This is a genomic window from Enterobacter sp. JMULE2 (genome assembly GCF_013337145.1).
Lineage (GTDB): Bacteria > Pseudomonadota > Gammaproteobacteria > Enterobacterales > Enterobacteriaceae > Enterobacter > Enterobacter mori.
This window is the reverse complement of the sequence record NZ_SGWD01000015.1, coordinates 345189-402859: the sequence shown is the minus strand read 5'-3', so window position 1 is coordinate 402859 and position 57671 is coordinate 345189. Positions and strand designations below refer to the sequence as shown.

The 57671-nt window shown below is 55.2% G+C and carries 48 protein-coding genes (2 of these 48 cut by a window edge); 35 read left to right on the top strand and 13 right to left on the bottom strand.

Annotated elements, in window-relative coordinates; genetic code table 11:
* The 4 genes from gluQRS to thpR all read right to left on the bottom strand — a co-directional run.
* Window positions 1–293, bottom strand: the start of a protein-coding gene (gene gluQRS, locus EXW94_RS19870; protein WP_174340804.1) for a tRNA glutamyl-Q(34) synthetase GluQRS. The gene continues 598 nt to the left of window position 1, outside the view; only the first 293 of its 891 coding nucleotides appear in the window; the start codon lies at window positions 291–293; its stop codon lies beyond the left edge, outside the window.
* Between the two features lie 57 nt (window positions 294–350).
* Window positions 351–806 carry an RNA polymerase-binding protein DksA gene (gene dksA, locus EXW94_RS19865; protein ID WP_001155232.1) on the bottom strand — a complete coding sequence of 152 codons (456 nt, stop codon included), beginning with the start codon at window positions 804–806 and terminating at the stop codon, window positions 351–353.
* Window positions 807–982: 176 nt separating this feature from the next.
* Entirely contained in the window at window positions 983–1687 is a 705-nt protein-coding gene (gene sfsA, locus EXW94_RS19860; RefSeq protein WP_174340803.1) for a DNA/RNA nuclease SfsA, read from the bottom strand.
* Window positions 1677–2231 (bottom strand): RNA 2',3'-cyclic phosphodiesterase, encoded by a 555-nt coding sequence (thpR, locus tag EXW94_RS19855; RefSeq protein ID WP_042716977.1) that lies wholly within the window; start codon window positions 2229–2231, stop codon window positions 1677–1679. Before thpR ends, sfsA begins: the two co-directional genes overlap by 11 nt.
* Before the next feature lie 73 nt (window positions 2232–2304).
* On the opposite strand from thpR, the gene hrpB reads away from it, so the two are divergent.
* The 10 genes from hrpB to fhuB all read left to right on the top strand — a co-directional run bounded on the left by hrpB (window position 2305) and on the right by fhuB (window position 18740).
* On the top strand, window positions 2305–4734 hold the full coding sequence (gene hrpB, locus EXW94_RS19850) for an ATP-dependent helicase HrpB (protein ID WP_174340802.1): 2430 nt from the start codon (window positions 2305–2307) through the stop codon (window positions 4732–4734).
* Window positions 4735–4889: 155 nt separating this feature from the next.
* A complete protein-coding gene (gene mrcB, locus EXW94_RS19845) occupies window positions 4890–7415 on the top strand; it encodes a bifunctional glycosyl transferase/transpeptidase (protein WP_174340801.1) in 2526 nt (841 codons plus the stop codon).
* Between the two features lie 347 nt (window positions 7416–7762).
* Complete coding sequence (locus EXW94_RS19840; protein WP_174340800.1) at window positions 7763–8335, top strand: fimbrial protein; 573 nt, start codon at window positions 7763–7765, stop codon at window positions 8333–8335.
* A gap of 42 nt (window positions 8336–8377) precedes the next feature.
* On the top strand, window positions 8378–9091 hold the full coding sequence (locus EXW94_RS19835) for a molecular chaperone (RefSeq protein ID WP_108417055.1): 714 nt from the start codon (window positions 8378–8380) through the stop codon (window positions 9089–9091).
* A gap of 20 nt (window positions 9092–9111) precedes the next feature.
* Window positions 9112–11589, top strand: a complete 2478-nt coding sequence (locus EXW94_RS19830) for a fimbria/pilus outer membrane usher protein (protein WP_174340799.1) — start codon at window positions 9112–9114, stop codon at window positions 11587–11589.
* 13 nt (window positions 11590–11602) lie between these two features.
* Window positions 11603–12610, top strand: coding sequence for a fimbrial protein (locus EXW94_RS19825; protein WP_174340798.1), 1008 nt, complete (start codon window positions 11603–11605; stop codon window positions 12608–12610).
* Window positions 12611–12813: 203 nt separating this feature from the next.
* Window positions 12814–15024 (top strand): ferrichrome porin FhuA, encoded by a 2211-nt coding sequence (gene fhuA, locus EXW94_RS19820; protein ID WP_174340797.1) that lies wholly within the window; start codon window positions 12814–12816, stop codon window positions 15022–15024.
* 49 nt (window positions 15025–15073) lie between these two features.
* Window positions 15074–15871 (top strand): Fe3+-hydroxamate ABC transporter ATP-binding protein FhuC, encoded by a 798-nt coding sequence (gene fhuC / locus EXW94_RS19815; RefSeq protein WP_108417052.1) that lies wholly within the window; start codon window positions 15074–15076, stop codon window positions 15869–15871.
* Window positions 15871–16761: a Fe(3+)-hydroxamate ABC transporter substrate-binding protein FhuD gene (gene fhuD, locus EXW94_RS19810; RefSeq protein WP_174340796.1), complete on the top strand. Its 891-nt coding sequence runs from the start codon at window positions 15871–15873 to the stop codon at window positions 16759–16761. Before fhuC ends, fhuD begins: the two co-directional genes overlap by 1 nt.
* A complete protein-coding gene (gene fhuB, locus EXW94_RS19805) occupies window positions 16758–18740 on the top strand; it encodes a Fe(3+)-hydroxamate ABC transporter permease FhuB (RefSeq protein ID WP_174340795.1) in 1983 nt (660 codons plus the stop codon). Before fhuD ends, fhuB begins: the two co-directional genes overlap by 4 nt.
* 96 nt (window positions 18741–18836) lie before the next feature.
* Here fhuB and hemL read toward each other — a convergent pair whose 3' ends face one another.
* Window positions 18837–20117 carry a glutamate-1-semialdehyde 2,1-aminomutase gene (hemL, locus tag EXW94_RS19800; protein WP_089599144.1) on the bottom strand — a complete coding sequence of 427 codons (1281 nt, stop codon included), beginning with the start codon at window positions 20115–20117 and terminating at the stop codon, window positions 18837–18839.
* Between the two features lie 176 nt (window positions 20118–20293).
* Between hemL and clcA the strand changes: the two genes are divergently transcribed.
* A complete protein-coding gene (gene clcA, locus EXW94_RS19795; protein ID WP_089599143.1) occupies window positions 20294–21694 on the top strand; it encodes a H(+)/Cl(-) exchange transporter ClcA in 1401 nt (466 codons plus the stop codon).
* An 86-nt stretch (window positions 21695–21780) separates the two neighbouring features.
* Window positions 21781–22128: an iron-sulfur cluster insertion protein ErpA gene (erpA, locus tag EXW94_RS19790; protein ID WP_010426752.1), complete on the top strand. Its 348-nt coding sequence runs from the start codon at window positions 21781–21783 to the stop codon at window positions 22126–22128.
* A 71-nt stretch (window positions 22129–22199) separates the two neighbouring features.
* On the opposite strand, the gene EXW94_RS19785 is transcribed toward erpA, so the two are convergent.
* Genes EXW94_RS19785 through mtnN form a run of 3 tightly spaced genes read right to left on the bottom strand, consistent with a single transcriptional unit; the run spans window position 22200 to window position 24345 of the window.
* Window positions 22200–22823, bottom strand: coding sequence for a TRIC cation channel family protein (locus EXW94_RS19785; RefSeq protein WP_108417049.1), 624 nt, complete (start codon window positions 22821–22823; stop codon window positions 22200–22202).
* 30 nt (window positions 22824–22853) lie between these two features.
* Complete coding sequence (gene btuF / locus EXW94_RS19780; protein WP_108417048.1) at window positions 22854–23654, bottom strand: vitamin B12 ABC transporter substrate-binding protein BtuF; 801 nt, start codon at window positions 23652–23654, stop codon at window positions 22854–22856.
* A complete protein-coding gene (gene mtnN, locus EXW94_RS19775; RefSeq protein WP_010426746.1) occupies window positions 23647–24345 on the bottom strand; it encodes a 5'-methylthioadenosine/S-adenosylhomocysteine nucleosidase in 699 nt (232 codons plus the stop codon). Before mtnN ends, btuF begins: the two co-directional genes overlap by 8 nt.
* 82 nt (window positions 24346–24427) lie before the next feature.
* Between mtnN and dgt the strand changes: the two genes are divergently transcribed.
* The 3 genes from dgt to EXW94_RS19760 all read left to right on the top strand — a co-directional run bounded on the left by dgt (window position 24428) and on the right by EXW94_RS19760 (window position 28815).
* Window positions 24428–25942 carry a dGTPase gene (gene dgt, locus EXW94_RS19770; RefSeq protein WP_089599140.1) on the top strand — a complete coding sequence of 505 codons (1515 nt, stop codon included), beginning with the start codon at window positions 24428–24430 and terminating at the stop codon, window positions 25940–25942.
* A 132-nt stretch (window positions 25943–26074) separates the two neighbouring features.
* The gene (gene degP / locus EXW94_RS19765) at window positions 26075–27511 is read left to right on the top strand and encodes a serine endoprotease DegP (protein WP_010426743.1); all 1437 of its coding nucleotides are present in this window, start codon (window positions 26075–26077) and stop codon (window positions 27509–27511) included.
* Window positions 27512–27657: 146 nt separating this feature from the next.
* A complete protein-coding gene (locus EXW94_RS19760) occupies window positions 27658–28815 on the top strand; it encodes a CdaR family transcriptional regulator (RefSeq protein WP_010426741.1) in 1158 nt (385 codons plus the stop codon).
* A 69-nt stretch (window positions 28816–28884) separates the two neighbouring features.
* On the opposite strand, the gene EXW94_RS19755 is transcribed toward EXW94_RS19760, so the two are convergent.
* From EXW94_RS19755 to map, 4 genes are all read right to left on the bottom strand, one after another.
* Window positions 28885–29274, bottom strand: coding sequence for a DUF3461 family protein (locus EXW94_RS19755; RefSeq protein ID WP_010426739.1), 390 nt, complete (start codon window positions 29272–29274; stop codon window positions 28885–28887).
* Window positions 29275–29385: 111 nt separating this feature from the next.
* Entirely contained in the window at window positions 29386–30210 is an 825-nt protein-coding gene (dapD, locus tag EXW94_RS19750) for a 2,3,4,5-tetrahydropyridine-2,6-dicarboxylate N-succinyltransferase (protein WP_008501915.1), read from the bottom strand.
* Window positions 30211–30242: 32 nt separating this feature from the next.
* On the bottom strand, window positions 30243–32918 hold the full coding sequence (glnD, locus tag EXW94_RS19745; protein WP_010426735.1) for a bifunctional uridylyltransferase/uridylyl-removing protein GlnD: 2676 nt from the start codon (window positions 32916–32918) through the stop codon (window positions 30243–30245).
* 63 nt (window positions 32919–32981) lie between these two features.
* On the bottom strand, window positions 32982–33776 hold the full coding sequence (gene map / locus EXW94_RS19740; protein WP_010426734.1) for a type I methionyl aminopeptidase: 795 nt from the start codon (window positions 33774–33776) through the stop codon (window positions 32982–32984).
* Between the two features lie 321 nt (window positions 33777–34097).
* Between map and rpsB the strand changes: the two genes are divergently transcribed.
* From rpsB to tilS, 20 genes are all read left to right on the top strand, one after another.
* Complete coding sequence (rpsB, locus tag EXW94_RS19735; protein WP_003856207.1) at window positions 34098–34823, top strand: 30S ribosomal protein S2; 726 nt, start codon at window positions 34098–34100, stop codon at window positions 34821–34823.
* A gap of 117 nt (window positions 34824–34940) precedes the next feature.
* A complete protein-coding gene (gene tsf, locus EXW94_RS19730) occupies window positions 34941–35792 on the top strand; it encodes a translation elongation factor Ts (RefSeq protein WP_028015579.1) in 852 nt (283 codons plus the stop codon).
* A 149-nt stretch (window positions 35793–35941) separates the two neighbouring features.
* Window positions 35942–36667: a UMP kinase gene (gene pyrH / locus EXW94_RS19725; RefSeq protein ID WP_006173609.1), complete on the top strand. Its 726-nt coding sequence runs from the start codon at window positions 35942–35944 to the stop codon at window positions 36665–36667.
* Window positions 36668–36834: 167 nt separating this feature from the next.
* Window positions 36835–37392 (top strand): ribosome recycling factor, encoded by a 558-nt coding sequence (gene frr / locus EXW94_RS19720; protein WP_006173607.1) that lies wholly within the window; start codon window positions 36835–36837, stop codon window positions 37390–37392.
* A 95-nt stretch (window positions 37393–37487) separates the two neighbouring features.
* Window positions 37488–38687 (top strand): 1-deoxy-D-xylulose-5-phosphate reductoisomerase, encoded by a 1200-nt coding sequence (ispC, locus tag EXW94_RS19715; RefSeq protein ID WP_109081838.1) that lies wholly within the window; start codon window positions 37488–37490, stop codon window positions 38685–38687.
* Between the two features lie 186 nt (window positions 38688–38873).
* Window positions 38874–39632 (top strand): (2E,6E)-farnesyl-diphosphate-specific ditrans,polycis-undecaprenyl-diphosphate synthase, encoded by a 759-nt coding sequence (gene ispU / locus EXW94_RS19710; RefSeq protein WP_089599138.1) that lies wholly within the window; start codon window positions 38874–38876, stop codon window positions 39630–39632.
* Window positions 39633–39644: 12 nt separating this feature from the next.
* Window positions 39645–40502 (top strand): phosphatidate cytidylyltransferase, encoded by an 858-nt coding sequence (gene cdsA / locus EXW94_RS19705; RefSeq protein WP_010426717.1) that lies wholly within the window; start codon window positions 39645–39647, stop codon window positions 40500–40502.
* A gap of 11 nt (window positions 40503–40513) precedes the next feature.
* Window positions 40514–41866 (top strand): sigma E protease regulator RseP, encoded by a 1353-nt coding sequence (rseP, locus tag EXW94_RS19700; RefSeq protein WP_042719072.1) that lies wholly within the window; start codon window positions 40514–40516, stop codon window positions 41864–41866.
* Window positions 41867–41895: 29 nt separating this feature from the next.
* A complete protein-coding gene (bamA, locus tag EXW94_RS19695; RefSeq protein WP_174340794.1) occupies window positions 41896–44313 on the top strand; it encodes an outer membrane protein assembly factor BamA in 2418 nt (805 codons plus the stop codon).
* A 122-nt stretch (window positions 44314–44435) separates the two neighbouring features.
* Entirely contained in the window at window positions 44436–44930 is a 495-nt protein-coding gene (gene skp / locus EXW94_RS19690; protein ID WP_010426710.1) for a molecular chaperone Skp, read from the top strand.
* Window positions 44931–44933: 3 nt separating this feature from the next.
* Complete coding sequence (gene lpxD / locus EXW94_RS19685) at window positions 44934–45959, top strand: UDP-3-O-(3-hydroxymyristoyl)glucosamine N-acyltransferase (RefSeq protein WP_126545048.1); 1026 nt, start codon at window positions 44934–44936, stop codon at window positions 45957–45959.
* 103 nt (window positions 45960–46062) lie between these two features.
* Window positions 46063–46518: a 3-hydroxyacyl-ACP dehydratase FabZ gene (fabZ, locus tag EXW94_RS19680; RefSeq protein ID WP_010426706.1), complete on the top strand. Its 456-nt coding sequence runs from the start codon at window positions 46063–46065 to the stop codon at window positions 46516–46518.
* A 3-nt stretch (window positions 46519–46521) separates the two neighbouring features.
* On the top strand, window positions 46522–47310 hold the full coding sequence (gene lpxA, locus EXW94_RS19675) for an acyl-ACP--UDP-N-acetylglucosamine O-acyltransferase (RefSeq protein ID WP_010426704.1): 789 nt from the start codon (window positions 46522–46524) through the stop codon (window positions 47308–47310).
* Window positions 47310–48458 (top strand): lipid-A-disaccharide synthase, encoded by a 1149-nt coding sequence (gene lpxB, locus EXW94_RS19670; RefSeq protein ID WP_174340793.1) that lies wholly within the window; start codon window positions 47310–47312, stop codon window positions 48456–48458. Before lpxA ends, lpxB begins: the two co-directional genes overlap by 1 nt.
* Window positions 48455–49051, top strand: coding sequence for a ribonuclease HII (gene rnhB, locus EXW94_RS19665; protein WP_010426699.1), 597 nt, complete (start codon window positions 48455–48457; stop codon window positions 49049–49051). The genes lpxB and rnhB overlap by 4 nt, the downstream gene beginning before the upstream one ends.
* A 38-nt stretch (window positions 49052–49089) precedes the next feature.
* Window positions 49090–52572: a DNA polymerase III subunit alpha gene (gene dnaE, locus EXW94_RS19660; protein ID WP_089599133.1), complete on the top strand. Its 3483-nt coding sequence runs from the start codon at window positions 49090–49092 to the stop codon at window positions 52570–52572.
* 12 nt (window positions 52573–52584) lie between these two features.
* Entirely contained in the window at window positions 52585–53544 is a 960-nt protein-coding gene (accA, locus tag EXW94_RS19655) for an acetyl-CoA carboxylase carboxyl transferase subunit alpha (RefSeq protein WP_023310466.1), read from the top strand.
* Window positions 53545–53644: 100 nt separating this feature from the next.
* Window positions 53645–55777: a lysine decarboxylase LdcC gene (locus EXW94_RS19650; RefSeq protein ID WP_108417041.1), complete on the top strand. Its 2133-nt coding sequence runs from the start codon at window positions 53645–53647 to the stop codon at window positions 55775–55777.
* Between the two features lie 65 nt (window positions 55778–55842).
* Window positions 55843–56232, top strand: coding sequence for a VOC family protein (locus EXW94_RS19645; protein WP_010426691.1), 390 nt, complete (start codon window positions 55843–55845; stop codon window positions 56230–56232).
* 58 nt (window positions 56233–56290) lie between these two features.
* Window positions 56291–57577, top strand: coding sequence for a tRNA lysidine(34) synthetase TilS (gene tilS / locus EXW94_RS19640; RefSeq protein WP_174340792.1), 1287 nt, complete (start codon window positions 56291–56293; stop codon window positions 57575–57577).
* A 28-nt stretch (window positions 57578–57605) separates the two neighbouring features.
* On the opposite strand, the gene rof is transcribed toward tilS, so the two are convergent.
* On the bottom strand, window positions 57606–57671 hold the final stretch of the coding sequence (gene rof, locus EXW94_RS19635) for a Rho-binding antiterminator (RefSeq protein ID WP_010426685.1). Its footprint extends 195 nt past the window's final position; 66 of the gene's 261 nt are visible here — the last part of the coding sequence; its start codon lies beyond the right edge, outside the window; its stop codon occupies window positions 57606–57608.

Genomic DNA, 57671 nt, shown 5'->3' with positions numbered 1-57671 from the left:
GACAGCCCTTGTTCATAGAGCCACGCCAGACGTTCCCGATAGGCATCATGGCGTTGTGACTGCCACAGTACATCGTCGTCCCAGTGAAGACCGTAATGTTCCAGCTGACGCAGAATCGTTTCTGCTGCACCGGGAACTTCACGCGGAGGATCAATATCTTCAATGCGGACGAGCCATTTGCCCTGGCGGGCGCGAGCTTGCAGGTAGCTGCCGAGCGCGGCAATTAATGAGCCGAAGTGTAATTCACCGGAAGGAGATGGCGCGAAGCGCCCAATATAGTGTGATTCAGACATATCAACAGTAACAAGGCGGGAGAGACTCCCGCCTTTGCAGTAGTTAGAGGGTTGGCATTAGCCAGCCATCTGTTTTTCGCGGATTTCGGCCAGCGTTTTACAGTCGATGCACAGATCGGCGGTTGGACGCGCTTCCAGGCGACGAATGCCGATTTCAACACCGCAGGATTCGCAGTAGCCAAAATCTTCGTCTTCGACTTTTTTCAGCGTTTTCTCGATCTTTTTGATCAGTTTGCGTTCGCGGTCACGGTTACGCAGTTCGAGGCTGAACTCTTCTTCCTGAGCGGCACGGTCTACCGGATCCGGGAAGTTTGCAGCTTCATCCTGCATATGTGTAACGGTGCGATCGACTTCATCCCTGAGTTGATTACGCCATGCTTCAAGAATACGCTTGAAGTGCGACAGCTGGGCTTCGTTCATATACTCTTCGCCCGGTTTCTCTTGATACGGCTCCACCCCAGCGATGGCGAGAATACTCAGGGACGATGTTTTACGGTTTTGCCCTTCTTGCATGTTGCTTCTCCTTAACACGCACTATCGATCCCCGTGTTGGGGGAAAAATCAGGTCGCTATAAATAGCAGATGCTTTTCCGTATGGCAATTATCTAAACGTAACACTTGACAAGCCTGTGAGGAAAAGCGTATTTGCGCACGCGGCCAGAACACATAATAGTCAATCGTCTATTCCCTTATAAGACAATGGGAAGAGAGGATCTCAGAGTCATATTATCGGCAGAAAGTTCCGCTTTATAAGCGAAAACCTCCACCCCCTGCTTTTGTGCCTCATTCAACAATTGCGCGTATTTAGGATCGATATAGCGGGCGGGGGAGAATCGTTCAATGGCTGAATGCAAAACCGCAAACAGCAACACGGCGCGTTTGCCCGCCGCCGCTACACTCATTAGCTCTCGCAGATGCTTCTGGCCACGTAGCGTTACCGCATCCGGAAAGTAGCCATTTTCCTGTTCCGCTAACGTCACTGATTTTACTTCAATATAGCACTCAGGCCGCTCTTCCGCCTGGAGCATAAAGTCAATTCTGCTGCCTTCATCGCCATACTTCACTTCGCTTTTTTGCAGGCTATAGCCTGTCAGTTCAGGGAGAGCATTATTTGTCAGCGCTTCCTTCACTAATTGGTTTGCACGCAATGTATTGACACATATAAACGCCCCGTTTTGCGTCTCGGTCATTTCCCAGGTATGGAGATACTTGCGTTTAGTATTTTCTGATGTGGAATACCAGACCCTGTCACCCGGCGTCGCACAACCGGTCATCGCACCGGTGTTGGGGCAGTGCAGGGTGAGCTGTTCACCTTCGGGTGTGATCACGTCGGCGAGAAAGCGTTTGTAGCGATGGATCAGCGTGGCGTGCTGTAGAGCAGGACTAAACTTCATCGGATTTCCTTAGTGCGTCACCCAACGACCAGCGCTGTAGCGGCGTGTAGCGGGTGCGTCCTTGTGCAAAGACAGATTCATAAAGCGCAAATTCGGTCACCGGAAAGGCCCAGTGGAAGCCCGGTGGCGGAATGGCAACGGCCTGACCGGCATCGCGCAGCAACGTGATATGTGGATGAAACGGCTGCGGGCTCTGGTAACAGCCGCTGCGTGCCGCCTGGGCGCGCAGCATATTTGCCAGCTGTAACAATCCGCGCGGCGGCTGGCGCGTGCCCAGCCAGACCACGCGTGAGCGTAGCCACTGACCGGCATCGTCGAGGTGCAGCGTAAACCCCGGCTGGGAAATGCGTCCGGCCATCGCGGCTAACGCGCGCTGTTTATCCGCGCTTACCTCACCCAGAAAGGCCAGCGTCAGGTGCATATTCGCCGCCGCAACAGGACGACCCGCCTCCGAAGGGAAATGTTCCGCGCGCCAGCGGACGATTTGCCGCTGAAGCGTGGCGGGAAGTTCAATGGCGAAAAACAGTCGTTTCGACTCAGACATACGGAGGACTCGGTAATGATATGCGCCGATGCTACAATGTACGCCGACTAATGTTAACCCTCTGGAGCTGTTAGTGTCCTCATTGCCGGTCGCCGCCGTCCTTCCTGAGCTTCTCGCTGCCCTAAACGATGCCCCGCAGGTTTTGCTGAATGCCCCAACGGGGGCGGGTAAATCCACCTGGCTGCCGCTGCAAATCCTCAAAGAAGGGAATATTCGCGGGAAAATAATCCTGCTGGAGCCGCGCAGGCTGGCGGCGCGTAACGTGGCGCAGCGCCTGGCCGAACTGCTTAATGAAAAACCGGGCGAGACGGTAGGTTACCGGATGCGTGCAGAAACCTGCGTCGGCCCCGCAACGCGCCTTGAAGTGGTGACCGAGGGCATCCTCACCCGAATGCTGCAAAACGATCCTGAGCTGACGGGGATCGGGCTGGTGATCCTGGATGAATTCCACGAGCGCAGCCTGCAGGCGGATTTAGCGCTGGCGCTGCTGCTGGACGTGCAGCAGGGGCTGCGCGACGATCTTCGGCTACTGATTATGTCGGCGACACTCGATAACGAGCGCCTGCAGCAGGCTTTACCTGATGCCCCGGTTATCTCCTCAGAAGGACGGGCGTTCCCGGTTGAACGTCGCTATCAGGCGCTTCCCGCCCATCAGCGTTTTGATGAGGCCGTCGCTATTGCGACGGCAGAGCTGCTGCGCCAGGAACCCGGTTCGCTGCTGCTGTTTTTGCCGGGCGTCGGTGAAATCCAGCGCGTGCAGGAGCAGCTTTCCTCCCGCGTAGGCGACGATGTGCTGCTTTGCCCGCTCTACGGCGCGTTGTCGCTACAGGATCAGCGTAAAGCCATTCTTCCGGCCCCGGCGGGGCAGCGCAAGGTGGTGCTGGCAACCAATATTGCTGAAACCAGTTTGACCATTGAAGGCATTCGTCTGGTGGTGGATAGCGCGCAGGAGAGGGTGGCAAGCTTTGATGCGCGCACCGGGCTAACCAAACTGCTTACGCAGCGCATCAGCCAGGCATCGATGGTGCAGCGTGCGGGCCGTGCGGGGCGTCTTGAGCCGGGCATCTGCCTGCATTTGATGGGCACAGAGCAGGCGGAACGCGCGGCGCAGCAAAGCACGCCGGAAATTTTACAAAGTGATTTGTCTGGCCTGGTCCTGGACCTGCTGCTGTGGGGCTGCCCGAACCCTGAACAGCTCACCTGGCTTAATCCTCCGCCTGTCGTAAACCTCACCGCTGCGCGCAACCTGCTGACGCAACTTGGCGCGCTCGAAGGCGAGCGCCTGACGGCGCGCGGCCAGAAAATGGCGACCTTGGGCAACGAGCCGCGTCTGGCCGCGATGCTGGTGTCAGCGCAGGGCGACGATGAAATTGCAACGGCGGCAAAACTGGCGGCTATTCTTGAGGAGCCGCCTCGCGGTGGCAGCAGCGATCTGGGGCAGGCGTTTTCGCGCAATCAGGGGAACTGGCAGCAGCGGGCGCAGCAGCTGTGCAAACGCCTGAACAGCCGCGGTGGTTCGCCTGACAGCGCGAGTATTGGCTTCCTGCTGACACAGGCCTTCCCGGACCGGATCGCCCGCCGTCGCGGGCTGGACGGACGTTATCAGCTGGCGAACGGCATGGGGGCGATGCTGGACAGCGATGACGCCCTGACGCGCCATGAATGGCTGATTGCACCGCTATTACTGCAGGGCAGCCATTCCCCGGACGCGCGTATTTTACAGGCAATTGCCGTTGATATTGACGCCCTGACGCGCTGCTGCCCGCAATTGCTCCAGCAATCCGATATCGTTGAGTGGGATGATAACCAGGGCACGCTTAAGGCGTTTCGTCGTAGCCAGATCGGTAAGCTGACGTTAGGTACAAAGCCGCTGGCGAAGCCGTCGGAAGAAGAGCTCCATCAGGCCATGCTGAACGGCATTCGCGAAAAAGGGCTGAGCGTATTGAACTGGACGCCAGAGGCCGAGCAGTACCGTATTCGGCTGCACTGTGCCGCACGCTGGCTGCCGGAGTATGGCTGGCCGACGGTTGATGATGAGACGCTGCTGGCTTCCCTGGAAGATTGGCTGCTGCCGCAAATGAGCGGTGTACATTCGCTCAGAGCGCTGAAAGCGCTCGATGTTAAGGCCGCGTTACAGAATTTACTCGACTGGTCATTACGTCAACGTCTGGATAGTGAACTGCCTGGGCATTACACTGTGCCGACCGGAAGCCGGATTGCCATTCGCTATCACGAGGATAATCCTCCGGCGCTGGCGGTAAGGATGCAGGAGATGTTTGGGGAGGCCACCACGCCGTCCATCGCGGAAGGACGCGTTTCTCTGGTACTCGAACTGCTGTCCCCGGCGCATCGCCCGCTGCAGATCACTCGTGACCTGGGGGCGTTTTGGGCGGGAAGCTACCGTGAAGTGCAAAAAGAGATGAAGGGGCGGTATCCCAAACACGTCTGGCCGGACGACCCGGCAAATACGGCGCCGACGAGGCGGACGAAGAAGTATTCGTGAGTAAGGTGAAAGAGGGGAGTGCGGCCTGATGCCCTCACCCCGGCCCTCTCCCACAGGGAGAGGGAGAAAACCAATTTTGAGAGATTTCTTCTTTCATAGAGCTGTGAAAGATAAGAAAATCTGGCCTTTGCGCCTGAATGTTGCGGAGAAAAAGCATGGCGGGGAATGACCGCGAGCCAATAGGACGTAAGGGAAAGCCAACGCGTCCGGCGAAAGAAAAGGTGAGCCGTCGTCGCCTCAGAGATGAGGAGTATGACGATGACTACGAAGACGATTATGAGGATGATGAGCCAATGCCGCGTAAAGGGAAAGGCAAAGGGCGGAAGCCTCGTGGTAAGCGCGGCTGGTTCTGGCTGCTGCTGAAGCTGTTTATTGTTTTTGTGGTGCTGATCGCGATCTACGGCGTGTATCTGGATCAGAAGATCCGCAGCCGTATTGACGGGAAAGTCTGGCAGTTACCTGCGGCAGTCTATGGCCGTATGGTGAACCTTGAGCCGGATATGTCCATCAGCAAGAACGAGATGGTCAAACTGCTGCAGGCGACACAGTATCGTCAGGTCACGAAAATGACCCGCCCAGGCGAGTTTACGGTGCAGGCGAAGAGCATTGAGATGATCCGTCGTCCGTTCGACTTCCCGGACAGCAAAGAAGGGCAGGTGCGCGCGCGTCTGACCTTCGACGGCGATCGCCTGGAAACGATCGAGAACATGGATAACGACCGCCAGTTCGGTTTCTTCCGTCTCGATCCGCGTTTGATCACCATGCTTTCGTCGGCCAACGGCGAGCAACGTCTGTTCGTGGCGCGTAACGGCTTCCCGGACCTGCTGGTGGATACCCTGCTGGCAACCGAAGACCGTCACTTCTACGAGCACGACGGTATTAGCCTTTACTCGATTGGTCGTGCGGTGCTGGCGAACCTGACCGCCGGACGTACCGTCCAGGGGGCAAGTACCCTGACCCAGCAGCTGGTGAAGAACCTGTTCCTCTCCAGCGAACGCTCCTACTGGCGTAAAGCCAACGAAGCGTATATGGCGGTGCTGATGGATGCCCGTTACAGCAAGGATCGTATCCTTGAGCTGTACATGAACGAGGTGTACCTCGGTCAGAGCGGTGATAACGAAATCCGCGGCTTCCCGCTGGCGAGTCTGTACTACTTTGGCCGTCCGGTGGAAGAGCTGAGCCTTGACCAGCAGGCGCTGCTGGTGGGCATGGTGAAAGGGGCGTCCATCTATAACCCGTGGCGTAACCCGAAACTGGCGCTGGAGCGTCGTAACCTGGTGCTGCGTCTGCTGCAACAACAGCAGGTGATCGATCAGGAACTGTACGACATGCTGAGCGCGCGTCCACTCGGCGTTCAGCCGCGCGGCGGCGTGATCTCCCCGCAGCCTGCGTTTATGCAGATGGTGCGTCAGGAGCTGCAGTCTAAGCTCGGTGATAAGGTGAAAGATCTCTCCGGCGTGAAGATCTTTACCACCTTCGACTCCGTGGCGCAGGACGCGGCAGAAAAAGCGGCCGTTGAGGGCATTCCAGCGCTGAAGAAACAGCGCAAGCTGAGCGATCTGGAAACCGCGATGGTGGTGGTTGACCGTAACACCGGTGAAGTTCGCGCCATGGTGGGCGGCGCTGAGCCGCAGTTTGCGGGTTATAACCGTGCAATGCAGGCGCGTCGTTCAATTGGTTCTCTGGCAAAACCGGCGACCTACCTTACCGCGCTGAGCCAGCCGAACCAGTATCGTCTGAATACCTGGATCGCCGATGTACCGATCTCCCTGCGTCAGCCAAACGGTCAGGTGTGGTCTCCGCAGAACGATGATAAACAGTTCAGCGGTCAGGTAATGTTGGTGGATGCGTTAACGCGTTCCATGAACGTACCAACCGTTAACCTTGGTATGGCGCTGGGCCTGCCTGCTATCACCGATACCTGGCAGAAGCTGGGCGTGCCGAAAGATCAGCTGCATCCGGTCCCGGCGATGATTCTGGGGGCGCTTAACCTGACGCCAATCGAAGTGGCGCAGGCGTTCCAGACCATCGCCAGCGGCGGTAACCGTGCACAGCTTTCTGCGCTGCGCTCGGTCATTGCCGAAGACGGTTCTGTGCTCTATCAAAGCTTCCCGCAGGCGGAGCGTGCTGTTCCGGCGCAGGCGGCATATATGACGCTGTGGACCATGCAGCAGGTTGTGCAGCGTGGTACCGGGCGTCAGCTGGGAGCGAAATACCCGGGTCTGCATCTGGCGGGTAAAACAGGTACCACTAACAACAACGTCGATACCTGGTTTGCCGGTATTGATGGCCGTGAAGTGGTGATCACCTGGGTAGGCCGCGACAACAACCAGCCGACCAAACTGTACGGGGCGAGCGGGGCGATGTCGATTTACCAGCGCTATCTGGCGAATCAGTCCCCGGTGCCGCTGAACCTTGTTGCGCCGGAAGATATCGTTGATATGGGCGTTGATGGATCCGGTAACTTTATCTGCGGTGGCGGTATGCGCACGCTGCCGGTCTGGACAACCAATCCAGACTCGCTGTGCCAGCAGAGCCAGCCAGAACAGCCGACGGGCAATCCGTTCGATCAGTCTTCTCAACCTCAGCAGCCGCAGCAACAACAGCCGCAGCAGCAGAATGAGAAGAAGGACAGTGATGGTGTAGCGGGCTGGATCAAGGACATGTTTGGCGGAAACTGATTAGTTTCCTGAATAAAAAAGCCGCTTAGTGATAAGCGGCTTTTTTTTGTGTTTACATTTGTTCTTATTTTAATTTTAGTAAAATTCTAATTAAGAATTATTAATGCATGAGTTTTCTTATTGCAATCAGTATGTTGGTGTTACTTTAAACTATTTCATTCGCCAGTCTGCTGGACACGATAAAGATTAATCTGATGTAATTAAGTTCGTGAGTTTCACTTTCCTCATGGGATGTTCTTATTAATGGTCTTCCGGGGGGGAGTGATACCTCATTTAAAAAAACATTCTGGGGAAAATTATTTTTCCCAGGAATGGATTCCGTTGTAAGCATATATAAGGATGTTGTTATGAATAAGACATTTATTTCTTCTTTATTGGCCGGAAGCGTTATGGCGGCGTTGTCGCTGCCGGTCTTTGCGGCGAATGATTCAGGTACGGTAAATTTCGCCGGAAAAATTGTGGCGGATACCTGCGAGATCAATGTTGATGGTACGGGGACCAATACCTCCACCGTTACATTCGCAGATACTTATCCTTCAGATTTTGGCATCGACGGTCAGGTCGGGACGTCTAAAGCGTTTAAGATTGAAGTGAAAAAATGTGACCCGCTGGTCGCCAACCTGAACCTCAAGTTCAGCGGCACAACAACAGACGCTGCGTACAAGCGTTTGAAGAACGATCTCTCCGGCGCAGGCAACGCCACTAACGTTGGCATCATTGTCAGCAATGATAATGGCTCTACAGGCGATGTGGTCTTCGACGGTTCAGTACCGGATGCGGGCACCGACGTGGCTAACGATGCGACCGGCGCAGCGGCTTCTGTCTTTAACTACACCGCGAAAGTGATTCAGGTCGGTGATACCGCGCCAACCGCGGGTCATTACTCCTCCTCAGCCACATTTGAGGTTGTCTATCGCTAAACAATGACTGGCAGCCTGAACGGCTGCCTTCTGGAATGCTGTATGAAGACGTTATTTAAATTGTTATGTGGCTGTTTAATTATTTCTTGCTGTTCAGTGCAGGCAAGCGTTGTTCTCGGTGGTACGCGAATTATCTATCCATCGAATAAATCTGAAGTACAAATCGCACTTAAAAATAAAGATCCTCATACGCGTTATCTGGTGCAAAGCTGGGTCAGTTATCCCAATGATGCAAAGGCTCCCTTTATTATTACGCCGCCTGTCTATAAGTTGCAGGAAAATCGTCAGACACTGTTACACGTTATTTTTACCGGTGATAAAAACAGCCTGCCGGCAGATCGCGAATCACTGTTTCTGGCGAATGTGAAATCTGTCTCTGCTCTGTCTCCCGACCTGAAAGAGAAGAATACCCTGCAGTTCGCTATGAAAACGCGCCTGAAGCTTTTCTGGCGTCCCGCTCAGTTGAAGGAAGCTGATGCCCTGGGAGCCTATGAAAAGATCACGTTCCATCGTCAGGGGGACACGCTAATCGCAAACAACCCTACGCCTTTTTACGTCTCTTTTGGCGAACTGTCCGTTGGCGGAAAAAGTGTACCGGTGAAAGAGACCAAAACCACGCCGGGTGCCATTTCAATGATGGTTGCACCGTTTAGCAAGCAGAGTTTCGCGCTACCAAAAGCGGCAAATGGCGCGGTGACCTGGACGGCTATTAATGATTTCGGCGCCCAGACTCCTCAACGCAAGCAGGCTCTTTGAATCGATCATGTTGGTAAGTTATGTCGTCATCTTTACTTCACAAACAGGTACTGTCCGGGATCGCGCTGGCGCTGCTCGCCGCGATCCAGCCTGCAAATGCGGATGACGAATTCAACCTGCGGATCCTTGAACTGGATACCCCTCTCGAAAATACCTCCACGCTCAAAAACTTCATCAATGATAACGGGTTACTTGCGGGGAGCTACCCCACGACGATTATGTGGGATCGGGACGTGCTGGATATCCGTACGCTCACCTATGTGATTTCTGACGATAAACAGCATCTGCTGCCGGAACTGACCAAAGCGGACCTGCGTGAATTTGGCGTGAAAGTCGACACGATCCCGGATTTGAAAGAACTGGACGACCAGGCTTACGTTCGGGACATCTCTCATTTCATTGAAAATGCACGCTACGATTACAATCAGGATAACCAGACCCTGAAGCTGGTCATTCCACAGGTCTATCGCGATCGCGCCGCCGCCGGGGCGATTAACCCGAAGTTCTGGGATGACGGTGCACCTGCCGCCTGGACAAGCTATCAGCTCAGCGGTTCTCAGCAGCACTATAGCTCGGGCAATACCTCTTCAACCTGGCTCGGTCTGGAGTCGGGGATTAACCTTGGGGCGTGGCGACTGCGCAATAACAGCACCTGGAGCGACGCTTCCGGCTGGGAGGCTATCGCCAGCACGTTGCAGCGTGACATCAAAGCGTTGAAAAGCCAGCTTGAGATGGGGCAGACCTATACCAATGGCGAGCTTTTTGACAGCGTCCAGATGACCGGCGTGAAGATGGAAACGGACACCGCTATGCTGCCCGTCAGCCAGCAAGGCTTTGCGCCTGTTGTGCGGGGTATTGCTAATAGCGACGCGAAAGTCACCATCAAGCAAAACGGCTACATCATCTATCAAACAAACGTCTCGCCGGGGCCTTTTGAGATCCGCGACTTGAGCCAGGTGACATCCGGCGCCGATCTGGAAGTGACCGTCGAAGAGGCGGATGGCAGCGAGCACAGCTTCATACAGGCCAGCGCCTCGGTGCCAGTGTTACAGCGAGAAGGCGGTTTTAAGTACTCGCTGGCCGCTGGGCGCTATCGTGGTAACGAAGGTGAAGATGAACCTATCTTTGCGCAAGGTACGGCTATCTATGGTCTGCCTTACGGTGTGACGGCCTATACCGGCGCGCTGGGGGCGTCACTGTATCATGCGCTGCTGCTGGGGATTGGTGCCGATCTGGGGCACTTCGGCTCCGCATCTGTCGATCTAACGACCGCTCGTACCGTGTTTGATGACGGGCGTGACGATGCCAGCGGTTTATCGTGGCGGGCTCAGTACTCAAAAGATATTCCCGACACGGATACGACCGTCACGCTTGCCAGCTACCGCTACTCCACCTCGGGGTTTTATACCTTTCAGGAGGCTATCGATCGGCGTGACAGCAAGATCGATGACGGCATTTATACCTACCGCAGAACCTACAACCGCCGTAGCCGCATGCAGCTAAACCTTTCTCAGCGTATTTCAGACTGGGGCTCGGCTTATCTCAACGGCTATCAGCAGGATTACTGGGATATGGACGGCCATGAGCGTAGCGTCAGCGCCGGGCTGAGCTCCAGCTGGCGCGATATCACCTGGTCGATAAGCTACAACCTGACCCGCACGCCGGATGCCGATTCCGACCGGCAAATGGCGTTGACGGTCAACATTCCGTTCTCAAAGTGGCTGCCTGATACCTGGGCAACCTACAGCGCGAATACCGCCAGCGGTGGGTTTGTCTCGCATCAGGTCGGGCTCGGCGGCACCGCGCTGGAGGACAACAAGCTGAGCTACAACCTCCAGCAGAGCTATGCCAATCAGAACACCGGCTACGGCGGCAGCCTGTCCGGGCGTTACCGTGGCGCTTCCGGTGAAGTCGGGATGGGGTACAGCTACGGTGGCGATAACCGACAGTGGAACTATAGCGCGCAGGGCTCGGTTGTTGCCCATGAGCATGGCGTGACGCCGGGACAACCGGTGCGTGACGCCTTCGCCATTGTGCACATCAATAAGGGCGAAAACGTCAAGGTGCAAAACGGGCGTGGCATTTATACCGATGCTTTTGGCAATGCGATTGTCCCCTCTCTGACGGCCTATCGACATAACACCATCACGGTGAATACCCAGGATCGGCAGGATATTGATATTGACGCGGCAACACAGGATCTCGTGCCGACGAAAGGGGCAGCCATAAAGGTCTCGTTCGAAGCACGCGTTGGACGGCGCGCGCTGGTGACTCTGCTCTTTGCGGGCAAGCCTGTTCCGTTTGGCGCAGTGGTTGCGCTGGATACCACCACCGCCATTGTCGGAGATGGCGGAGAAGCCTATCTGACGGGGCTTCATGACAAAACGACGTTCAGCGTGCAGTGGGGAGAAGAGGCTGAACAACAGTGTCAGGGGGAAATCGACATGCCCGACGACGGCGTGACTGACATGGTTAAGGCAACGGTAACGTGCAGGTGAATAAGGAAACCCGATGAGCCAACGTATGACGATACACTCCCTTTGCGCAGGGGTTGCGCTGCTGATCGCCACCGTTTTTCTGCATCCGGCGTATGCTAACTGCACCTTCACAGGCGAGGGGGGAAAGGACGGGGTGGTTACGTTCCAAATCCCACCCGCGATTGTTCTCGATCCCGATACGCCGGTGGGGACGGTGATTTATGATAACAACGCGGAAAGCGGCGAAGTCAGAGTGGATTGCGGCGGCGCTGACGCCCAGATTCGACGAGGGTATCTGACGCTAACGGAGGGGGATGCTCGCGAAGATGTGTTGCCGGGAGTGTATAAAACGAACGTGCCGGGGATTGGGATCCGCGCGGCCTCTTCTTCCGAGCAATTTCCGGATTATACTGAAGAAAACCTGACTCGCCCGTGGCATAGCGTTGGATCGATTCACGGCTATTCTCATTACACATCCGTTTTTCGTGCCGCCGCGCAGCTCATCGTCATTGGCGATATTCAGGAGGGGTATCTGGATACCTCGCGGTTAACCGCTCAGGATACGTTAGGGGGAGTCGTGATTGGTGAAATGCGTTTTTCGCCCACCAGCGTTCATATCACCACCAACACCTGTAATCTGGTCGACCGTAACATCTATGTGCCCCTAAAAACGGTTAATGTGCAGGATTTTAACGGACAATACTCAGACATTCTCACCGACGGCAGTTTTAAGATTGAAATCACCGACTGCGCGGCGGGGACAAAGGTCGATTATCAGTTCACCAGCGCGGGTTCGACGGGGGTGACGAACGGTAATATCCTCGGCATTGCCGCAGGAGATTCCGCCGCTGCGGGTGTCGGCATCCAAATTCTCGACAAGAACGATACGGTGCTGCAGTTTGACCAGAACTACACGACGATAACCAGTACGCAGGACAAAGTCCCCGTTGAAATCCCCCTTAAGGCGCGCTACGTCAAAACGGGGGAGGTTAAAGCGGGCAAAGTCGATTCCGTCGCCACGTTCGAAGTGTTTTACCGTTAATCCTTTCCGCCCGTTTCAGCGGGCTTTAGCGATCATTTCGCTAACTCCATTAACCCCCTGTTTTCATCTGGTTAATTCTTAAACCCTTAAATCTTGTAGGGCCGCTTACTGCTTGCTATGCAAGCAGCGTTTCGCATATTATTCTGCGGTCATAATAATAATTCTCGTTTACGTTATCATTCACTTTTCCATCAGAGAACAACATGGCGCTTTCCAATACTGCTCAGCCAATTAACACGTCGCTGCGTAAAATCGCGGTTGTCGTAGCCACAGCGGTTGCCGGCATGTCTACTTACGCACAGGCTGCCGAAACCCCGAAAAAAGAAGAAACCATCACCGTTACTGCCGCACCTGCTGCGCAGGAAAGTGCCTGGGGACCAGCGCCGACAATTGCAGCAAAACGGACCGCGACAGCGACCAAAACCGATACTCCAATTGAGAAAACCCCGCAGTCCATTTCCGTGGTAACACGTGAAGAAATGGACATGAAACAGCCGGGTACGGTTAAACAGGCTCTGGCCTATACGCCGAGCGTATTTTCAACGCGCGGCGCATCAACGACCTATGATGTAGTTTCTATTCGTGGTTTCACCACCTCCAGCACCGTAAACACCAACCAGTATCTGGATGGCATGAAGCTGCAGGGTGATAACTATTCTGAAGCCTCTATGGATCCCTATTTCCTTGAGCGCGTTGAACTGCTGCGTGGTCCTACTTCCGTGCTGTATGGTAAAAGCCACCCGGGCGGAGTGGTGAGTATGGTGAGCAAGCGCCCAACCACGGAGCCGCTGAAAGAAATTCAGTTCAAAATGGGAACGGATAACCTGTGGCAAACCGGGTTTGACTTCAGCGATGCGATTGACGATGACGGCGTATGGGCGTATCGCCTCACCGGTCTGGGGCGCAGCGAAAATGCGCAGCAGGAAATGGTGAAGTCTACCCGCTACGCGATTGCGCCTTCCTTCAGCTGGCGTCCTGATGATAAAACCGATTTTACTTTCCTGAGCAACTTCCAGAGCGATCCGGATGCGGGCTATTACGGCTGGCTGCCGCGGGAAGGCACCGTTGTGCCTTACTACGACGCCAACGGCAACGCGCATAAACTGCCGACTGATTTCAATGAAGGCGAGGAAGATAACAAGATCTCCCGTCGTCAGAAGATGGTGGGGTATAGCTTCTCGCATCAATTCGACGACACCTTCACCGTGCGTCAAAATCTGCGCTACAGCAAAATCAATACCCTTTACCGCTCAGTCTACGGCAATGGCTATATCGCCCCGGCACAAATCAGCCGTGCCTATGTCCGTTCTGATGAAAATCTGAATTCTTTCACGGTTGATACGCAGCTTCAGTCCAAATTTGCAACCGGCGCAGTTGATCATACCCTGTTAACGGGTGTCGATTACCTCCGCATGCGTAATGACATTAACGCTGACTATGGCACCGCCGATCCTATCAGCATGACGAAGCCTGAGTACGGTAATCCGAACGTCGATGTTTACTACCTGTATCAGATGCTTAACCGTCAGGAGCAAACGGGCCTGTACGCTCAGGACCAGGCTGAATGGGATAAGTGGGTGCTCACGATGGGTGGCCGCTATGACTTTGCAAAAACGTCAGCCCTGAATCGCGCCAGCGGAACCACCGCGGAAATTAACGACCAGGCATTCACCTGGCGCGGGGGGATTAACTACCTGTTCGACAACGGTATCACGCCGTACTTTAGCTACAGCGAATCTTTCGAACCGGTTTCCGGGACGACCCAGGACGGTAAGCCGTTCGATCCGGCTCGCGGCAAGCAGTACGAAGCGGGCGTGAAGTATGTCCCGAAAGATCTACCTGTTGTTGTCACTGCTGCGGTGTACCAGCTGACCAAGAATAACAACCTGACCGCCGATCCTGCGAACCCGACCAGCGGCTTTAGCGTGCAGGGTGGAGAAATCCGTTCCCGTGGCTTCGAACTGGAAGCGAAAGCGGCCGTGTCTGCCAACGTGAACGTGACGGCATCCTACAGCTACACCGATGCGGAATATACGCACGACACCTGGTATGAAGGACGTCGCCCGGCGGAAGTACCACGTAATATGGCCTCTCTGTGGGCGGATTATACCTTCCACGAAACGGCGCTGAGCGGGCTGACTGTCGGTGCGGGTACCCGTTATATCGGCAATACCGTGTCCTACTACTCCGCCGCCTCACCGAAAGCCTACGAGTCGTTTAACGTTGCGGGCTACGCGCTGGCAGATGCGACGGTGAAATACGATCTGGCGCGCTTCGGAATGCCGGGCTCTTCAGTCGGCGTCAACGTGAACAACATCTTTGACCGCGAGTATGTTTCCAGCTGCTACAGCGAATATGCATGCTACTGGGGAGCAGGACGTCAGGTTGTTGCCACCGCGACCTTCCGCTTCTAATCTCTCTTCGGGCACGGTTCGCCGTGCCCTTTTATTTAAGTTGGCTGATATGCAGGATAATCAAACGCAATCCGACACCACCTTTTCGCTCAGTAATCTCTCCTTTCGCGTACCCGGACGCACCCTGCTGCATCCGCTCTCACTGACCTTTCCTGCTGGTAAAGTCACTGGCCTGATTGGTCACAATGGCTCCGGTAAGTCCACGTTGCTTAAGATGCTTGGACGCCATCAGCCGCCGTCGGAAGGCGATATCCTGCTGGACGGTCAGCCGCTGGAAAGCTGGAACAGCAAGGCCTTTGCCCGCAAGGTGGCGTATCTGCCGCAGCAGTTACCGCAGGCAGAAGGGATGACGGTGCGTGAGCTGGTGGCGATTGGTCGTTATCCGTGGCACGGGGCGCTTGGTCGCTTCGGCGTGGCCGACAGAGAGAAAGTGGAAGAGGCGATTGCGCTGGTAGGATTAAAGCCGCTGGCGCACCGTCTGGTGGATAGCCTGTCCGGCGGTGAGCGTCAGCGCGCGTGGATTGCGATGCTGGTGGCGCAGGACAGCCGTTGCCTGCTGCTCGACGAACCGACCTCTGCGCTGGATATTGCCCACCAGGTCGACGTTCTGGCGCTGGTGCATCGTTTAAGCCAGCAGCGTGGGCTAACGGTGATTGCGGTACTGCATGATATCAACATGGCAGCGCGCTACTGTGATTATCTCGTCGCGCTGCGCGGTGGCGAAATGATTGCGCAGGGAACGCCGTCCGAGCTGATGCGCAGCGAAACGCTGGAAACCATTTACGGTATTCCGATGGGGATTTTGCCTCACCCAGCCGGGGCTGCACCGGTGAGCTTCGTCTACTGATGCTGGATTCAATCTCAATGAGCCGCCGTCGCCTGCTGATGGCGATGGCGCTGTCACCGCTGCTGTTAAAAATGAATACTGCCCGTGCCGCCGGGATAGATCCGCATCGGATTGTGGCGCTGGAATGGCTGCCGGTCGAGCTGATGATGGCGCTCGGCGTCACGCCGTATGGTGTGGCGGACATTCCTAACTATAACCTCTGGGTGAACGAGCCGAAGCTGCCGGACTCGGTCATCGACATCGGCCTGCGAACGGAGCCAAACCTCGAACTGCTTACCCAGATGAAACCGTCGTTCCTGTTCTGGTCAGCGGGCTACGGTCCGTCAGAAGAGACCATGGCGCGCATTGCGCCAGGACGCGGATTTTCTTTCAGCGACGGTAAAAAACCGCTGGCTATGGCAAAAAACTCCATTAACGAGATGGCTCATTTCCTCAACCGCGAGGCGGAAGCCAAAAAACACCTCGACGAATTTGATGCCCTGATTGACTCCCTGAAGCCGCGCTTTGCTCACCGGGGCGACCGTCCTTTACTGATGGTGACGCTGCTGGATGCCCGGCATATGCTGGTCTTCGGCAATAACTGCCTGTTCCAGGAAGTGCTCGACAGCTTCGGTATTCGCAACGCCTGGGAAGGGGAGATGACCTTCTGGGGCAGTACCGCCGTCGGCATTGATCGCCTGGCGGCATTTCGCGATGTGGACGTGCTGTGCTTCGATCACGGCAACGAGCGCGAAATGCAAACCCTGATGGCGACCCCGCTCTGGCAGGCGATGCCGTTCGTACGCGAGAAACGTTTCCTGCGCGCGCCGGCGGTGTGGTTCTACGGCGCGACGCTGTCGGCGATGCATTTTGCCCGCGTGCTGGACACCGCGATGGGAGGCAAGGCATGAGTACGCGTATTGCCCGTTTCCCGGCGCTTCTTCTGACGCTGCTTTGCCTTGTCGCGCTGGCGTTAACCTGGTTCAACCTCTCGACCGCGTTACCGCGCGAACAGTGGGGCGCTGGCTTTGCCGCGCCGGATATCGATAATATTCAGCAAATGCTGTTCCACTACAGCCTGCTGCCGCGTCTGGCGATCTCCCTTTTAGTCGGTGCTGGTTTAGGGCTGGTGGGCGTGCTGTTCCAGCAGGTTTTACGTAACCCGCTGGCCGAACCGACCACGCTGGGGGTCGCAACCGGCGCACAGCTTGGGATCACCATTACCACGCTGTGGGCGCTACCGGGTGCGTTAACCTCGCAGTTTGCAGCACTCGCGGGGGCATGCGTGGTGGGCGCGCTGGTCTTTGGCGTGGCGTGGGGTAAACGTCTTTCACCGGTCACGCTGATCCTCGCGGGTCTGGTGGTCAGCCTTTACTGCGGGGCGATCAACCAGCTGCTGGTGCTGTTCCATCACGATCAGCTGCAAAGCATGTTCATGTGGAGTACCGGGACGCTCACCCAGACCGACTGGAGCATCGTGCAGCGCCTGTGGCCACAGTTGATTGGCGGCGTGGTGCTGACGCTGCTGCTGCTACGTCCGCTGACCCTAATGGGGCTGGACGACGGCGTGGCGCGCAATCTGGGTCTTGCCCTGTCGCTGGCGCGTCTGGGCGCGCTGGCGCTGGCGATTGTGCTAAGTGCTTTGCTGGTAAACGCGGTCGGCATCATCGGGTTTATCGGCCTGTTTGCGCCGCTGCTGGCGAAAATGCTCGGGGCGCGTCGTTTGCTGACGCGTCTGATGCTGGCGCCACTGATTGGGGCGCTGATCCTCTGGCTTTCCGATCAAATGATTCTCTGGCTGGCGCGAGTCTGGATGGAAGTGTCTACCGGGTCGGTGACCGCACTCGTCGGTGCGCCGCTGCTGCTGTGGCTGCTGCCGCGCCTGCGCAGCATGAGCGCGCCCGCCATGGATGCGGGTGATAAGGTCCATGCTGAACGGCAGTCGGTCCTGTGGTTTAGCCTGGCGGGACTGGCGGTGCTGATCATTGCCTCGTTCGCGGCGCTCTCCTTCGGACGCGATGCCTCAGGTTGGCATTGGGCAACGGGTGATTTACTCAACGAACTGCTGCAGTGGCGCTGGCCACGTATCTTCGCTGCGCTGATCGCAGGCGTGATGCTGGCGGTAGCGGGGTGCATTATTCAACGTCTCACCGGCAACCCGATGGCAAGCCCGGAAGTCCTGGGTATCAGTTCTGGCGCGGCGTTTGGTGTGGTCCTTATGCTGTTCTTCGTGCCGGGCAATGCGTTTGGCTGGCTACTGCCTGCCGGAAGTATCGGTGCGGCGGTCACGCTGATGATTATCCTGATTGCTGCCGGTCGCGGCGGATTTTCACCTCACCGTATGCTGCTGGCCGGGATGGCGCTGAGCACCGCCTTCACGATGCTGCTGATGATGCTGCAGGCCAGCGGCGATCCGCGTATGGCGAAGATCCTGACATGGATTTCTGGCTCAACCTACAATGCCACCGGCAGTCAGGTTGTCTGGTCAGGGATCGTCATGATCGCGCTGCTGGCGGTAGTTCCGCTGTGCCGTCGCTGGATGACCATCCTGCCGCTTGGCGGTGAAACCGCGCGTGCGGTGGGGATGGCGCTGACGCCAGCGCGCGTGGCGCTGCTGCTGCTGGCTGCGTGCCTGACGGCGACGGCAACCATGACGATTGGACCGCTGAGTTTTGTGGGGTTAATGGCGCCACATATTGCCAGAATGATGGGCTTCCGCCGGACGATGCCGCATATCGTGATGTCGGCCCTGACGGGCGGAGTAATGCTGGTGTTCGCGGACTGGTGCGGAAGAATGGTGCTGTTCCCGTATCAGATCCCTGCGGGTCTGCTGTCGACCTTTATCGGTGCGCCGTACTTTATTTATCTGTTGAGAAAGCAGAGCCGGTAGTCAGGTGCGGCCTGATGCCCTCACCCCGGCCCTCTCCCACGGGGAGAGGGCGAACATCGTAGGCCGGGTAAGCGTGAGCGCCACCCGGCAATGCCCTTACAGCTTCGCAAACACCTTACGTGCCGCGTCGATGGTGTTGTTGATATCTTCTTCACTGTGCGCCACGGACATAAAGCCTGCTTCGAACGCTGACGGTGCCAGGTACACGCCCTCATCCAGCATCAGGTGGAAGAAGCGCTTGAAGCGTTCAACGTCGCACTTCACCACGTCCTGATAGCAGGTCACAGTTTTCGCCTCGGTGAAGAAAATCCCGAACATCCCGCCCACGTGGTTGACCACCAGAGGAATACCGGCCTCTTCTGCCGCTTCCAGCAGACCGTTTGCCAGCTGCGTGGTACGGTCGGTCAGGGTTTCGTGAATACCCGGCTGAGCCACTTCGGTCAGGCAGGCGAAACCCGCTGCCATCGCGATGGGATTGCCCGAGAGCGTTCCCGCCTGGTAAACCGGACCGGTTGGTGCCAGCGCTTCCATGACGTCTTTACGACCACCGAATGCCCCGACCGGCATGCCGCCGCCGATGATTTTGCCGAGGCAGGTGAGGTCTGGCTCAACGCCGTAGTAAGACTGGGCACCCGCCAGCGCCACGCGGAAGCCGGTCATCACTTCATCGATGATCAGCAGCGCGCCGAACTCGTCGCACAGGGCACGCAGGCCAGGCAGGAAGTCAGGCTGCGGTGGGATGCAGTTCATGTTGCCCGCAACCGGCTCAACGATGATGCAGGCGATCTCCTGCGGATACTGCTCGAACGCCGCGCGAACGGTGTCCAGATCGTTGTAGGTACAGGTCAGGGTATGCTTAGCGAAATCGGCCGGTACGCCCGGCGAGTTTGGCTGGCCGAGCGTCAGCGCGCCAGAGCCCGCTTTCACCAGCAGACAGTCGGCGTGACCGTGGTAGCAACCTTCGAATTTGATGATTTTATCGCGACCGGTAAAACCTCGCGCCAGACGAATGGCGCTCATGGTGGCTTCGGTGCCGGAGTTCACCATACGTACCATGTCCATGGTGGGCACCAGTTCGGTCACCAGTTCCGCCATTTTGACTTCCATTTCGGTTGGCGCACCAAAGCTCAGGCCGCGCTGGGCCGCTTCAATCACAGCGTTACGAATGGTTGGGTGGTTGTGCCCCAGCACCATCGGGCCCCAGGAGCCGACATAATCGATATAGGCTTTGCCATCGACATCATACAGATACGCGCCGTCAGCACGTTCGATAAACAGCGGCGTGCCGCCCACGCCGGTAAAGGCGCGCACAGGTGAGTTCACGCCACCCGGAATAAGCTCGCGGGCTGCACTGTAGAGGTTTTCAGACTTGCTCATGGCGTCGTTCCTGGTTCGTATAAAATGATTAAGCACACTATTCTAAGTGATTCGGGGATGGTTATGAAATTTTTACCCTGACAATGCTTTAAGATTTGTTAAGTAATTTTCAGGAGACGGTGGGGCGGTCTCTGGTAAAATCCTGACGGCGATTTGTATGACGAAAAGAACAGGCAATGAAATCAGACTCACCCTCATTTGAAGAACAACAGTTTGCGCGCGCGCGACACCGTATCAGCATCCGACGACTGCTCAACCGCGACAAGACGCCGCTGGCGATTCTGCTGGGCGCTGCCGTGGTGGGGACGCTGGCGGGGCTGGTGGGTGTCGCGTTCGAGAAGGCCGTCAATGGCGTGCTTAACTGGCGTATTGGCACCGTTGCGGGTTATGCCGATCGCGAATGGCTGGTCTGGATCCTGGCGTTTGGTTTATCTGCACTGCTCGCCATGGTGGGCTATTTTCTGGTACGGAAATTTGCCCCGGAAGCGGGCGGTTCTGGGATCCCGGAAATAGAAGGAGCGCTCGAAGAGCTGCGTCCGGTCCGCTGGTGGCGCGTGCTTCCCGTGAAGTTTATCGGCGGGTTGGGGACGCTTGGTGCGGGAATGGTGCTGGGGCGCGAAGGGCCGACCGTACAACTGGGCGGTAATGTTGGCCGTATGGTCAGCGATCTGTTCAGGATGCGCAGTGCTGAAGCCCGCCATACGCTGCTGGCAACCGGTGCCGCCGCAGGCCTTTCCGCCGCGTTTAATGCCCCGCTGGCGGGGATCCTGTTTATTATCGAAGAGATGCGCGCGCAGTTTCGCTATAACCTGATCTCGATAAAAGCGGTGTTTACCGGGGTGATCATGTCGAGTATCGTCTTTCGCCTTTTCAATGGCGAAGGGGCGGTCATCGAGGTCGGGAAGCTCACCAATGCGCCGGTCAATACGCTGTGGCTGTATCTGATCCTCGGCATGATTTTTGGCATTGTTGGCCCGCTGTTTAACAGCCTTATTTTACGTGCTCAGGACATGTTCCAGCGGATCCACGGCGGCAACACGACCAAATGGGTGCTGGTGGGGGGGCTGCTCGGCGGCATGTGCGGGGTTCTGGGCTTTATCGAACCCAACGCGGCAGGTGGCGGTTTTGGGCTTATCCCCATTGCGGCAGCGGGGAATTTCAGCATTGGTCTTTTGCTGTTCATGTTCATCTCGCGGGTGATCACTACCGTACTCTGCTTCTCCTCCGGCGCGCCTGGCGGCATTTTTGCCCCGATGCTGGCGCTGGGCACGCTGCTGGGAACCGCTTTTGGCATGGCGGCGGCCGTGGGTTTCCCGGCCTATCATCTTGAAGCCGGGACGTTTGCCGTCGCCGGAATGGGGGCGCTGCTCGCCGCGTCCCTGCGTGCACCTTTGACCGGGATCGTGCTGGTGCTTGAGATGACGGACAATTACCAGCTCATTTTGCCAATGATCATTACCTGTCTCGGCGCGACACTATTAGCCCAATTCCTGGGTGGAAAACCGCTATACTCCACCATTCTTGCACGGACCCTGGCGAAACAGGAGGCTGAACGGGCCTCAACGCAGAATACTTGAATGAATTACCAGGGTATTAGATAATGAAAAAAAGAATTGGGTGATTTTTACCCAATAGCAGTATGCAGTATTCATGGGAGCATAAGATGAGTGATGACGTAGTAGCTGTACCGCTCGAATTTACCGAAGCAGCAGCCAAAAAAGTAAAAGTCCTGATTGCCGATGAAGATAATCCGGAATTGAAACTCCGTGTTTATATTACCGGTGGTGGCTGCAGCGGCTTCCAGTATGGTTTTACCTTTGACGACCAGGTGAACGAGGGCGATATGACCATCGAGAAGCAGGGCGTCGCGCTGGTGGTTGACCCGATGAGCCTGCAATACCTGGTCGGTGGTTCGGTTGATTACACCGAAGGTCTGGAAGGTTCGCGCTTTGTGGTGACCAACCCGAACGCAACAAGCACCTGTGGGTGTGGTTCGTCGTTCAGTATTTAAGAGGGTGCGGGATGATGCCCTCACCCCGGCAAAACGCTAAAAACGGTAACCTTGCGGTTACCGTTTTGCATTTACCTGCCATTCTCATCCAGCGCAAACGTCGGCAGTTTCAGGTGCCAGCGTATCGCCGCTAAACGTATCACCAGCGTCACGACCATCCCCAGCATCGCGGCATTTTCCAGCGGGACCGCAAAGGTGTAATACGCGGTGGCGTGAACAATTCCCCCTACAATACAGGCCGTCGCGTAAATTTCAGTACGCAGGATCATCGGCACTTCACGCGCCAGAATGTCGCGAATGATCCCGCCGCCCACGCCGGTTAATACACCCATGCAGATCGCCACCATCGGACCGGTACCCGCATTAAACGCCTTATTAACGCCAATACCGACAAACACGGCGAGGCCGACGGCATCCAGCACCGGTAATATCCATTTGGGTAATCTGCGGGGTTGACGAACCAGTACAATGGTCAACATGCAGGTGACCATCGCCACCACCAGGTCGGTGGGATCTTTTACCCAAAATACCGGGCCATTCGCCAGCGCCATATCGCGGATTGTTCCGCCGCCCACGGCGGTCACAACGCCCAGCACCAGCACGCCAAACGGATCCATGCGCAGTTTTCCGGCGAGTAAAACGCCGGAGATAGCAAAAACGGCTGTGCCAAGAATATCCAGCCAATACACGAGCATCGTTAAATCCTCGAAAAGTATTTATCTATGTTAGTGACTCTCTGCCAGCGCGGCACAGAGTTGTTTTGCGGCGAGGATAATACGCGGGCTGGCGCGTTCAAACCAGTCACCGTTGAGCGGGATCACCGGAATTTTAAGCTGGCTTTGCCAGAAGTGTTCAACTTTAGGAATATCGCTCGCATTTCCGACCACGACGATGGCCTGCGGCTGGCGTGCAAGCACCTGTTCACGGCTGACCTGAGGCCAGGGTACCCGGCTGGCTGCAAAGATATTTTCGCCGCCGCAGATTTCCAGCACCTGGTTCTGAATCGACCCTTTTCCGGTGGTGAACAACGGCTGGCTACCAAATTGCAGAAAGATGCGTTTTTTGGCGGGGGTGTTGTACCGGGATTTCAGCGCTGCATAGTCGCTGAGCATCTGTTTCGCAGCGTCCTCGGCTTTTTTGGGCGTGGGGCTAAAAGGGGCCAGATCGCGCAGCGTCTGGGCGATTTGCTCAATACTGACTGCGTCCACCCACATGACCTTAATACCCAGTGAGGTCAGTTGGTTGACCTGCCGCTCGGCATTGCCGCCACGCCAGGCCAGCACGAGGTCAGGCTTAAGCGCCACAATGCGCTCGAGATTCATTCCTTGCCAGGTCGCGACCTGCTCAATGCTGGCGGCCTGGGGGGGATAATTCGAAAAGCTACTCACGCCCACAGGGGTGATCCCGGCAGCAAAGGCCAGTTCGGTATTCGCGGGGGAGAGAGTAATCACACGCGGCATGGCGAAAAGCCATGCCGGTGCGAGAAGAAGCAGGGCGGCCAGCGCCCTGACGGTATGTTTAGCCACGAGCCAGTTTCTGCACCAGACGCTCCACCATCACGGTGGACTGTTTTGCCGCCACAACAAGGAACTCGTCAAAGCTAATGTGGGACTGCTGGTCTGCCACGTCAGAGATCGCGCGAACCACCACAAACGGTACGCTAAAGTTATGGCAAACATGAGCAATCGCGGTTGCTTCCATCTCAACGGCAACCGCCTGCGGGAAGTTATGGCGGATTTTCGCCAGGCCCACGGAGCCGTTAATGAACGCATCACCGCTGACAATGAGGCCGCGTACCGCGTTGAGGTTCAGTTCTGCGATGCAGCTTTCTGCCGCGGCAATCAGGTTGTCGTCGGCTTTAAACCCGGCCGGGCAACCCGGAAGCTGACCATATTCGTAGCCGAAGGCGGTCACGTCGGCATCGTGGTAACGTGCTTCGTCGGAAACGACGATATCACCCACTTTCAGCGTCGGCGCCAGACCGCCCGCAGAGCCAGTGTTAACGATCACGTCCGGCTTGCAGCGTTCGAGCAGCAGGGTCGCACCCAGCGCAGCCGCAACTTTACCGATGCCAGATTTCAGCAGAGCCACGTCAACACCGTTCAGCTGGCCGGTGTAGATCTCACAACCACCCAGAGAGAGAGTCTGACGGTTCTCAATTTTGTCACGCAACAGCGTAACTTCTTCTTCCATTGCACCAATAATGCCGATTTTCATAGATTTACTCGCGATGTGCCTTGTTAAGATGCATAGTCTATCATGCGGTTAAGGGGAAACGCATTCTCACGCGGGGGAGCACATGGCACCAATCGATTTTCGCACCAAAATTAACTGGCACCGACGTTTCCGTTCGCCACAGGGCGAAAAGAGCGAACATGAGATCCTGCGTATCTTCGAGAGCGATCGCGGGAGGATCATTAACTCGCCCGCTATCCGGCGCTTGCAGCAAAAGACCCAGGTGTTCCCGCTGGAGCGTAACGCCGCGGTGCGCACGCGCTTAACCCACTCTATGGAAGTTCAGCAGGTTGGGCGCTACATTGCCAAAGAGATTTTGAGCCGCCTGAAAGAGCAGCGGCTGCTGGAAACTTATGGTCTGGATGAACTGACCGGGCCGTTTGAAAGCATCGTTGAGATGGCCTGCCTGATGCATGACATCGGCAACCCGCCCTTCGGGCATTTCGGCGAGGCGGCAATCAACGACTGGTTTAAGCAGCGGCTTTTCCCTTTGGACGCGAAAAGCCAGCCGTTGAGCGACGATCGCTGCGTGGTGAGGGATTTACGCCTGCGTGAGGGTGAAGAGAGCCTTAACGATCTGCGTCGCAAAGTCCGTCAGGATCTCTGCCATTTTGAAGGTAACGCGCAGGGGATCCGCCTGGTGCACTCCCTGATGCGCATGAATCTGACGTGGGCGCAGGTGGGCTGCATACTCAAATACACGCGCCCGGCCTGGTGGATGGGAGAAACGCCTGCCACGCACAGCTACCTGATGAAAAAGCCGGGCTACTATCTCTCCGAAGAGGCCTATATTGAGCGGCTGCGTAAAGAACTTTCATTAACGCCAAAGGGGCGTTTCCCATTGACGTGGATTATGGAAGCCGCCGATGACATTTCCTATTGCGTGGCCGACCTGGAAGACGCCGTTGAGAAAAGAATATTCAGCGTCGAGGAGCTTTATCAGCATCTTTATGATGCCTGGGGTAAACATGAAAAAGGGTCGCTGTTTTCTCAGGTCGTCGAAAATGCCTGGGAAAAATCGCGCTCGAATTCCCTCAGCCGCAGTACCGAAGATCAGTTCTTTATGTATTTACGGGTCAATACATTAAATAAGCTGGTGCCTTACGCGGCGTCGCGCTTTATTGATAATTTGCCGCTGATTTTCAGCGGGGAATTCAATCACGCGCTGCTGGAAGATGACAGCAGTTTCAGTCAACTCCTTGAGCTTTATAAACATGTGGCGATGCGCCATGTGTTCAGCCATCCGGACGTGGAGCAATTAGAGCTGCAGGGATACCGGGTGATCAGCGGATTACTGGAAATTTATTCCCCGTTGCTTCACTTATCAGTCGATGAATTCAGCGAGCTGGTGGAACACGAGCGCGTGCGGCGAATACCTATCGAATCCCGGCTTTATCAGAAACTTTCTACCCGTCATCGTCTGGCGTATGTCGAAGCGATTGGTAAGCTGGAACGCCACTCCCCGGAATGGCCAGTGATGGAATATTATTATCGCTGTCGCCTTATCCAGGACTATATCAGCGGCATGACAGATTTATATGCCTGGGATGAGTACCGCAAGCTCATGGCCGTGGAATAAGCGCTGAGTTTTGTAAAGACGACCAATAAATTTTTACTTTTTCCATAAACTTAATCCCGGAACTAAGCGGTATAAAACGAATCTGAGTTACACAGCAATTTTGCGTTATCTGGTAAATCGAGATTGAGAAACATGAAAAAAACCACATTAGCAATGAGTGCACTGGCTCTGAGTTTAGGTTTAGCGCTGTCTCCTCTGACTGCTACTGCAGCCGAGACCGCGTCGTCGGCAGCAACCGCGCAGCAGATGCCAAGCCTGGCACCGATGCTCGAAAAAGTGATGCCATCGGTGGTGAGTATTAACGTTGAGGGCAGCACGACCGTCAATACGCCGCGTATGCCGCGTAACTTCCAGCAGTTCTTCGGCGACAACTCGCCGTTCTGCCAGGACGGTTCGCCATTCCAGAGTTCCCCGTTCTGTCAGGGCGGTGGGGCAGGAGATGACAGCCAGGGCGGCGGCCAGCAGCAGAAATTCATGGCGCTTGGCTCGGGTGTCATCATTGACGCCGCAAAAGGCTACGTGGTGACCAACAACCACGTTGTGGATAACGCCAGCACCATTAAAGTTCAGCTGAGCGACGGTCGTAAATTCGATGCCAAAGTCGTGGGTAAGGATCCGCGCTCTGATATCGCGCTGATCCAGATTCAGGATCCGAAAAACCTGACGGCGATTAAGCTTGCCGATTCCGACGCGCTGCGCGTAGGTGACTACACCGTGGCAATCGGTAACCCGTTTGGTCTGGGCGAAACCGTGACTTCAGGTATCGTCTCTGCGCTGGGTCGTAGCGGCCTGAACGCGGAAAACTACGAAAACTTTATCCAGACGGATGCGGCGATCAACCGCGGTAACTCCGGCGGTGCGCTGGTGAACCTGAACGGTGAACTGATCGGTATCAACACCGCCATTCTGGCACCGGACGGTGGCAACATCGGGATCGGCTTTGCTATCCCAAGCAACATGGTGAAAAACCTGACCGCGCAGATGGTCCAGTATGGCCAGGTGAAACGCGGTGAGCTGGGTATCCTCGGGACTGAGCTGAACTCCGAGCTGGCGAAAGCGATGAAGGTTGACGCCCAGCGCGGGGCATTCGTCAGCCAGGTGATGCCGAATTCCTCCGCGGCGAAGGCGGGCATTAAAGCGGGGGATGTGATCACCTCCCTGAACGGTAAGCCGATCAGCAGCTTTGCCGCCCTGCGTGCCGAAGTAGGCTCGATGCCGATTGGCAGCAAAGTCACCCTCGGCCTGCTGCGCGACGGTAAGCCGGTTAACGTAAGCCTGGAGCTGCAGCAGAGCAGCCAGAATCAGGTGGATTCCAGCACCATCTTCAGCGGGATTGAAGGTGCCGAGATGAGCAATAAAGGCGCAGACAAAGGCGTGGTGGTGAACAACGTGAAAGCGAATTCACCGGCAGCCCGTATCGGCCTGAAAAAAGGTGATGTGATCATGGGCGCTAACCAGCAGCCGGTGAAAAACATCGCTGAACTGCGCAAAATTCTCGACAGCAAGCCTTCCGTGCTGGCTCTGAATATCCAGCGTGGTGATACCTCGCTTTATCTGCTGATGCAGTAATCCTCTCAAGCCCCTGTTCGCAGGGGCTTTCTCGTTTCTGTGACTGTTACCACAACTCCTTACTTCTCCCTCTCTCTTTGTGCATTCGCACAATGCAGCCGTCGCTGAACTTCCCTATGCTTGAGCTCTGCTCACAGGAGGGTTACATGGCTGGCTGGCATCTTGATACCAAAATGGCGCAGGATATCGTGGCGCGCACCATGCGCATCATTGATACCAATATCAACGTGATGGATGCTCGCGGTCGCATTATCGGCAGCGGCGATCGCGAGCGTATTGGGGAATTGCACGAAGGTGCATTGCTGGTGCTCTCCCAGGGCCGCGTGGTAGATATCGACGATGCGGTAGCGAAACACCTGCATGGCGTACGTCAGGGCATCAATTTGCCGCTGCGCCTTGAAGGTGAGATTGTGGGGGTAATCGGTCTGACCGGCGAGCCGGAGTCGCTGCGTAAATACGGCGAGCTGGTCTGTATGACGGCGGAGATGATGCTGGAGCAGTCGCGCCTGATGCACCTTCTCGCCCAGGACAGCCGCCTGCGCGAAGAGCTGGTCATGAACCTTATACAGGCGGATGAGCATACGCCTGCACTCAGCGAATGGGCGCAGCGGTTGGGGATCGATCTGAACCAGCCGCGCGTGGTGGCGGTGATTGAGGTCGATAGCGGCCAGCTTGGCGTGGACAGCGCCATGGCAGAGCTGCAGCAGCTGCAAAATGCGCTGGCGACGCCGGAACGCAATAACCTGGTGGCGATTGTGTCTCTGACTGAAATGGTGGTGCTTAAACCCGCGCTCAATCAGTTTGGCCGCTGGGATGCAGAAGACCATCGCCGCCGTGTGGATCAGCTGATTGCACGCATGCAGGAGAACGGCCAGCTGCGTTTTCGCGTCGCGCTGGGCAACTACTTTACCGGGCCGGGCAGTATCGCCCGCTCATGGCGGACCGCACGCACCACCATGATGGTGGGTAAACAGCGTATGCCGGAAAGCCGCAGTTATTTCTATCAGGATTTGATGTTGCCGGTGCTGCTCGACAGCCTGCGCGGCGGCTGGCAGGCCAATGAGCTGGCGCGGCCATTAGTGCGCCTGAAAGCCATGGACAACAACGGCCTGCTGCGCCGCACATTGCAGGCCTGGTTCCGTCACAACGTGCAGCCGCTGGCGACCTCAAAGGCGCTGTTTATTCACCGCAATACCCTGGAGTATCGGTTAAACCGGATTTCGGAGCTGACGGGGCTGGATCTGGGGAATTTTGACGACAGGCTGCTGCTGTATGTGGCGCTGCAGCTGGACGAACAGAGATGATGGTGTGTACGGTTTTCACCCTCTCCCTGTGGGAGAGGGCCGGGGTGAGGGCATCAGGCCGCACCTAACTTATTTGTTGCGAGTTAATTTCTCAAGATCTGCTTCAATCTCGCTGATCTTATTCGTCACAACGCTTTCAAGGTGACGCAGATCGTCAAGGATCTTACGCTTGAGATCGACTTCAGTGCGGTCGCGCTGGCAGATCTGATCGAGTTCATCGATCACATAGCGCAGGTTAGGGCTGATTTCCTGTACTTCTTTGTAACCCTGACCGATGCCGTCAGCCACCACGGTTTTGCGCTGGCGTGGATATTTAAACTTCACGCTTTTGGCGAAAAACTCACCTTTGTCCTTGTGAAAATAGATTTTAAGAATATCGTTATTGGCTTCCTGACGGAGGCTGTAACGATCAATTTCATCAGGATTGGTAATGCCCAGACTTTTCAGATTATCGTACATAGCGGTACCCTTGATCTCAACATAACCTTTGAATAATTAACGAAAAAATCTATTTTCGCCACCCTCAGATACAAAAAAAGCGGGGTTGCCCCCGCTTTTTGTTATACCCGATTAATCGATGGTGCGCAGCAACTCGTTGATGCCCACTTTACCGCGGGTTTTCGCATCCACTTTCTTCACGATAACCGCGCAGTACAGGCTGTATTTACCGTCTTTAGACGGCAGGTTGCCGGAAACCACCACAGAACCCGCTGGAACGCGACCGTAGTGAACTTCACCGGTTTCGCGGTCATAAATACGGGTGCTCTGGCCGATGTAAACGCCCATGGAGATCACGGAGCCTTCTTCCACAATCACGCCTTCAACCACTTCGGAACGTGCGCCGATGAAGCAGTTGTCTTCGATGATGGTTGGGTTAGCCTGCAGCGGTTCCAGTACGCCACCGATGCCGACGCCGCCGGACAGGTGAACGTTTTTACCGATTTGCGCGCAAGAGCCGACTGTCGCCCAGGTGTCCACCATGGTGCCTTCGTCAACGTAAGCACCGATGTTCACGTAAGATGGCATCAGCACGGTATTGCGTGCGATGAACGCGCCCTGACGCACTGCCGCAGGTGGTACCACGCGGAAGCCTTCTTTCTGGAAGCGCGCTTCGTCGTAGTCAGCGAATTTCATTGGCACTTTATCGAAGTAGCGGCTTTCTGCTCCGTCGATAACCTGGTTATCGTTGATACGGAAAGAGAGCAGCACGGCTTTCTTCAGCCATTGATGAGTGACCCACTGACCGTCGATTTTTTCTGCCACGCGTAATGCGCCGGAATCCAGCAGGGAAATAACCTGGTTTACCGCTTCACGGGTCACGGTATCCACATTTGCCGGAGTGATCTCGGCGCGACGCTCAAAAGCGGACTCAATAACGTTCTGTAACTGCTGCATTGTTTACTCTTTCCATTTCACTAAAAAACACGTCACCCTTTATCGTTTGGATTGAGGGCTGCTGTCAACCGTTGTTGCACTTCAAGCTGCAGGTCATTATTAAGGGCACGCCGGTCCGCTGTGGCGATTATAAATAAATCTTCTACTCGCTCGCCAATGGTTGTAATTCGGGCGCCATGAAGCGAAATTCCCAGATCGGCAAAAACCTGGCCGACACGGGCAAGCAGCCCTGGCTGATCGAGCGCAATCAGCTCCAGGAACGATTTGCGGTCGGTGTGGGTCGGCAGGAAATTGACCTCGGTATCGACGGTAAAATGACGCAATTTTGCAGGCTGGCGACGCGGCTGCGGCGGTTGCCAGCTGCGCTGGGTAATGGCCTGCTCCAGACCAAAACGAATCCCTTCATGCCTGTCCGACGACAGCGGGCTGCCGTCCGGCTCCAGCACAATAAAGGTGTCCATTGCCATGCCGTCGCGGGTGGTAAAAATCTGCGCGTCGTGAACGCTCAGATTACGCCTGTCCAGTTCGGCGCAGACGGCGGCAAACAGATAGGGTCGGTCCGGGCTCCAGATGAAGATCTCCGTGCCCCCGCGCGTGGCCTGCGGGCTGAGCAGGATCATCGGCTTCGACAAATCGTGCTTCAGCAGATGCCGCGCGTGCCAGGCAAGCTGGTTTGGGCTGTGGCGCACAAAGTAGTTGGCACGACAGCGCGCCCAGATCTGATGCAGCGCCTCTTCATCAATATTATCCATCCGCAGCAGCGCCAGCGCCTGCAGCTGATGGTGACGCACGCGCTCGCGCATGTCCGGGGTGTTTTGCATACCACGACGCAGCTGTTTTTCGGTAGCGAAGTACAGTTCGCGCAGCAGGCTCTGCTTCCAGCTGTTCCACAGGGTTTCGTTGGTGGCGCAAATATCCGCCACCGTCAGGCAGACCAGATAGCGCAGGCGGTTTTCCGTTTGCACCTCTTCGGCGAATTGCTTAATGACTTCAGGATCCTGAATGTCACGACGCTGTGCGGTAACCGACATTAGCAGGTGATGACGGACCAGCCAGGCCACCAGCTGCGTTTCGCGTGAGTTCAGCCCGTGCAGCTCAGCAAATTTCAGCACGTCCTGCGCCCCCAGCACCGAGTGGTCGCCGCCGCGACCTTTGGCGATATCGTGGAACAGGGCGGCGATCAGGATCAGTTCTGGATGGGAGAGGCGTGGCCACAGTTCAACGCACAGCGGGTGGCGGGATCGCGTCTCTTCTTTCGCAAAGCTTTCCAGCTTGAGCATCACGCGGATGGTGTGTTCATCCACGGTGTAAGCGTGGAAAAGATCGAACTGCATCTGACCAACAATATGCGACCACTGGGGCATATACGCCCAAAGCACGCTGTGGCGGTGCATCGGCAGTAGGCCGCGGCTGACGGCGCCCGGGTGGCGCAGCATGCTCAGGAACAGGGCGCGCGCTTCCGGAATATAGCACAAAGGCTGAGTCAGATGACGGCGCGCATGGCGCAGATGACGCAGGGTGGTGGAGTAGATCCCGGTGATGGTGCTGTTGCGCACCATGGTATAGAACATCCGCAGAATCGCTTCCGGCTCGCGGATGAACAGCGTTTCGTCGCGCAGATCGATAAGCGTCCCGCGCAGCTGGAACTCATCATCAATCGGGCGCGGTTTCTCGTCTGCCGTCAGGGCCAGAATGGCCTCGTCGAACAGCTGCAGCAGCATCTGGTTCAGCTCGGTCACCCGGCGGGTGACGCGGAAGAAATCCTTCATCATGTGCTCAACCGGCTCGTTGCCTTCGCCCTGGTAATTCAGGCGCTGAGCCACGCTGAGCTGGCGATCAAACAGCAGGCGGTTATCGTAGCGGGTGACTTCCAGATGCAGGGCAAACCGGATGCGCCACAGCAGGTGCAGGCACTCGTTTAGCTCGTTACGCTCGGCCTCGGTGAGGAAGCCGAAGCCGACCATCTCATCCATTGACGTCGCGCCAAAGTGGCGACGGGCGACCCACTGCAGGGTATGAATGTCGCGCAGGCCGCCGGGGCTGCTTTTAATATCGGGTTCAAGATTATAGCTGGTGCCGTGGTAACGCTGGTGGCGCTGGTTTTGCTCCTCGACCTTCGCGGCGAAGAACTTTTCTGACGGCCAGAAGCCGTCGCTGAAGATGTGTTTCTGTAGCTCCAGGAACAGCGCGACGTCACCAATCAGCAGGCGGGTTTCAATCAGGTTGGTGGCGACGGTCAGGTCAGATAGCCCCTCCAGCAGACACTCTTCCAGGGTGCGCACGCTGTGGCCCACTTCCAACTTCACGTCCCAGAGCAGGGTCAGCAGTTCGCCAATTTTTTGCGCCTGTTCGTCCGGCAGCTTTTTGCGGCTTAAGATCAGCAGGTCGATATCGGAAAGCGGATGCAGTTCACCGCGACCATAGCCCCCGACGGCAACCAGCGCGACGTCGCTAATCTGCCCGAAGCCGTAATCGATCCACAGGCGTTGCAGCAGTTGGTCGATAAACTCGGTGCGTGCTTCGATGAGCTGCTCGGCGGAAATGCCTGCGTCAAACGCGCTACTGAGCCAGCGCTGGAAGACATCCATATGTGCTTTGATATCGGCACACTTCAGCTCATGCGGCGGCCAGACGCCCGGGTTGTCGGGCTGGTCGGGAAGGGTGGGAAGGGCTGTGTTAGCATACTGTTCGGGTAAAAGATTACTCATCGTGCGCCACCCATAAGAAAAAGCTATCGCCATTAAAAAAGCCGGCATTCGCCGGCTCTTTTATCACTCAATGTTCGTCAGTATCGCCGGGATGGTGTCATCCTTGCGCAACGTCATAATTTCGCAGCCGTTGTCTGTTACCACAATAGTATGCTCGTACTGTGCAGACAAGCTTCTGTCTTTGGTTTTCACCGTCCAGCCGTCTTTCATGGTGCGGATGCGGTAATCGCCAGAGTTGACCATTGGCTCAATGGTGAAGGTCATGCCTTTCTGCAGCACCACGCCGCCGTCATCCGCATCGTAGTGCAGAACCTGCGGCTCTTCGTGGAAGACGCGACCAATGCCGTGCCCGCAGTACTCGCGCACCACGGAGAAACCTTCTGCTTCCACGAACTTCTGGATAGCCGCACCGATAGTGCGCAGACGGATGCCTGGTTTCACCATCTTCAGTGCCAGGTAGAGGCTCTCTTGCGTCACTTTACACAGGCGCTCGCCGAGGATGGTCGGTTTGCCTACGATGAACATCTTGGAGGTGTCGCCGTGGTATTCGTCTTTAATGACGGTCACGTCGATGTTAACGATGTCGCCATCTTTCAGCAGTTTTGCGTCATCCGGAATACCGTGACAAACCACTTCATTTATAGAGATGCACACGGATTTTGGAAAACCGTGGTAGCCGAGGCAGGCGGAGACCGCGTGCTGCTCGTTGACGATGTAATCATTACAGATGCGATCCAGCTCACCGGTGCTGACGCCCGGCTTCACGAACGGCTCGATCATTTCCAGCACTTCAGCGGCCAGACGACCGGCGACGCGCATCTTTTCAATTTCTTCAGGAGTCTTAATAGAGATAGCCATGTAATCTGTCCATCGGTGTCGTTTTTTTCGACAATACTAGTTCAAGTGTCGTCAATGGTAACAGTCTGGCGCACCCACTGCCAAATTGAGAATCATTAACAGCACACACCGTCAACAATTATTGGTTTCTGGCCGTGTTTTGTGGTATAAAGCGCGCCGGACTTCCGATCCATTTCAGATACACAGGCTGGACGGAAGCGACAAATCTCACTTTGTGTAACAACACACACGTATCGGCACATATTCCGGGGTGCCCTTTGGGGTCGGTAATATGGGATACGTGGAGGCATAACCCCAACTTTTACTATAGAGGTTTTAAACATGGCAACTGTTTCCATGCGCGACATGCTCAAGGCTGGTGTTCACTTTGGTCACCAGACCCGTTACTGGAACCCGAAAATGAAGCCTTTCATCTTCGGCGCACGTAACAAAGTTCACATCATCAACCTTGAGAAAACTGTACCAATGTTCAACGAAGCCCTGGCTGAGCTGAACAAGATCTCTTCCCGTAAAGGTAAGATTCTGTTCGTTGGTACTAAGCGCGCTGCAAGCGAAGCTGTGAAAGATGCTGCTAACAGCTGCGACCAGTTCTTCGTGAACCATCGCTGGTTGGGCGGCATGCTGACCAACTGGAAAACTGTTCGTCAGTCCATCAAACGCCTGAAAGATCTGGAAACCCAGTCTCAGGACGGTACTTTCGATAAGCTGACTAAGAAAGAAGCGCTGATGCGTACTCGTGAACTGGACAAGCTGGAAAACAGCCTGGGCGGTATCAAAGATATGGGCGGCCTGCCAGACGCGCTGTTCGTAATCGATGCAGACCACGAGCACATCGCAATCAAAGAAGCTAACAACCTGGGTATCCCGGTATTCGCTATCGTTGATACCAACTCCGATCCGGACGGTGTTGACTTCGTTATCCCGGGTAACGACGACGCAATCCGTGCTGTTAGCCTGTACCTGAGCGCTGTAGCTGCTACCGTTCGTGAAGGCCGTTCCCAGGATCTGGCTTCTCAGGCGGAAGAAAGCTTCGTAGAAGCTGAATAATAAGGTTTTACCCCTTATTAGTACCGTGTATGAATAGGGGCCAATTATCGGCCCCTTTTTTCAATTTATACTGTTTGGCTTATGGCCGGGCAGTTCACATCTCCCGAGGATTTAAGAATGGCTGAAATTACCGCATCCCTGGTAAAAGAGCTGCGCGAGCGTACTGGCGCAGGCATGATGGATTGCAAAAAAGCGCTGACTGAAGCGAACGGCGACATTGAGCTGGCAATCGAAAACATGCGTAAATCCGGTGCGATCAAAGCAGCTAAGAAAGCAGGCAACGTTGCTGCTGACGGCGTGATCATCACTAAAATCGACGGCACCTACGGTATCATTCTGGAAGTTAACTGCCAGACTGACTTCGTTGCTAAAGATGGCGGTTTCCAGGCATTTGCGAACAAAGTACTGGACGCAGCTGTTGCTGGCAAAATCACTGACGTTGAAGTTCTGAAAGCACAGTTCGAAGAAGAACGTGTTGCGCTGGTTGCTAAAATCGGTGAGAACATCAACATCCGTCGCGTATCTTCCCTGGAAGGCGAAGTACTGGGTTCTTACCAGCACGGCGCACGTATCGGTGTTCTGGTTGCGGCTAAAGGCGCTGATGAAGAGCTGGTTAAACAGCTGGCAATGCACATCGCTGCAAGCAAGCCAGAATTCGTTAAGCCAGAAGACGTGTCTGCTGAAGTGGTAGAGAAAGAGTACCAGGTTCAGCTGGACATCGCGATGCAGTCTGGTAAGCCTAAAGAAATCGCAGAGAAAATGGTTGAAGGCCGCATGAAGAAATTCACCGGCGAAGTTTCTCTGACTGGCCAGCCTTTCGTTATGGATCCAAGCAAGTCTGTTGCTCAGCTGCTGAAAGAGCACAACGCTGACGTAACTGGCTTCATCCGCTTCGAAGTGGGCGAAGGCATCGAGAAAGTTGAGACTGACTTCGCAGCAGAAGTTGCTGCAATGTCCAAGCAGTCTTAATGATTGAAAAGGAGCCGCCTGAGGGCGGCTTCTTTTTGTCACCCGTCATACAAAATCAGACAGGTTACTGTATCCCTGCGCTGGTTTGCGGCATAACATGTCGCCAGAATTAACCCCATCTTAATCGTTGACAGTCTCAGGAAAGAAACATGGCTACCAATGCAAAACCCGTGTACAAACGCATTCTGCTTAAGCTGAGTGGCGAAGCGCTGCAGGGAACGGAAGGCTTCGGTATTGACGCAAGCATCCTTGACCGCATGGCACAGGAAATCAAAGAACTGGTCGAACTGGGTATTCAGGTTGGCGTGGTCATTGGCGGTGGCAACCTTTTCCGTGGTGCTGGTCTGGCGAAAGCGGGGATGAACCGCGTTGTGGGCGACCACATGGGTATGCTGGCAACCGTGATGAATGGCCTGGCCATGCGTGATGCGCTCCATCGCGCCTATGTGAACGCCCGCCTGATGTCCGCTATTCCTCTGAACGGCGTGTGCGATAACTACAGCTGGGCAGAAGCCATCAGCCTGCTGCGCAACAACCGCGTGGTGATCCTCTCCGCCGGTACGGGTAACCCGTTCTTTACCACCGATTCCGCTGCCTGCCTGCGCGGTATCGAAATCGAAGCCGATGTGGTGTTGAAAGCGACCAAAGTGGATGGCGTGTTTACTGCCGATCCGGCAAAAGATCCGTCTGCGACCATGTACGATCAGCTGAGCTACAGCGAAGTGCTGGATAAAGAGCTGAAAGTAATGGATCTTGCCGCCTTCACGCTGGCTCGTGACCACAAACTGCCGATCCGTGTCTTCAACATGAACAAGCCGGGCGCACTGCGCCGCGTTGTAATGGGCGAAAAAGAAGGCACTTTGATCACGGAATAATTTCCGTCGGCGATAAATACAGGTAAGATTCCGCTTTACTTTGTAGTGGTATCTTACCCGGACGCGCCTTTGGCGTTGTCATGAATTAAACGCGACTATACTTAGCACACCTGTAGCGCTGTGCTGGCGGTTAGTCTGCCTGAGACAAGTTTTCAAGGATCCGTAACGTGATTAACGACATCAGAAAAGATGCTGAAGTACGCATGGATAAATGCGTAGAAGCGTTCAAAAACCAAATCAGCAAAATCCGTACTGGCCGTGCTTCTCCAAGCCTGCTGGATGGCATCATCGTAGAATACTACGGTACGCCAACTCCACTGCGTCAGCTGGCGAGCGTTACCGTAGAAGATACCCGTACGCTGAAAATCAACGTATTCGATCGTTCAATGAGCCCGGCTATTGAGAAAGCGATCATGGCGTCTGACCTCGGTCTGAACCCAAGCTCTGCGGGTGCTGACATCCGCGTTCCGCTGCCTGCGCTGACCGAAGAACGTCGTAAAGACCTGATCAAAGTGGTGCGCGGTGAAGCTGAGCAAGGTCGTGTTTCCGTACGTAACGTACGTCGCGACGCGAACGATAAAGTAAAAGCGCTGCTGAAAGAAAAAGAGATCAGCGAAGATGATGACCGTCGTTCCCAGGATGACGTGCAGAAGATGACTGACGCGGCTATCAAGAAAATTGATGCGGCGCTGGCAGATAAAGAAGCGGAACTGATGCAGTTCTGATTTCTGTCGTACACTGATAAACGCCGTTCAGGGGACGTTGTGTCTTACTGGCGGCGTTTTGCTTTTATCTGGTCTAACTTTTTTCCGGGCATCTCATGAAGCATTTAACACTCCTTGGCTCAACCGGCTCTATCGGTTGCAGCACTCTTGACGTGGTTCGCCATAATCCTGAAAGCTACACCGTGACCGCCCTTGTGGCCGGTAAAAACGTGCAGCGCATGGTGGAGCAGTGTCTGGAGTTTACGCCCCGCTTTGCGGTGATGGATGACGAAGAGAGTGCTCGCCAGGTGAAAGCGCAGCTGCAGGAAAAGGGCAGCCGCACCGAGGTGCTCAGCGGTCAGCAGGCGGCATGCGAGATGGCTGCGCTGGATGAGGTCGATCAGGTGATGGCCGCTATCGTTGGGGCGGCTGGGCTTCTGCCGACGCTTGCCGCTATTGATGCCGGTAAAGATGTTCTGCTGGCGAATAAAGAGTCGCTGGTGACCTGCGGACGCCTGTTTATGGAGGCGGTCAAGCAGCGCGGAGCACGTCTTTTACCGGTTGATAGCGAACACAACGCCATTTTTCAGAGTTTGCCGCAACCTTTTCAACAGAACCTGGGGTACGCTGACCTGGAGCAGAATGGCGTCGTGTCGATTCTGCTCACCGGGTCTGGTGGCCCGTTCCGTGAAACGCCACTGTCAGAACTGAGCGCAATGACGCCGGATCAGGCGTGCCGTCATCCGAACTGGTCGATGGGTCGTAAGATCTCCGTTGATTCAGCCACCATGATGAATAAAGGTCTGGAATACATTGAAGCGCGCTGGCTGTTTAATGCGTCAGCGAAACAGATGGAAGTGCTGATCCACCCGCAATCGGTGATTCACTCTATGGTGCGCTATCAGGATGGCAGCGTGCTTGCTCAGTTGGGCGAACCGGATATGCGCACGCCGATTGCTCACGCCATGGCGTGGCCAAACCGTGTGACATCCGGGGCAAAACCGCTCGATTTCTGCAAGCTGAGTTCACTGACCTTTAGCGAGCCTGATTACGACCGTTACCCGTGCCTTAAGCTCGCGATGACGGCCTTTGACCAAGGGCAGGCGGCGACGACGGCACTGAATGCAGCGAATGAAGAGACCGTTGAGGCATTTCTGAATCAGCAGATCCGCTTTACCGATATCGCAGCAATGAATCTTTCAGTGCTTGAATTGATGGATTTGCGCGAGCCACAAAGCGTGGAAGAGGTGCTGGCGGTCGATGCAGAGGCTCGCATTGTTGCGCGTAAACTGGTGACACGTCTCGCAAGCTGGTGATAAAGCAGCCACTAGTCGTCGTGCTATTTGTTAGCGTTGTGCTTCAGTGATATAGTCTGCGCCACCTGATCGCAGGTATTTGACTTTATGTGGTCAGGTAAGCCGTGGTTTGACACGGCTTTTTTATGTATAGGCTTCAGTATTCCTGTGTACCGTTAAATCCTTTTCAGGGACTAAAAACGCGTTATGTTGTCTGCGAATCAACCAATGAGCGAAAACTTGCCAGCGCATGGCTGTCGTCATGTAGCAATCATCATGGATGGCAACGGCCGCTGGGCGAAAAGACAAGGGAAGATACGAGCCTTTGGGCATAAAGCGGGGGCGAAGTCCGTTCGCCGCGCCGTTTCTTTTGCCGCCAATAACGGCATTGATGCGTTAACGCTCTATGCTTTTAGCAGTGAGAACTGGAATCGACCACCGCAGGAAGTGACTGCGTTGATGGAACTGTTTGTGTGGGCGCTCGATAGCGAAGTAAAAAGCCTGCACCGCCACAACGTCCGCCTGCGTATTATTGGCGAAACCAGTCGTTTTAACTCACGTTTGCAGGAACGGATTCGCAAAGCAGAAGCGCTGACGGAAAATAATACCGGCCTGACGCTCAATATCGCGGCGAATTACGGCGGACGCTGGGATATTATTCAGGGCGTTCGGCATCTTGCCGAGCAGGTTCAGGAAGGGCTGTTGAGACCCGACCAAATTGATGAAGAGGCGCTCAGTCGGCAAATCTGCATGAATGAACTGGCGCCTGTGGATTTGGTAATAAGGACAGGGGGAGAACACCGCATAAGTAACTTTTTGCTTTGGCAAATCGCCTACGCCGAACTTTACTTTACTGATGTTCTTTGGCCCGATTTTGATGAACAAGACTTTGAAGGTGCGCTGCATGCCTTTGCCAATCGAGAGCGTCGTTTCGGCGGCACCGAGCCTGGTGGCGACAAAGCCTGATGGGGGTAGCTTTTGCTGAAGTATCGCCTGATTTCCGCTTTTGTATTAATACCCATTGTCATTGCGGCGCTGTTTTTACTGCCCCCAGTGGGATTCGCGATTGTTACGCTGGTGGTGTGCATGCTTGCCGCCTGGGAATGGGGACAGTTTAGCGGCTTTACCTCGCGCACACAGCGGGTATGGCTGGCGGTGCTTTGTGGCTTTATCCTGGCCCTGATGCTGTTCACGTTGCCTGAATATCATCACGATATTCACCAACCGCTGGTTGCCGGATCCTTATGGATATCGCTGGCATGGTGGGTTGCTGCGCTTGTATTGGTGCTTTTTTATCCAGGCTCTGCGGCGCTGTGGCGAAATTCTAAAGTGTTGCGTCTTATTTTTGGTCTGCTCACAATTGTTCCATTTTTCTGGGGTATGGTCGCGCTGCGCGCCTGGCACTATGACGAAAACCACTATAGCGGTGCCCTCTGGCTGCTTTATGTGATGATTCTCGTCTGGGGGGCTGACTCTGGAGCCTATATGTTTGGTAAACTGTTCGGCAAACATAAACTGGCGCCGAAGGTTTCCCCAGGTAAAACCTGGCAAGGATTCATCGGCGGCCTGTTTACGGCGGCGATCATCTCCTGGGGTTATGGCCTCTGGGCGAATCTGGAGGTTGCACCGTCAACATTGCTGGTGTGCTCAATTTTCGCTGCGCTGGCCTCGGTGCTGGGTGATCTCACCGAAAGTATGTTCAAGCGTGAAGCAGGGATTAAAGACAGTGGTCACTTGATTCCAGGCCATGGCGGGATACTGGATCGCATTGACAGCCTGACGGCGGCTGTTCCAGTGTTTGCTTGCTTGCTTTTACTGGTATTCGGGACGATTTAACGGAAGGTTTTATGCTGAGCATTCTCTGGAATCTGGCGGCGTTCATTGTTGCACTGGGTGTACTGATTACCGTGCATGAATTTGGCCATTTCTGGGTTGCTCGACGCTGTGGCGTGCGGGTGGAGAGATTTTCCATCGGGTTTGGTAAATCGCTCTGGAAGCGTACCGATCGCCATGGCACCGAGTTTGTCATCGCCCTTATTCCGCTGGGTGGCTACGTTAAAATGCTCGACGAGCGCGTCGAGCCTGTTGCGCCAGAACTGAGACACAGCGCGTTTAACAACAAAACCGTTGGGCAACGTGCTGCCATCATTGCTGCCGGTCCGGTAGCCAATTTCATCTTTGCTATCTTCGCTTACTGGCTGGTGTTTATCATCGGTGTCCCTGGCGTGCGTCCGGTTGTCGGTGAAATTGCCCCTGGCTCTATCGCAGCGAGTGGGCAAATTGCACCTGGGATGGAACTTAAAGCGATTGATGGCATCGAAACCCCTGATTGGGATGCCGTGCGATTGCAGCTGGTTGCGAAAATTGGTGATGAGAAGACGACTGTCAGCGTGTCGCCTTTTGGATCAGACCAGCGGCAGGAAAAAGTGCTGGATTTACGCCACTGGAGTTTCGAACCCGACAAAGAAGATCCCGTTTCCGCTCTGGGGATTCGGCCGCGCAGCGCGCAAATCGAACCGGTATTAGCCGAAGTACAGGCTAACTCCGCAGCGAGTAAAGCGGGTTTGCAAGCGGGCGACAGGATCGTTAAAGTCGATGGTCAACCATTAACACAATGGATGACCTTTGTTACTCTGGTACGCGATAATCCGGGTACATCGCTCGCGCTGGAAGTGGAAAGACAGGGGAGTCCGCTCTCACTGACGCTGATTCCGGATACCAAATCGAGCAGCGGAAAGGCAGAAGGGTTTGCAGGCGTTGTGCCGAAAGTGATCCCACTGCCAGATGAGTACAAGACAATACGCCAGTATGGGCCGTTCAGCGCCATCCTTGAAGCCACGGATAAAACATGGCAACTGATGAAGCTGACGGTAAACATGTTGGGGAAATTGATAACCGGTGATGTGAAACTGAACAACCTCAGTGGGCCTATTTCGATTGCTCAGGGGGCTGGGATGTCAGCGGAGTTCGGGGTGATTTACTATCTCATGTTTCTCGCGCTCATTAGCGTGAACCTCGGGATAATCAACCTGTTCCCGCTTCCCGTATTAGACGGGGGCCATCTGCTGTTTTTAGCCATTGAAAAGCTAAAAGGCGGACCGGTATCCGAGCGAGTTCAAGACTTTAGTTATCGCATTGGCTCGATTTTGCTGGTGCTGTTAATGGGGCTTGCACTTTTCAATGATTTCTCTCGGTTGTAAGAGAGTGTTAGGAAGAACGCATAATAACGATGGCGATGAAAAAGTTGCTCATAGCGTCGCTGCTGTTTAGCAGCGCCACCGTATACGGTGCTGACGGGTTCGTAGTGAAAGATATTCATTTCGAAGGCCTCCAGCGTGTCGCCGTTGGTGCGGCCCTCCTCAGTATGCCTGTGCGCCCCGGCGATACGGTTAATGATGAAGATATCAGTAACACCATCCGTGCTCTGTTTGCCACTGGCAACTTTGAGGACGTTCGCGTTCTGCGCGATGGTGATACGCTGCTGGTACAGGTAAAAGAACGTCCAACGATCGCCAGTATCACCTTCTCCGGCAACAAGTCGGTGAAAGATGACATGCTCAAGCAAAACCTTGAAGCATCTGGTGTTCGTGTGGGAGAGTCCCTGGACCGCACAACCCTTGCAGACATTGAAAAAGGTCTGGAAGACTTCTATTACAGCGTCGGTAAATACAGCGCCAGCGTGAAAGCGGTAGTGACGCCGCTGCCGCGTAACCGTGTTGACCTGAAACTGGTCTTCCAGGAAGGTGTTTCTGCGAAGATCCAACAGATCAACATTGTGGGTAACCACGCGTTCAGCACCGACGAGCTTATCTCAACGTTCCAGCTGCGTGACGAAGTGCCGTGGTGGAACGTGGTGGGCGATCGTAAATACCAGAAACAGAAACTGGCAGGCGACCTTGAAACCCTGCGCAGCTATTATCTGGATCGCGGTTATGCCCGTTTCAACATTGATTCAACTCAGGTCAGTCTGACTCCGGACAAGAAAGGGATCTACATTACGGTTAACATCACAGAAGGCGATCAATACAAGCTTTCTGGCGTTGAAGTAAGTGGAAACCTGGCGGGGCATTCTGCTGAGATTGAGTCGCTGACCAAAATTCAGCCCGGCGATCTGTATAGCGGTTCTAAAGTCACCAAAATGGAAGACAGTATTAAAAAGCTGCTCGGCCGCTATGGTTACGCTTATCCGCGCGTACAAACTCAGCCGGAAATCAACGACGCAGAGAAAACCGTTAAGCTGCACGTGAACGTTGATGCGGGTAACCGTTTCTACGTGCGTAAGATCCGCTTCGAAGGTAACGATACTTCTAAAGATTCCGTTCTGCGCCGCGAAATGCGCCAGATGGAAGGGGCGTGGTTGGGTAGCGACCTGGTTGACCAGGGTAAAGAGCGTCTGAATCGTCTGGGTTACTTCGAGACGGTTGATACTGATACCCAGCGTGTACCAGGCAGCCCGGATCAGGTTGATGTCGTCTATAAAGTAAAAGAGCGTAACACCGGTAGCTTCAACTTCGGTGTGGGCTACGGTACTGAAAGCGGTGTGAGCTTCCAGGTCGGTGTTCAGCAGGATAACTGGCTGGGTACGGGGTACTCTGTTGGTATCAACGGTACCAAAAACGACTACCAGACCTACTCTGAGTTTTCTGTCACAAACCCATACTTCACCGTTGACGGTGTGAGCCTGGGTGGTCGTATCTTCTATAACGACTTTAAAGCAGACGACGCGGATCTGTCCTCCTATACCAACAAGAGTTACGGTGTAGACGGTACGCTCGGCTTCCCGGTGAACGAATACAACACCCTGCGTGCGGGCTTAGGTTATGTGCATAACGACCTGTCCAACATGCAGCCGCAGGTGGCAATGTGGCGTTATCTGGATTCCATTGGTCAGTCGGCAAGCCGGTCCAGCGATGACAACGGTTTCGCGGCGGATGACTTCACCTTCAACTACGGCTGGACATATAACCGCCTTGACCGTGGCTACTTCCCGACGGAAGGTTCTCGCGTCAATCTGAACGGTAAAGTGACCATTCCTGGCTCTGATAACGAGTTCTACAAGTTGACGCTGGACACGGCGTCTTACTTCCCAATTGATGATGACCACAAGTGGGTTGTCCTGGGTCGTACTCGTTGGGGCTACGGTGACGGGATTGGCAGTAAAGAGTTGCCGTTCTATGAGAACTTCTATGCGGGCGGTTCCAGTACCGTTCGTGGCTTCCAGTCCAATAACATTGGTCCGAAAGCGGTCTACTACGGCGGTAATGACGAAGATAACTGCGCAAGCCGTGATCCGAAACAAGTATGTAGCTCTGATGATGCAGTCGGCGGTAACGCCATGGCCGTGGCGAGCCTTGAGTTCATCACGCCTACGCCGTTCATCAGCGACAAGTACGCGAACTCTGTCCGTACCTCCTTCTTTATGGATGCGGGTACGGTGTGGGATACCAACTGGGAGAATACCGCCCAGATGCGTGCGGCAGGTGTTCCAGACTACAGCGATCCGGGCAACATTCGCATGTCCGCAGGTATCGCATTACAATGGATGTCACCGCTGGGGCCGTTGGTCTTCTCTTACGCCCAGCCGTTTAAGAAATACGATGGAGACAAAGCGGAGCAATTCCAGTTTAACATTGGTAAAACCTGGTAATAATTCGCTGCAAAGGAATGCGTTGGCAGTGTAGCGCTGACAACTGGCGATCGGTAACACGATCGCCTTGCCACGCAAAGAACGGTACCTTCAGGTGCCAATGGGATGGTAAGGAGTTAATTGTGAAAAAGTGGTTATTAGCTGCAGGTCTCGGTTTAGCGATGGCAACTTCTGCTCAGGCAGCGGACAAAATCGCAATCGTCAACATGGGTAATTTGTTCCAGCAAGTTGCACAGAAAACGGGCGTTTCTGCGACGCTGGAAAACGAATTCAAAGGCCGTGCTAGCGAACTGCAACGTATGGAAGGCGACCTCCAGACTAAAATGCAGCGTCTGCAGCGCGATGGTTCTACCATGAAAGCAAGCGATCGCAGCAAGCTGGAAAAAGACGTGATGGCTCAGCGTCAGACCTTCTCCCAGAAAGCGCAGGCTTTCGAGCAGGATCGTCAGCGTCGTTCTAACGAAGAGCGTGGTAAACTGGTTACTCGCATTCAGTCTGCAGTTAAAGCTGTTGCTGCCGATCAGAGCATCGATCTGGTTGTTGATGCGAATGCCGTTGCTTTCAACAGCAGCGATGTTAAAGACATCACCGCTGATGTTCTGAAACAGGTTAAATAAGTAATGCCTTCAATTCGACTGGCTGATTTAGCTCAGCAGTTGGATGCAGAATTACACGGTGATGGCGATATCGTCATCACCGCTGTTGCGTCCATGCAATCTGCTAAAGCTGGCAACATCACTTTCATGGTAAGCCCTAAGTACCGTGAACACCTGGCTCAATGCCAGGCGTCTGCCGTTGTTCTGACGCAGGACGATCTTCCGTTTGCCACTGGCGCTGCTCTGGTAGTGAAAAATCCCTACCTGACGTATGCACGCATGGCCCAAATTCTTGATACCACGCCGCAGCCGGCGCAGAACATTGCGGCTAGTGCCTCAATTGATCCGACGGCTCAGCTGGGTAACAACGTTGCAGTTGGCGCAAACGCTGTCATTGAATCCGGCGTTGTGCTGGGTGACAACGTGGTGATTGGTCCTGGCTGCTTTGTTGGTAAAAATACGAAGATTGGTGCAGGGTCCCGCTTGTGGGCCAATGTATCTGTCTACCACGAGGTTGAGATTGGCGAAAATTGCCTCATTCAATCCAGCACGGTGATTGGTTCTGACGGTTTCGGTTACGCCAACGATCGGGGTAACTGGGTTAAGATCCCACAGTTGGGTCGCGTGATTATCGGCGATCGTGTTGAGATCGGTGCCTGTACCACTATTGACCGCGGTGCGCTTGACGACACCATTATTGGCAATGGTGTTATCATTGATAACCAGTGCCAGATTGCACATAACGTTGTGATTGGCGACAATACCGCAGTTGCGGGCGGCGTGATCATGGCAGGCAGCCTCAAAATTGGCCGTTACTGCATGATTGGCGGTGCCAGCGTGATCAACGGCCATATGGAAATATGCGACAAAGTGACGGTGACAGGTATGGGCATGGTTATGCGTCCTATCACTGAACCTGGCGTCTATTCCTCAGGCATTCCGCTGCAACCGAACAAGGTCTGGCGTAAAACAGCTGCTCTGGTGATGAATATTGATGATATGAGCAAGCGTCTCAAAGCGATTGAGCGCAAAATCGATCAACAAGACTAAGCGTTCATCCGTTTAACGCTAATTTTCCCGGCCTGTCGGCTTTTTTATAAACCGGCAGGCCGTGTTATTATTGCTACTTAGTACATTTGACAGGAAGAGTATTTTGACTACTGACACTCATACTCTGCATATTGAAGAGATTTTAGAACTTCTGCCGCACCGCTACCCGTTTTTGCTGGTAGACCGTGTGCTGGATTTTGAAGAAGGTCGTTTTCTGCGCGCAGTGAAAAATGTCTCCGTTAACGAGCCTTTCTTCCAGGGACACTTCCCTGGTAAGCCGATCTTCCCGGGTGTGTTGATCCTGGAAGCAATGGCACAGGCAACCGGTATTCTGGCGTTTAAAAGCGTAGGTAAACTGGAGCCGGGTGAACTCTATTACTTCGCAGGTATCGATGAGGCGCGCTTTAAGCGTCCAGTCGTGCCTGGTGATCAGATGATCATGGAAGTCACTTTTGAAAAAACGCGTCGCGGCCTGACTCGCTTCAAAGGCGTAGCTCTGGTTGACGGCAAAGTTGTTTGCGAAGCGACGATGATGTGTGCTCGTAGCCGGGAGTCCTGATACGTGATTGATAAATCTGCCTTTATTCATCCTACTGCCATCGTGGAAACCGGTGCCATCATTGGTGCTAACGTCCACGTTGGCCCGTTCTGTATTGTTGGACCCCATGTCGAAATTGGTGAGGGTACAGTACTGAAATCTCACGTTGTGGTGAATGGTCACACGACCATTGGCTGTAATAACGAGATTTATCAGTTCGCTTCTATCGGTGAAGTTAACCAGGATCTGAAATATGCTGGTGAAGCTACCCGTCTGGAAATTGGCGATCGTAACCGTATTCGTGAAAGCGTCACCATTCATCGTGGAACAGTACAGGGCGGTGGGTTGACGAAGGTAGGCAGCGACAACCTGTTTATGGTTAATGCGCATATCGCGCATGACTGTACCGTGGGTGACCGCTGTATCCTCGCCAACAACGCAACGCTGGCGGGGCACGTATCGGTAGATGATTTCGCAATTATCGGTGGTATGACCGCAGTTCATCAGTTCTGCATCATTGGTGCACACGTGATGGTCGGCGGCTGCTCAGGTGTGGCGCAAGACGTTCCACCTTACGTTATTGCGCAGGGTAACCATGCCACGCCATTTGGCGTGAACATCGAAGGTCTCAAGCGCCGTGGCTTTAGCCGTGAAGCGATTACAGCCATCCGCAACGCGTACAAACTGCTGTACCGTAGCGGGAAAACGCTGGAAGAGGCGAAGCCGGAAATTGCCGAGCTGGCGAACAAACACCCTGAAGTGAACGCGTTCATGGAGTTCTTTGACCGTTCAACAAGGGGTCTGATTCGTTAATGGTCGACAGTCGTCCGCTTACGATAGCCCTGGTCGCCGGAGAAACCTCCGGCGATATTCTTGGTGCTGGTCTCATCCGCGCGCTAAAAGCTCGCGTACCTAATGCGCGCTTTGTGGGTGTTGCTGGCCCGCTGATGCAGGCTGAAGGTTGCGAAGCCTGGTATGAGATGGAAGAGCTGGCCGTGATGGGCATCGTTGAGGTGCTGGGGCGTCTGCGTCGCTTACTTCATATTCGTGCCGATCTCACCCGCCGTTTTACCGACCTCAAACCTGATGTGTTTGTCGGTATCGATGCGCCTGATTTCAACATTACCCTCGAAGGGAATTTGAAAAAGCAGGGGATCAAAACCATTCATTACGTCAGTCCGTCCGTCTGGGCGTGGCGACAGAAACGCGTTTTCAAAATCGGAAGATCCACCGATCTGGTGCTGGCTTTCCTGCCTTTCGAAAAAGCGTTTTACGACAGATTTAATGTTCCGTGCCGTTTTATCGGTCATACCATGGCGGATGCGATGCCATTGGATCCGGATAAAAACGCGGCGCGCGACGTACTGGGTATTCCCCATGACGTGCACTGTCTGGCACTGCTGCCTGGCAGCCGCGGTGCTGAAGTTGAAATGCTGAGCGCCGATTTCCTCAAAACAGCGCAAATGCTTCGCCAGACCTATCCCGGCCTTGAAGTGGTCGTGCCGTTGGTGAATGCCAAACGCCGCGAGCAGTTTGAGCGCATCAAAGCGGAAGTCGCCCCGGATCTTCACGTCCGCCTGCTGGACGGGAAAGGGCGGGAAGCGATGTATGCGAGCGATGCCGCGCTGCTGGCCTCCGGCACGGCGGCGCTGGAGTGTATGCTGGCGAAATGCCCGATGGTGGTCGGTTATCGCATGAAGCCGTTCACCTTCTGGCTGGCAAAACGTCTGGTGAAAACGGATTATGTCTCCCTGCCAAACCTGCTTGCCGGTCGCGAGCTGGTGAAAGAGCTGTTGCAGGATGAGTGCCAGCCGCAGGCGCTCGCGGATGCACTGCTGCCGCTGCTGGCAAACGGCAAGACCAGCCACCAGATGCACGATACCTTCCGTGAACTGCATCAACTGATCCGCTGTAATGCTGATGAGCAAGCGGCTGATGCGGTGCTGGAGCTAGCAAAATGATGGAATTTGTTTATCCTCACACCCACCTTGTGGCGGGCGTGGACGAAGTAGGACGCGGCCCGTTAGTAGGCGCAGTGGTCACCGCGGCTGTGATCCTCGATCCGGCTCGTCCGATTATCGGGCTGAACGACTCTAAAAAATTGTCTGAAAAGCGCCGGCTGGCGTTGTTTAGCGAGATTCAGGAGAAGGCGCTGGCCTGGAGCCTGGGGCGCGCTGAACCGCATGAAATAGACGAGCTGAATATTTTGCATGCTACGATGCTGGCGATGCAGCGTGCGGTAGCGGGCCTGAAAATTTCTCCTGAATATGTCCTGATTGACGGAAACCGCTGTCCGGCATTGCCTATGCCTTCAATGGCGGTCGTCAAAGGCGATAGCCGGGTCGCAGAAATTAGCGCAGCTTCTATTATTGCCAAAGTGACGCGCGACGCCGAAATGGCCGCGCTGGACCTCACTTACCCTCAGTATGGTTTCGCCCAGCATAAGGGGTATCCCACACCTTTCCATCTGGAAAGGCTGGCTGAACATGGCGCAACCGAACACCACCGTCGCAGCTTTGGCCCGGTGAAGCGCGCGCTGGGACGGGTGTCCTGAATCAATACGCAAGTCATTAAGTAACGCGGAATCTGAAGATGGCTGAACCACGTTTCGTACACCTGCGGGTGCATAGCGACTACTCCATGATCGATGGGCTGGCAAAGACCGGACCGCTGGTAAAAAAGGCGGCCGCGCTTGGCATGCCTGCGCTGGCGATCACCGATTTTACCAACCTGTGTGGCCTGGTGAAGTTCTACGGAACCGCGCATGGCGCCGGGTTAAAGCCAATTGTCGGCGCGGATTTTCATGTCCAGAGCGAGCTGCTCGGCGATGAAATGACGCAGATCTCCGTGTTGGCGATGAACAACACCGGTTATCAGAACCTTACCCTGCTTATCTCTAAAGCCTATCAGCGTGGATATGGTGCGATGGGCCCGTGGATCGACCGCGACTGGCTGGCAGAGCTGAACGAAGGCCTGCTGCTGATTTCCGGCGGTCGCATGGGCGATGTCGGCAAGTGTCTGCTGCGTGGCAACAGCGCGCTGGTGGATCAGTGCGTCTCGTTCTACGAAGAGTATTTCCCGGATCGCTACTATCTTGAGCTGATCCGCACCGGGCGCGCGGACGAAGAGAGCTATCTGCATGCCGCCGTGGCACTCGCCGAAGAGCGCGGTCTGCCTGTGGTGGCCACCAACGATGTCCGTTTCCTTGAAGCGGGTGATTTTGACGCACATGAAATTCGTGTGGCGATCCATGACGGCTTCACCCTCGACGATCCTAAACGTCCGCGTAACTACTCCTCTCAGCAGTATATGCGCAACGAAGAGGAGATGTGTGAGCTCTTCTCTGACATCCCGGAAGCGCTGGAAAACAGCGTTGAAATAGCAAAACGCTGTAACGTCACCGTGCGTCTCGGCGAGTACTTCCTGCCGCAGTTCCCGACGGGTGACATGACCACGGAAGATTTCCTGGTCGTAAAATCGAAGGAAGGCCTTGAAGAGCGTCTGGAGTTCCTGTTCCCGGATGAAGCCGTTCGCAAAGAGAAACGCCCACCGTACGATGAACGTCTGGATATTGAACTCCAGGTGATCAACCAGATGGGCTTCCCCGGCTACTTCCTGATCGTTATGGAGTTTATCCAGTGGTCGAAGGATAACGGCGTGCCTGTAGGTCCGGGCCGTGGTTCCGGTGCGGGATCGCTTGTGGCCTACGCGCTTAAAATTACCGATCTCGACCCGCTGGAGTTTGACCTGCTGTTCGAACGTTTCCTTAACCCGGAACGTGTTTCCATGCCCGACTTTGACGTCGACTTCTGCATGGAGAAACGCGACCAGGTGATCGAGCACGTCGCCGATATGTACGGCCGTGATGCGGTATCGCAGATTATTACGTTCGGTACGATGGCGGCGAAAGCGGTTATCCGTGACGTCGGCCGCGTGCTGGGCCACCCGTACGGGTTTGTTGATCGTATCTCCAAGCTGGTGCCGCCCGATCCGGGCATGACGCTGGCAAAAGCGTTTGAAGCCGAACCTCAGCTGCCGGAAATCTACGAAGCCGACGAAGAAGTAAAAGCGCTGATCGACATGGCGCGCAAGCTGGAAGGCGTCACGCGTAACGCCGGTAAGCATGCGGGTGGCGTGGTTATCGCCCCGACCAAAATCACCGACTTCGCACCGCTATACTGCGATGAAGCGGGCCAGCACCCGGTTACCCAGTTCGATAAGAACGACGTAGAATACGCCGGGCTGGTGAAGTTCGACTTCCTTGGCCTGCGTACGTTGACGATCATCGACTGGGCGCTGAAGATGATCAACCCGCGCCGGGAAAAGCAGGGCCTTGAGCCAATAGACATCGCTGCCATCCCGCTGGATGACAAAAAAAGTTTCGACATGCTGCAGCGCTCGGAGACTACCGCCGTCTTCCAGCTTGAATCCCGCGGCATGAAAGATCTGATTAAACGTCTGCAGCCCGACTGCTTCGAAGATATGATCGCACTGGTGGCCCTGTTCCGTCCGGGCCCGCTGCAGTCGGGGATGGTAGATAACTTTATCGACCGTAAGCACGGACGCGAAGAGATTTCCTATCCGGACGTTCAGTGGCAGCACGAAAGCCTGAAGCCGGTACTGGAACCAACCTACGGCATCATCCTGTATCAGGAACAGGTGATGCAGATTGCCCAGGTGCTTTCCGGCTATACCCTCGGCGGCGCGGACATGCTGCGTCGTGCAATGGGTAAGAAAAAGCCGGAAGAGATGGCCAAGCAGCGAGGCACTTTCGAAGAAGGCGCGAGAAAAAACGGCGTTGATGGTGAACTGGCGATTAAGATCTTTGACCTGGTGGAGAAATTCGCCGGGTACGGATTTAACAAATCCCACTCCGCCGCCTATGCTTTGGTGTCGTATCAAACGCTGTGGCTGAAAGCGCACTATCCTGCTGAATTTATGGCGGCGGTAATGACGGCCGATATGGACAACACCGAGAAGGTGGTTGGCCTGGTGGACGAGTGCTGGCGCATGGGGCTCAAGATCCTGCCGCCGGACATTAACTCGGGTCTCTACCACTTCCACGTCAACGACGACGGGGAGATCGTTTACGGGATCGGCGCGATCAAAGGCGTGGGCGAAGGCCCGATCGAGGCGATCATCGAAGCGCGTAACAACGGTGGGTATTTCCGCGAGCTGTTCGATCTTTGCGCCCGTACTGATACTAAAAAACTGAACCGCCGCGTGCTGGAAAAACTGATCATGTCCGGCGCGTTTGACAGGCTGGGACCGCACCGCGCCGCGCTGATGAACTCGCTGGGCGACGCCCTTAAAGCGGCGGATCAGCATGCAAAAGCGGAAGCGATTGGTCAGGCGGATATGTTTGGCGTGCTGGCGGAAGAGCCAGAGCAGATTGAACAGTCATACTCCAACTGCCAGCCGTGGCCTGAACAGGTGGTACTGGATGGGGAGCGTGAAACGTTAGGCTTGTACCTGACGGGGCACCCAATCAACCAGTACATCAAAGAAATTGAGCGCTATGTCGGCGGCCACAGGCTAAAAGACATGCATCCGACAGATCGTGGTAAAATCACCACGGCTGCGGGGCTCGTGATTGCTGCAAGGGTAATGGTCACCAAGCGCGGCAATCGTATCGGCATCTGTACGTTGGATGACCGTTCCGGGCGTCTGGAGGTGATGTTATTCACCGACGCGCTGGATAAATACCAGCACTTGCTGGAAAAAGACCGCATACTTATCGTCAGCGGACAGGTCAGCTTTGATGACTTCAGCGGGGGGCTTAAAATGACCGCCCGCGAAGTGATGGACATTGACGAAGCCCGGGAAAAATATGCTCGCGGGCTTGCTATCTCGCTGACGGACAGGCAAATTGATGACCAGCTTTTAAACCGACTCCGTCAGTCTCTGGAACCCCACCGCTCGGGGACCATTCCAGTACATCTCTACTATCAGAGGGCGGATGCACGTGCGCGGTTGCGCTTTGGTGCAACGTGGCGTGTCTCTCCGAGCGATCGTTTACTGAACGATCTCCGTGGCCTCATTGGTTCGGAGCAGGTGGAACTGGAGTTTGACTAATACAGGAATACTATGAGTCTGAATTTCCTTGATTTCGAACAGCCGATTGCAGAGCTGGAAGCGAAAATCGATTCTCTGACAGCGGTAAGCCGTCAGGATGAAAAACTGGATATTAACATCGACGAAGAAGTGCATCGTCTGCGCGAGAAAAGCGTAGAGTTGACGCGCAAAATCTTTGCCGATCTCGGCGCATGGCAGGTGGCCCAGTTGGCACGCCATCCACAGCGTCCGTACACCCTGGATTATGTCCGCCTGGCGTTTGACGAATTTGACGAACTGGCAGGCGATCGCGCATACGCTGACGATAAAGCTATCGTTGGCGGTATCGCGCGTCTGGACGGACGCCCGGTGATGATCATTGGTCATCAGAAAGGTCGTGAAACCAAAGAGAAAATCCGTCGTAACTTCGGGATGCCAGCACCAGAAGGCTACCGTAAGGCCCTGCGTCTGATGGAGATGGCTGAACGGTTCAACATGCCTATCATCACTTTCATCGACACCCCGGGTGCTTACCCTGGCGTGGGCGCAGAAGAGCGCGGTCAGTCTGAAGCTATCGCGCGCAACCTGCGCGAGATGTCTCGTCTGAAGGTGCCGGTCATCTGTACCGTTATTGGTGAAGGCGGTTCCGGTGGTGCGCTGGCCATTGGCGTGGGCGATAAAGTGAATATGCTGCAGTACAGCACCTATTCCGTTATCTCCCCGGAAGGCTGTGCGTCCATTCTGTGGAAAAGCGCCGACAAAGCGCCGCTGGCTGCAGAAGCAATGGGCATCATTGCGCCGCGCCTGAAAGAGCTTAAGCTGATCGACTCCATCATCCCGGAACCGCTGGGTGGTGCGCATCGTAAGCCGGAAGTGATGGCCGCTTCCCTGAAAGCACAGCTGCTGGCTGACCTGGCGGATCTGGACGTGCTGAGCAAAGACGATCTGCTCAACCGTCGCTACCAGCGTCTGATGACCTACGGTTACGCGTAAGTTTCATAATTATCTGAAAAGCCGCACACTGTTGCGGCTTTTTTTATACCTGCGGTTTAGCCGGGCTATGCTTAGCTAATGTTTTTTAAGGAGGAAGCCCATGAATATCATTGCCATTATGGGGCCACACGGCGTCTTTTATAAAGATGAGCCGATTAAGGAGCTGGAGCAAGCCCTGCAGTCGCGCGGGTATCAGCTGATCTGGCCGCACAACAGCGCCGACCTGCTGAAGTTCATCGAGCATAATCCGCGTATCTGTGGCGTGATCTTCGACTGGGATGAATATGACCTCGAACTGTGCAGCGATATCAACAAGCTGAATGAATATCTCCCGCTGTACGCGTTCATCAATACCCACTCGACGATGGACGTCAGCGCCAATGACATGCGAATGGCGCTGTGGTTCTTTGAATATTCGCTCGGCGTGGCGGAGGATATTGCGACCCGCATTCAGCAATATACCGGTGAATATCTTGATAACATTACGCCGCCGTTTACCCGCGCGCTCTTCACCTACGTGAAGGAAGGCAAATATACCTTCTGTACGCCAGGCCATATGGCGGGAACGGCCTATCAAAAAAGCCCGGTGGGCTGCCTGTTCTATGATTTCTTTGGCGGCAACACGCTGAAAGCGGACGTGTCGATTTCAGTCACCGAATTAGGCTCTCTACTGGATCACACCGGTCCGCACCTGGAGGCCGAAGAGTATATTGCCCGCACCTTTGGCGCAGAGCAGAGCTATATGGTGACCAACGGCACCTCGACCTCGAACAAAATCGTCGGGATGTACGCTGCCCCTGCAGGCAGTACCTTGCTGATTGACCGCAACTGTCATAAATCGCTGGCGCATCTGCTGATGATGAGCGACGTCGTGCCGCTCTGGCTGTCACCCACGCGCAACGCGCTCGGTATTCTTGGCGGCATCCCGCGTCGTGAGTTTACGCATGACGCCATAGAAGGTAAGGTCGCGGCGATCCCCGGCGCGAGCTGGCCTGTTCACGCGGTGATCACTAACTCCACCTACGACGGCCTGCTGTACAACACCAACTGGATCAAGCAGACGCTGGATGTGCCGTCGATCCACTTTGATTCAGCGTGGGTGCCGTACACCAATTTCCACCCGATTTACGCCGGTAAAAGCGGTATGAGCGGCGAGCGTGTGCCGGGCAAAGTGTTCTTCGAAACGCAGTCGACGCATAAAATGCTGGCTGCGTTTTCGCAGGCTTCGTTAATTCACATCAAAGGTGAGTACGACGAAGATACGTTTAACGAAGCCTTTATGATGCACACCACTACCTCGCCGAGCTATCCGCTGGTGGCCTCGATTGAAACGGCCGCGGCGATGTTGCGTGGCAATCCGGGCAAACGCCTGATCAACCGCTCGGTGGAGCGCGCGCTGCATTTCCGCAAAGAAGTTCAGCGGCTGAAAGATGAAGCCGACGGCTGGTTCTTTGATATCTGGCAGCCGGAAGAGATTGATGAAGCTGAATGCTGGCCCGTCTCGCCCGGCGAAGACTGGCATGGTTTCCGGGATGCCGATGCCGACCATATGTTCCTCGATCCGGTCAAAGTGACGATCCTGACACCGGGCATGGACGAGCAGGGCATTATGGGTGATGAAGGGATCCCCGCCGCTCTGGTGGCGAAGTTCCTGGACGAGCGCGGCGTGGTGGTGGAGAAAACCGGGCCGTATAACCTACTGTTCCTGTTCAGCATTGGGATCGACAAAACCCGCGCGATGGGGTTGTTGCGCGGCCTGATGGAGTTTAAGCGCGCCTACGATCTCAACCTGCGAGTGAAGAACATGCTGCCGGATCTTTACGCGGAGGATCCTGACTTCTATCGGAATATGCGCATTCAGGATCTGGCTCAGGGGATCCACAAACTGATCCGCCAGCACGACCTGCCGCGTCTGATGCTGCAGGCGTTTGATGTCCTACCGGAAATGAAACTCACGCCACACAAAGCGTGGCAGCGGCAGGTGAAAGGCGAGGTGGAAACCATCGAGCTGGAAAATGTGGTCGGGCGGGTGTCGGCCAACATGATCCTGCCTTATCCGCCGGGTGTTCCGCTTTTAATGCCCGGTGAGATGATCACCGAGGAGAGTCGGGCGGTGCTCGATTTCCTGTTGATGCTCTGCTCTGTTGGACGCCATTATCCGGGCTTTGAGACCGATATCCACGGTGCGAAGCGCGATGAGCAGGGTGTGTACTGGGTGCGAGTCCTAAAATAAAGGTGACCGCTTGCAAGGTGCGGGTTTTCGGTTGTAACGTTCAGGCATCATAAAAAGGAGAAGCTATGCTGGGTTTAAAAGCTGTTCATCATATTGCGATTATTGCGACCGATTACGCAAAAAGTAAGTCCTTCTATTGCGATATCCTTGGCTTTACGCTGCTCAGTGAGGCTTATCGCGAGGAGCGCGACTCCTGGAAGGGCGATCTGGCGTTAAACGGGCAATATGTGATTGAGCTGTTCTCATTTCCTTTTCCGCCTGCGCGTCCTTCCCGGCCGGAAGCCTGCGGCCTGCGCCATCTGGCCTTTAGCGTTGATGACCTTAATAGCGCGGTCAAGCATCTGGAATCGCACGGCGTGATGTGCGAAGCGATACGCGTCGATCCGTTCACCGACAAGCGTTTTACCTTTTTCAGCGACCCCGATGGCCTGCCGCTGGAGCTTTACCAGCAGTAATCGCCGTCATGTGTGATAATGCCCGCTTAGCCCGGGCATTTTTTATGTGTAATTTCCTATGACCTTACCCGCTATCGCACAAGCCGTTTCACCGTACCGCCAGCTGCTGGTGGGGTTTAGCGGTGGGCTGGATTCCACCGTTTTGCTCCATCGCCTTAAACTCTGGCGTGACCAGGAGCCTGACGTCCAGCTCCGGGCGATACATATTCATCACGGGTTAAGTCCTCATGCTGATGCATGGGGAGCGCACTGTGAAGCCCTCTGTGAGGCGTGGAGCATTCCGTTGAGGGTTGAACGCGTGATTCTCCACGAGGAAGGGCTGGGCATTGAGGCGCAGGCACGCAAGGCCCGCTATGCCGCTTTTGCTCGCGCCTTACGGCCCGGTGAAGCACTCGTTACGGCGCAGCATCTTGACGATCAGTGCGAAACGTTTTTACTTGCGCTTAAGCGGGGCAGTGGTCCGGCGGGGTTATCCGCCATGCCTGAGCGCGCGCGTTTTGCCGGAACCGAATTAATCCGCCCGCTGCTGGGTGAAACACGTGCTTCTCTTGAATCCTGGGCGCATGAATATCAGCTGAGCTGGATTGAGGACGAAAGCAATCAGGACGACAGCTACGATCGTAACTTCCTGCGTCTGCGCGTCTTACCGCTACTGACCGAACGCTGGGAGCACTTTGCTGAAGCGACGGCCAGGAGCGCCACGCTCTGTGCCGAGCAGGAAAGCCTGCTGGATGAGTTGCTGAGTGAAGAGCTGGCCGAGCTGATTTCCTCTGAGGGTGCGCTGGCAATTGCGCCGCTGGAAGCGATGAGTGCGGTACGCCGTGCTGCAGTTTTACGCCGCTGGTTGGCCTCTCATCATGCCGTCATGCCGTCGCGAGCAATGCTCGGCAGAATATGGGATGAAGTGGCGAAGGCGCGAGAAGATGCCACGCCGAGCGTTTACCTGAACGGCTTCGAGGTCAGGCGCTATCAGGGGAAACTGTGGTGGGTTAAATCCCGTTCTTCTCTTTCTGATGTTGTTCTCGACTGGCCCTGCGTGGTGGAAGCGCTGATATTACCCGCTGGCGCGGGTAGTGTATCCCTGACGAATGCCGGTCACGTGCGTCTGCCAGAAGCGGATGAGCCCGTTACGGTGCGTTTTAAAGCCGGTGGTTTGCTGCATATCGTCGGGCGTAATGGCGGACGAAAGCTGAAGAAGATCTGGCAGGAGAACAATGTGCCGCCCTGGCTGCGCGATACCACGCCGCTGCTGTTTTATGGTGAGACGCTTATCGCCGCTGCGGGCGTGTTTATCACGGAAGAAGGGTGGACAGAAAAGGGCGTTTCGTTTGAGTGGAATGCGTAACGGGCAGCCGGGCTGCCCGTGAATGTCATCAGGATTCGCTTACCACAACGGTACCGATTTCCGGGTGGCTGAAGCTGGCAATTTTGTCCAGACG

Coding starts and splice junctions, on each gene's coding strand:
- dksA (WP_001155232.1), bottom strand. CDS start 806: ATGCAAGAAGGGCAAAACCGTAAAACATCGTCCCTGAGTATTCTCGCC.
- sfsA (WP_174340803.1), bottom strand. CDS start 1,687: ATGAAGTTTAGTCCTGCTCTACAGCACGCCACGCTGATCCATCGCTAC.
- thpR (WP_042716977.1), bottom strand. CDS start 2,231: ATGTCTGAGTCGAAACGACTGTTTTTCGCCATTGAACTTCCCGCCACG.
- mrcB (WP_174340801.1), top strand. CDS start 4,890: ATGGCGGGGAATGACCGCGAGCCAATAGGACGTAAGGGAAAGCCAACG.
- EXW94_RS19840 (WP_174340800.1), top strand. CDS start 7,763: ATGAATAAGACATTTATTTCTTCTTTATTGGCCGGAAGCGTTATGGCG.
- EXW94_RS19835 (WP_108417055.1), top strand. CDS start 8,378: ATGAAGACGTTATTTAAATTGTTATGTGGCTGTTTAATTATTTCTTGC.
- EXW94_RS19830 (WP_174340799.1), top strand. CDS start 9,112: ATGTCGTCATCTTTACTTCACAAACAGGTACTGTCCGGGATCGCGCTG.
- EXW94_RS19825 (WP_174340798.1), top strand. CDS start 11,603: ATGAGCCAACGTATGACGATACACTCCCTTTGCGCAGGGGTTGCGCTG.
- fhuA (WP_174340797.1), top strand. CDS start 12,814: ATGGCGCTTTCCAATACTGCTCAGCCAATTAACACGTCGCTGCGTAAA.
- fhuC (WP_108417052.1), top strand. CDS start 15,074: ATGCAGGATAATCAAACGCAATCCGACACCACCTTTTCGCTCAGTAAT.
- fhuD (WP_174340796.1), top strand. CDS start 15,871: ATGCTGGATTCAATCTCAATGAGCCGCCGTCGCCTGCTGATGGCGATG.
- fhuB (WP_174340795.1), top strand. CDS start 16,758: ATGAGTACGCGTATTGCCCGTTTCCCGGCGCTTCTTCTGACGCTGCTT.
- hemL (WP_089599144.1), bottom strand. CDS start 20,117: ATGAGCAAGTCTGAAAACCTCTACAGTGCAGCCCGCGAGCTTATTCCG.
- clcA (WP_089599143.1), top strand. CDS start 20,294: ATGAAATCAGACTCACCCTCATTTGAAGAACAACAGTTTGCGCGCGCG.
- erpA (WP_010426752.1), top strand. CDS start 21,781: ATGAGTGATGACGTAGTAGCTGTACCGCTCGAATTTACCGAAGCAGCA.
- EXW94_RS19785 (WP_108417049.1), bottom strand. CDS start 22,823: ATGCTCGTGTATTGGCTGGATATTCTTGGCACAGCCGTTTTTGCTATC.
- mtnN (WP_010426746.1), bottom strand. CDS start 24,345: ATGAAAATCGGCATTATTGGTGCAATGGAAGAAGAAGTTACGCTGTTG.
- dgt (WP_089599140.1), top strand. CDS start 24,428: ATGGCACCAATCGATTTTCGCACCAAAATTAACTGGCACCGACGTTTC.
- degP (WP_010426743.1), top strand. CDS start 26,075: ATGAAAAAAACCACATTAGCAATGAGTGCACTGGCTCTGAGTTTAGGT.
- EXW94_RS19760 (WP_010426741.1), top strand. CDS start 27,658: ATGGCTGGCTGGCATCTTGATACCAAAATGGCGCAGGATATCGTGGCG.
- EXW94_RS19755 (WP_010426739.1), bottom strand. CDS start 29,274: ATGTACGATAATCTGAAAAGTCTGGGCATTACCAATCCTGATGAAATT.
- dapD (WP_008501915.1), bottom strand. CDS start 30,210: ATGCAGCAGTTACAGAACGTTATTGAGTCCGCTTTTGAGCGTCGCGCC.
- glnD (WP_010426735.1), bottom strand. CDS start 32,918: ATGAGTAATCTTTTACCCGAACAGTATGCTAACACAGCCCTTCCCACC.
- map (WP_010426734.1), bottom strand. CDS start 33,776: ATGGCTATCTCTATTAAGACTCCTGAAGAAATTGAAAAGATGCGCGTC.
- rpsB (WP_003856207.1), top strand. CDS start 34,098: ATGGCAACTGTTTCCATGCGCGACATGCTCAAGGCTGGTGTTCACTTT.
- tsf (WP_028015579.1), top strand. CDS start 34,941: ATGGCTGAAATTACCGCATCCCTGGTAAAAGAGCTGCGCGAGCGTACT.
- pyrH (WP_006173609.1), top strand. CDS start 35,942: ATGGCTACCAATGCAAAACCCGTGTACAAACGCATTCTGCTTAAGCTG.
- ispC (WP_109081838.1), top strand. CDS start 37,488: ATGAAGCATTTAACACTCCTTGGCTCAACCGGCTCTATCGGTTGCAGC.
- ispU (WP_089599138.1), top strand. CDS start 38,874: ATGTTGTCTGCGAATCAACCAATGAGCGAAAACTTGCCAGCGCATGGC.
- rseP (WP_042719072.1), top strand. CDS start 40,514: ATGCTGAGCATTCTCTGGAATCTGGCGGCGTTCATTGTTGCACTGGGT.
- bamA (WP_174340794.1), top strand. CDS start 41,896: ATGGCGATGAAAAAGTTGCTCATAGCGTCGCTGCTGTTTAGCAGCGCC.
- lpxD (WP_126545048.1), top strand. CDS start 44,934: ATGCCTTCAATTCGACTGGCTGATTTAGCTCAGCAGTTGGATGCAGAA.
- lpxB (WP_174340793.1), top strand. CDS start 47,310: ATGGTCGACAGTCGTCCGCTTACGATAGCCCTGGTCGCCGGAGAAACC.
- rnhB (WP_010426699.1), top strand. CDS start 48,455: ATGATGGAATTTGTTTATCCTCACACCCACCTTGTGGCGGGCGTGGAC.
- dnaE (WP_089599133.1), top strand. CDS start 49,090: ATGGCTGAACCACGTTTCGTACACCTGCGGGTGCATAGCGACTACTCC.
- accA (WP_023310466.1), top strand. CDS start 52,585: ATGAGTCTGAATTTCCTTGATTTCGAACAGCCGATTGCAGAGCTGGAA.
- EXW94_RS19650 (WP_108417041.1), top strand. CDS start 53,645: ATGAATATCATTGCCATTATGGGGCCACACGGCGTCTTTTATAAAGAT.
- EXW94_RS19645 (WP_010426691.1), top strand. CDS start 55,843: ATGCTGGGTTTAAAAGCTGTTCATCATATTGCGATTATTGCGACCGAT.
- tilS (WP_174340792.1), top strand. CDS start 56,291: ATGACCTTACCCGCTATCGCACAAGCCGTTTCACCGTACCGCCAGCTG.